General features: G+C 71.1%; 44 protein-coding genes, 7 pseudogenes and 1 riboswitch (2 of these 52 running past the window's edge). Of the genes and pseudogenes, 32 read left to right on the top strand and 19 right to left on the bottom strand.

Annotation, left to right across the window (positions count from 1 at the left end; translation table 11 throughout):
• Nucleotides 1-5,975: pseudogene (locus ACU6WZ_RS03815) on the bottom strand (amino acid adenylation domain-containing protein); it reaches 4,575 nt to the left of the window's first position.
• 320 nt (nt 5,976-6,295) lie between these two features.
• On the opposite strand from ACU6WZ_RS03815, the gene ACU6WZ_RS03810 reads away from it, so the two are divergent.
• Nucleotides 6,296-6,613 (top strand): hypothetical protein, encoded by a 318-nt coding sequence (locus tag ACU6WZ_RS03810; protein WP_447031711.1) that lies wholly within the window; start codon nt 6,296-6,298, stop codon nt 6,611-6,613.
• Nucleotides 6,614-6,706: 93 nt separating this feature from the next.
• Here the strand turns inward: ACU6WZ_RS03810 and ACU6WZ_RS03805 are convergent, their stop codons facing one another.
• Both ACU6WZ_RS03805 and ACU6WZ_RS03800 read right to left on the bottom strand, forming a co-directional pair.
• The gene (locus ACU6WZ_RS03805) at nt 6,707-7,423 is read right to left on the bottom strand and encodes a class F sortase (protein ID WP_447031710.1); all 717 of its coding nucleotides are present in this window, start codon (nt 7,421-7,423) and stop codon (nt 6,707-6,709) included.
• Entirely contained in the window at nt 7,420-9,093 is a 1,674-nt protein-coding gene (locus ACU6WZ_RS03800) for a DUF4331 domain-containing protein (RefSeq protein WP_447031709.1), read from the bottom strand. Before ACU6WZ_RS03800 ends, ACU6WZ_RS03805 begins: the two co-directional genes overlap by 4 nt.
• 470 nt (nt 9,094-9,563) lie before the next feature.
• Between ACU6WZ_RS03800 and ACU6WZ_RS03795 the strand changes: the two genes are divergently transcribed.
• Complete coding sequence (locus ACU6WZ_RS03795) at nt 9,564-9,893, top strand: hypothetical protein (RefSeq protein ID WP_447031708.1); 330 nt, start codon at nt 9,564-9,566, stop codon at nt 9,891-9,893.
• A gap of 11 nt (nt 9,894-9,904) precedes the next feature.
• Here the strand turns inward: ACU6WZ_RS03795 and ACU6WZ_RS03790 are convergent, their stop codons facing one another.
• Together ACU6WZ_RS03790 and ACU6WZ_RS03785 are read right to left on the bottom strand one after the other, a co-directional pair.
• Nucleotides 9,905-10,450, bottom strand: a complete 546-nt coding sequence (locus ACU6WZ_RS03790) for a hypothetical protein (RefSeq protein WP_447031707.1) — start codon at nt 10,448-10,450, stop codon at nt 9,905-9,907.
• Nucleotides 10,451-10,557: 107 nt separating this feature from the next.
• Nucleotides 10,558-11,919 carry a type 1 glutamine amidotransferase family protein gene (locus tag ACU6WZ_RS03785; protein ID WP_447031706.1) on the bottom strand — a complete coding sequence of 454 codons (1,362 nt, stop codon included), beginning with the start codon at nt 11,917-11,919 and terminating at the stop codon, nt 10,558-10,560.
• A 370-nt stretch (nt 11,920-12,289) separates the two neighbouring features.
• On the opposite strand from ACU6WZ_RS03785, the gene ACU6WZ_RS03780 reads away from it, so the two are divergent.
• A complete protein-coding gene (locus ACU6WZ_RS03780; RefSeq protein ID WP_447031705.1) occupies nt 12,290-13,972 on the top strand; it encodes an ISAzo13 family transposase in 1,683 nt (560 codons plus the stop codon).
• A gap of 59 nt (nt 13,973-14,031) precedes the next feature.
• A complete protein-coding gene (locus tag ACU6WZ_RS03775; RefSeq protein ID WP_447033841.1) occupies nt 14,032-14,517 on the top strand; it encodes a LacI family DNA-binding transcriptional regulator in 486 nt (161 codons plus the stop codon).
• 144 nt (nt 14,518-14,661) lie between these two features.
• Here ACU6WZ_RS03775 and ACU6WZ_RS03770 read toward each other — a convergent pair.
• A pseudogene (locus ACU6WZ_RS03770) lies at nt 14,662-14,847 on the bottom strand (sugar ABC transporter permease); the annotation flags it as partial.
• A 78-nt stretch (nt 14,848-14,925) separates the two neighbouring features.
• Here ACU6WZ_RS03770 and ACU6WZ_RS03765 point away from each other — a divergent pair.
• Nucleotides 14,926-15,252 carry a glycosyl hydrolase 53 family protein gene (locus tag ACU6WZ_RS03765; RefSeq protein ID WP_447033840.1) on the top strand — a complete coding sequence of 109 codons (327 nt, stop codon included), beginning with the start codon at nt 14,926-14,928 and terminating at the stop codon, nt 15,250-15,252.
• Nucleotides 15,253-15,589: 337 nt separating this feature from the next.
• A riboswitch (cyclic di-AMP (ydaO/yuaA leader) is annotated at nt 15,590-15,752 on the top strand.
• Between the two features lie 2 nt (nt 15,753-15,754).
• A complete protein-coding gene (locus ACU6WZ_RS03760; protein ID WP_447031704.1) occupies nt 15,755-16,525 on the top strand; it encodes a LysM peptidoglycan-binding domain-containing protein in 771 nt (256 codons plus the stop codon).
• On the opposite strand, the gene ACU6WZ_RS03755 is transcribed toward ACU6WZ_RS03760, so the two are convergent.
• Nucleotides 16,519-16,962, bottom strand: coding sequence for a DUF6807 family protein (locus ACU6WZ_RS03755; RefSeq protein WP_447031703.1), 444 nt, complete (start codon nt 16,960-16,962; stop codon nt 16,519-16,521). The genes ACU6WZ_RS03760 and ACU6WZ_RS03755 overlap by 7 nt on opposite strands.
• A gap of 191 nt (nt 16,963-17,153) precedes the next feature.
• Between ACU6WZ_RS03755 and ACU6WZ_RS03750 the strand changes: the two genes are divergently transcribed.
• The 13 genes and pseudogenes from ACU6WZ_RS03750 (at nt 17,154) to argF (ending at nt 32,197) form a co-directional block, all read left to right on the top strand.
• On the top strand, nt 17,154-19,010 hold the full coding sequence (locus tag ACU6WZ_RS03750; protein ID WP_447031702.1) for a methylmalonyl-CoA mutase family protein: 1,857 nt from the start codon (nt 17,154-17,156) through the stop codon (nt 19,008-19,010).
• Nucleotides 19,010-21,214: a methylmalonyl-CoA mutase gene (gene scpA / locus ACU6WZ_RS03745; RefSeq protein ID WP_447031701.1), complete on the top strand. Its 2,205-nt coding sequence runs from the start codon at nt 19,010-19,012 to the stop codon at nt 21,212-21,214. Before ACU6WZ_RS03750 ends, scpA begins: the two co-directional genes overlap by 1 nt.
• 6 nt (nt 21,215-21,220) lie before the next feature.
• The gene (gene meaB / locus ACU6WZ_RS03740) at nt 21,221-22,201 is read left to right on the top strand and encodes a methylmalonyl Co-A mutase-associated GTPase MeaB (RefSeq protein ID WP_447031700.1); all 981 of its coding nucleotides are present in this window, start codon (nt 21,221-21,223) and stop codon (nt 22,199-22,201) included.
• Nucleotides 22,202-22,287: 86 nt separating this feature from the next.
• Nucleotides 22,288-22,722, top strand: coding sequence for a cell division protein SepF (locus tag ACU6WZ_RS03735; protein ID WP_447031699.1), 435 nt, complete (start codon nt 22,288-22,290; stop codon nt 22,720-22,722).
• A 55-nt stretch (nt 22,723-22,777) separates the two neighbouring features.
• The gene (locus ACU6WZ_RS03730; protein ID WP_447031698.1) at nt 22,778-23,986 is read left to right on the top strand and encodes an AAA family ATPase; all 1,209 of its coding nucleotides are present in this window, start codon (nt 22,778-22,780) and stop codon (nt 23,984-23,986) included.
• Between the two features lie 31 nt (nt 23,987-24,017).
• The gene (locus ACU6WZ_RS03725) at nt 24,018-24,398 is read left to right on the top strand and encodes a nucleotide pyrophosphohydrolase (protein ID WP_447033839.1); all 381 of its coding nucleotides are present in this window, start codon (nt 24,018-24,020) and stop codon (nt 24,396-24,398) included.
• 137 nt (nt 24,399-24,535) lie between these two features.
• On the top strand, nt 24,536-25,075 hold the full coding sequence (locus tag ACU6WZ_RS03720) for a DUF6099 family protein (protein WP_447031697.1): 540 nt from the start codon (nt 24,536-24,538) through the stop codon (nt 25,073-25,075).
• A pseudogene (locus ACU6WZ_RS03715) lies at nt 25,074-25,259 on the top strand (homocysteine S-methyltransferase); the annotation flags it as partial. The gene ACU6WZ_RS03720 and the pseudogene ACU6WZ_RS03715, both read left to right, overlap by 2 nt.
• A 165-nt stretch (nt 25,260-25,424) precedes the next feature.
• A pseudogene (locus ACU6WZ_RS03710) lies at nt 25,425-25,622 on the top strand (homocysteine S-methyltransferase family protein); the annotation flags it as partial.
• 116 nt (nt 25,623-25,738) lie between these two features.
• A complete protein-coding gene (locus ACU6WZ_RS03705) occupies nt 25,739-27,226 on the top strand; it encodes a 3' terminal RNA ribose 2'-O-methyltransferase Hen1 (protein WP_447031696.1) in 1,488 nt (495 codons plus the stop codon).
• A complete protein-coding gene (locus tag ACU6WZ_RS03700) occupies nt 27,223-29,760 on the top strand; it encodes a polynucleotide kinase-phosphatase (protein WP_447031695.1) in 2,538 nt (845 codons plus the stop codon). Before ACU6WZ_RS03705 ends, ACU6WZ_RS03700 begins: the two co-directional genes overlap by 4 nt.
• A 126-nt stretch (nt 29,761-29,886) precedes the next feature.
• Nucleotides 29,887-31,119 carry an arginine deiminase gene (locus tag ACU6WZ_RS03695; protein ID WP_447031694.1) on the top strand — a complete coding sequence of 411 codons (1,233 nt, stop codon included), beginning with the start codon at nt 29,887-29,889 and terminating at the stop codon, nt 31,117-31,119.
• A gap of 70 nt (nt 31,120-31,189) precedes the next feature.
• Nucleotides 31,190-32,197 carry an ornithine carbamoyltransferase gene (gene argF / locus ACU6WZ_RS03690; RefSeq protein ID WP_447031693.1) on the top strand — a complete coding sequence of 336 codons (1,008 nt, stop codon included), beginning with the start codon at nt 31,190-31,192 and terminating at the stop codon, nt 32,195-32,197.
• An 11-nt stretch (nt 32,198-32,208) separates the two neighbouring features.
• Here argF and ACU6WZ_RS03685 read toward each other — a convergent pair whose 3' ends face one another.
• Nucleotides 32,209-32,649 carry an ATP-binding protein gene (locus ACU6WZ_RS03685; RefSeq protein ID WP_447031692.1) on the bottom strand — a complete coding sequence of 147 codons (441 nt, stop codon included), beginning with the start codon at nt 32,647-32,649 and terminating at the stop codon, nt 32,209-32,211.
• A gap of 122 nt (nt 32,650-32,771) precedes the next feature.
• Between ACU6WZ_RS03685 and ACU6WZ_RS03680 the strand changes: the two genes are divergently transcribed.
• On the top strand, nt 32,772-33,599 hold the full coding sequence (locus ACU6WZ_RS03680) for an enoyl-CoA hydratase family protein (protein WP_447031691.1): 828 nt from the start codon (nt 32,772-32,774) through the stop codon (nt 33,597-33,599).
• A 2-nt stretch (nt 33,600-33,601) separates the two neighbouring features.
• Nucleotides 33,602-35,872, top strand: coding sequence for a bifunctional salicylyl-CoA 5-hydroxylase/oxidoreductase (locus tag ACU6WZ_RS03675; RefSeq protein WP_447031690.1), 2,271 nt, complete (start codon nt 33,602-33,604; stop codon nt 35,870-35,872).
• A 220-nt stretch (nt 35,873-36,092) separates the two neighbouring features.
• Here the strand turns inward: ACU6WZ_RS03675 and ACU6WZ_RS03670 are convergent, their stop codons facing one another.
• The gene (locus ACU6WZ_RS03670) at nt 36,093-36,944 is read right to left on the bottom strand and encodes a PaaX family transcriptional regulator (RefSeq protein WP_447031689.1); all 852 of its coding nucleotides are present in this window, start codon (nt 36,942-36,944) and stop codon (nt 36,093-36,095) included.
• A 4-nt stretch (nt 36,945-36,948) separates the two neighbouring features.
• Entirely contained in the window at nt 36,949-38,562 is a 1,614-nt protein-coding gene (locus tag ACU6WZ_RS03665) for an AMP-binding protein (RefSeq protein ID WP_447031688.1), read from the bottom strand.
• A gap of 92 nt (nt 38,563-38,654) precedes the next feature.
• Between ACU6WZ_RS03665 and ACU6WZ_RS03660 the strand changes: the two genes are divergently transcribed.
• The 4 genes and pseudogenes from ACU6WZ_RS03660 (at nt 38,655) to ACU6WZ_RS03645 (ending at nt 42,539) form a co-directional block, all read left to right on the top strand.
• Complete coding sequence (locus ACU6WZ_RS03660) at nt 38,655-39,773, top strand: acyl-CoA dehydrogenase family protein (protein ID WP_447031687.1); 1,119 nt, start codon at nt 38,655-38,657, stop codon at nt 39,771-39,773.
• Nucleotides 39,770-40,168 (top strand): RidA family protein, encoded by a 399-nt coding sequence (locus ACU6WZ_RS03655; RefSeq protein WP_447031686.1) that lies wholly within the window; start codon nt 39,770-39,772, stop codon nt 40,166-40,168. The genes ACU6WZ_RS03660 and ACU6WZ_RS03655 overlap by 4 nt, the downstream gene beginning before the upstream one ends.
• Nucleotides 40,169-40,295: 127 nt before the next feature.
• Nucleotides 40,296-41,441, top strand: a pseudogene (locus tag ACU6WZ_RS03650) (PP2C family protein-serine/threonine phosphatase); the annotation flags it as partial.
• Between the two features lie 342 nt (nt 41,442-41,783).
• Entirely contained in the window at nt 41,784-42,539 is a 756-nt protein-coding gene (locus tag ACU6WZ_RS03645; protein ID WP_447031685.1) for a cobalt-precorrin-6A reductase, read from the top strand.
• Nucleotides 42,540-42,557: 18 nt separating this feature from the next.
• On the opposite strand, the pseudogene ACU6WZ_RS03640 reads toward ACU6WZ_RS03645, so the two are convergent.
• The 3 genes and pseudogenes from ACU6WZ_RS03640 to ACU6WZ_RS03630 all read right to left on the bottom strand — a co-directional run.
• Nucleotides 42,558-43,519: pseudogene (locus ACU6WZ_RS03640) on the bottom strand (precorrin-3B C(17)-methyltransferase).
• 167 nt (nt 43,520-43,686) lie between these two features.
• On the bottom strand, nt 43,687-44,313 hold the full coding sequence (locus tag ACU6WZ_RS03635) for a precorrin-8X methylmutase (RefSeq protein ID WP_447033837.1): 627 nt from the start codon (nt 44,311-44,313) through the stop codon (nt 43,687-43,689).
• Between the two features lie 138 nt (nt 44,314-44,451).
• A pseudogene (locus ACU6WZ_RS03630) lies at nt 44,452-45,031 on the bottom strand (ferredoxin-like domain-containing protein); the annotation flags it as partial.
• Nucleotides 45,032-45,210: 179 nt separating this feature from the next.
• On the opposite strand from ACU6WZ_RS03630, the gene ACU6WZ_RS03625 reads away from it, so the two are divergent.
• Nucleotides 45,211-45,369, top strand: a complete 159-nt coding sequence (locus ACU6WZ_RS03625) for a GMC oxidoreductase (RefSeq protein ID WP_447031684.1) — start codon at nt 45,211-45,213, stop codon at nt 45,367-45,369.
• Nucleotides 45,370-45,584: 215 nt separating this feature from the next.
• On the opposite strand, the gene ACU6WZ_RS03620 is transcribed toward ACU6WZ_RS03625, so the two are convergent.
• The 4 genes from ACU6WZ_RS03620 to ACU6WZ_RS03605 form a co-directional block, all read right to left on the bottom strand.
• Nucleotides 45,585-45,971 carry an MFS transporter gene (locus ACU6WZ_RS03620; RefSeq protein ID WP_447031683.1) on the bottom strand — a complete coding sequence of 129 codons (387 nt, stop codon included), beginning with the start codon at nt 45,969-45,971 and terminating at the stop codon, nt 45,585-45,587.
• Nucleotides 45,968-46,108, bottom strand: a complete 141-nt coding sequence (locus ACU6WZ_RS03615; protein ID WP_447031682.1) for a hypothetical protein — start codon at nt 46,106-46,108, stop codon at nt 45,968-45,970. The genes ACU6WZ_RS03620 and ACU6WZ_RS03615 overlap by 4 nt, the downstream gene beginning before the upstream one ends.
• Nucleotides 46,109-46,479: 371 nt before the next feature.
• Nucleotides 46,480-48,009, bottom strand: coding sequence for a type II toxin-antitoxin system RelB family anti-toxin (gene relB / locus ACU6WZ_RS03610; RefSeq protein WP_447031681.1), 1,530 nt, complete (start codon nt 48,007-48,009; stop codon nt 46,480-46,482).
• 69 nt (nt 48,010-48,078) lie between these two features.
• Entirely contained in the window at nt 48,079-48,426 is a 348-nt protein-coding gene (locus ACU6WZ_RS03605) for a VOC family protein (protein ID WP_447031680.1), read from the bottom strand.
• A 409-nt stretch (nt 48,427-48,835) separates the two neighbouring features.
• On the opposite strand from ACU6WZ_RS03605, the gene ACU6WZ_RS03600 reads away from it, so the two are divergent.
• The 6 genes from ACU6WZ_RS03600 (at nt 48,836) to ACU6WZ_RS03575 (ending at nt 55,279) form a co-directional block, all read left to right on the top strand.
• On the top strand, nt 48,836-49,303 hold the full coding sequence (locus ACU6WZ_RS03600) for a DNA glycosylase AlkZ-like family protein (RefSeq protein ID WP_447031679.1): 468 nt from the start codon (nt 48,836-48,838) through the stop codon (nt 49,301-49,303).
• 62 nt (nt 49,304-49,365) lie between these two features.
• Nucleotides 49,366-49,989 (top strand): TetR/AcrR family transcriptional regulator, encoded by a 624-nt coding sequence (locus ACU6WZ_RS03595; RefSeq protein WP_447031677.1) that lies wholly within the window; start codon nt 49,366-49,368, stop codon nt 49,987-49,989.
• 32 nt (nt 49,990-50,021) lie between these two features.
• On the top strand, nt 50,022-50,843 hold the full coding sequence (locus ACU6WZ_RS03590) for an alpha/beta fold hydrolase (RefSeq protein ID WP_447031676.1): 822 nt from the start codon (nt 50,022-50,024) through the stop codon (nt 50,841-50,843).
• A gap of 494 nt (nt 50,844-51,337) precedes the next feature.
• On the top strand, nt 51,338-51,760 hold the full coding sequence (locus ACU6WZ_RS03585) for a VOC family protein (protein WP_447033835.1): 423 nt from the start codon (nt 51,338-51,340) through the stop codon (nt 51,758-51,760).
• A 415-nt stretch (nt 51,761-52,175) separates the two neighbouring features.
• Entirely contained in the window at nt 52,176-54,902 is a 2,727-nt protein-coding gene (gene acnA / locus ACU6WZ_RS03580) for an aconitate hydratase AcnA (protein ID WP_447031675.1), read from the top strand.
• A gap of 92 nt (nt 54,903-54,994) precedes the next feature.
• Complete coding sequence (locus ACU6WZ_RS03575; RefSeq protein ID WP_447031673.1) at nt 54,995-55,279, top strand: hypothetical protein; 285 nt, start codon at nt 54,995-54,997, stop codon at nt 55,277-55,279.
• On the opposite strand, the gene ACU6WZ_RS03570 is transcribed toward ACU6WZ_RS03575, so the two are convergent.
• Together ACU6WZ_RS03570 and ACU6WZ_RS03565 are read right to left on the bottom strand one after the other, a co-directional pair.
• Nucleotides 55,276-56,019, bottom strand: coding sequence for a glycosyltransferase (locus ACU6WZ_RS03570; RefSeq protein ID WP_447033834.1), 744 nt, complete (start codon nt 56,017-56,019; stop codon nt 55,276-55,278). The two genes, ACU6WZ_RS03575 and ACU6WZ_RS03570, sit on opposite strands and share 4 nt — an antisense overlap.
• Before the next feature lie 137 nt (nt 56,020-56,156).
• A protein-coding gene (locus ACU6WZ_RS03565) for a UDP-glucose dehydrogenase family protein (protein WP_447031672.1) crosses the window boundary here: on the bottom strand, nt 56,157-57,421 show its 3' portion. Its footprint extends 49 nt past the window's final position; 1,265 of the gene's 1,314 nt are visible here — the last part of the coding sequence; the start codon falls outside the window, past its right edge — the gene reads right to left on this strand; it ends in the stop codon at nt 56,157-56,159.

The following is a 57,421-nucleotide window of genomic DNA, read 5'->3' as shown; positions in this document are numbered from 1 at the left end:
CGCCACGTCGGGGTGCCCGGTGAGCACCGTCCCGATCTCGCCGGTCTCGACGCGAAAGCCGCGTACCTTGACCTGTCCGTCGGCCCGCCCCACGTATTCGAGGCGGCCCTCCCTGCGCCGCACGAGGTCGCCCGTGCGGTACATCCGGGTCCCCGGAACGCCGTACGGGTCGGGCAGGAAGCGGGTTGCTGTGGCCGCGGGGCGGTTCTCGTACCCGCGGGCCAGCCCGGCGCCCGAGAGGTAGAGCTCACCCGTGGCGCCCGGCGCGACCGGGCTGAGCCGCTCGTCGAGTACGCGGGCACGGGTGCCTGTGACCGGGTGGCCCAGGTGGGGGCGGGTGCCGGCGGTGACGCGTCCCATCACGCTGTCCACGGTGGTCTCGGTGGGCCCGTACAGGTTCCACACCGCGATGCCCTGGAGCGTCGACAGCTCCTGCCACAGCGACTCGTTCACCGCTTCGCCGCCGAGCGCGAGGACGCGCGGACGGGGTTGTCCCGGGGCGAACAGGCCACAGGTGCGGAGCTGTTCGAGGAAGGACGGCGTGGTCTCGACGACATCGATCGCGCTGCGGTGCACGAGAGCGGTGAGCGCCTCGGGGTCGCGGCGCGTCGCGTCGTCCACCAGGTGCAGTTCGTGCCCGGCGATCATCCACAGCAGCGGGTCCCAGGAGGCGTCGAAGGTCATGGCCGCCGTGAGCGCCACCCGCAGCGGGAGGCCGTTGTTCTCGGCCTCGGCCGGCTCCATCAGCTTCTCGCGGTGACTGGAGAAGAGGTTCGCCAGGGACCGGTGCTCGACGACGACGCCCTTGGGAAGCCCCGTTGACCCGGAGGTGTAGAGCACGTACGCGGCGTCCTCGGCACCCGGCGTCCTGGGGGGTGTCCGGGGCGGCTGTTCGCCGGCCGGGCGCCACACCGCCGGGTCGTCGAGGAGCAGACTCGCCGCCGCCGGAGGCAGCGCGTCCTGCGTTTCGGCCGTGGTCAGCAGCACCCGGGGCGCGGCGGTGTCGAGGATCAGCTGATTGCGGGTACGGGGATGCGAGGGGTCGATCGGTACGTACACCGCTCCGGCGCGCAGCACACCGAACAGCGCCACGATGTGCAGCGACGTCCGAGGCAGGGCCACCGCCACCCGGTCGCCGCTGCCGACTCCCGAGTCCCGCAGCACGCAAGCCAGTTGCTCGCTGCGGGCCAGCAGTTCCCCGAAGCTGAGGCGGCCGTCGGAGGCGACCACGGCGGTACGGCCCGGCTGGACGGCGGCGCGCGTGGTGAGCACGTCCACCACCGTCCAGCCCTCACCGGCCGTCCCCTGGTGGGCGAGGGAAGACCCGGCCACCGGCTTCTGCGAGGCCCGCGGCAGCAAGTCCAGGGCGGCGTCGTGCTGGTCGGCCGTCAGGAAGCCGCCGTCGGCCGTGGGGCGGTCGGGGTCGGCGAGCGCCGCGCGCAGCAGCCGCGTGAAGTGCTCGGCGAAGCGCTCGGCCGTACTGCGGTCGAAGAGGTCCTCGCTGAACTCCAGCTCGCCGCCGACGCCCGCCGGCGCCCCCTCACTGTCGTGTTGCTCGGTCAGGTCCCAGGTGAGGTCGAACTTCGCCCCGGAGCGGCCGACGGAGGCCTCGTGGCTGACCTGGAGGCCCGCGAGTGCGGGGCGCGGCGCCGGAGTGTTGTTGAGGCTGAGCATGACCTGGAAAAGCGGATGGCGGGAGAGGGAGCGCGCCGGCGCCATCTCCTCGACGATGCGCTCGAACGGGATGTCCTGGTGGGCATACGCCGTGAGGTCGGCGCGCCGGAGGTGTCGGCCCTGAGGACCAGCGTGTTGACGAAGAATCCCACCATGTCGGCGAGGGACTCGTCGGTGCGCCCCGCCACCGGCGTGCCGATCGCGATGTCGTCACCCGCGCCCAGACGCGTCATCAGGGCGGCCAGCGCCGCGTGCAGCACCATGAACGTGCTGGCGCCGCAGTCTGCTGCGAGCCGGACCAGCGCACGGTGCGTGGCGGCGTCGAGCCGGACGGGCACCGCCCCGCCGCGGCCCGACGCCCGGGCGGGGCGTGAACGGTCCGTGGGGAAGGTCTGCTCCTCCGGGAGCCCTTCGAGGAGCTGCGCCCAGCGGGCGAGCTGGCGTCCCGCGAGGCTGTCGCCGCTCCGGGGGTCGCCGAGCAGGTCGCGCTGCCACAGGGCGTAGTCGGCGTACTGCACGGGAAGGGCGTCCCAACGCGGAGCCTCGCCGGCGGTGCGCGCCGCGTAGGCGGCGGCCAGGTCGTGCATGAGCGGACCCATCGACCAGCCGTCCGCCGCGATGTGATGGAGCGTCAGTACGAGGACATGCTCGTCCGGCCCGGCGGGGAACAGCTGTGCGCGCAGCGGCAGTTCACGTCCGAGGGCGAAGGGCGTGCGGTCGGGCTCGACGGGTACGCAGCCCTCCGGCATCACCACGAGCGCCGGGCGGGCCGACGCCGGGGCGAGGATGCGCTGGTGGGGGCCTTCCTCGTCGACGGCGAAGAGGGTGCGCAGACTTTCGTGCCGCCCCACCAGGTCGGCGAGTGCGTCGGCGAGCGCGCCCGGCTCCAGCTGGCCCGACAGCCTGAGAGCAACCGGCAGATGGTAGGCGGCGCCGGCTTCGCCCAGCTCCTCCAGCAGCCACAGCCGCTGCTGCCCGAAGGACAGGGGCAGCCGGTCGGGGCGCGGCAGGACGGCCTCGACCGGCCCTCGCGCTGTCGCGGCGGTGTCCAGTACGGCGACGAGACCGGCCGGGGTCGGCGACTCGAAGAGGGCGCTGATCGGAATTTCGACGCCGAAGGCGCCGCGTACCCGGCTTACCAGGCGGGTCGCCAGCAGCGAGTGCCCGCCCAGCAGGAAGAAGTTGTCGTCCCGGCCGGCCCGGGGCAGGCCCAGGCATTCGGCGAAGGCCGCGCACATCAGTTCCTCGTCGGGGGTGCGCGGTGCGCCGCCGCGGGCCGGGACCGGCCTGGCTCGCGGCAGGCGGTCGGTGTCGAGCTTGCCGTTCGGGGTGAGCGGCAGCCGCGGCACCGTCGCCCACGCGGTCGGCACCATGTGCTCGGGAAGCAGGCCGGCGAGAGCGTCCCGTACGTCGGCGAGATCGGCATCGGTACGGTCGGCACCGTCGGCGTCGGTACGGCTGGCGTGGGCACGGCCGGCGTCGCCACGGCCGGCGTGGGCACGGTCGGCGTGGGCACGGTCGGCGTCCGCGAGGTCGGCGTCGGGTGTGGCCGCTTCGGTCACCAGGTACGCGGCGAGCCGTTCCACCTCGTCCGGGGAGCCGGTCAGGGCGACCGCCGCCTCGGTGACGCCCGGCAGGCTCCGCAGCGCGGACTCGATCTCGCCGGTCTCCACGCGGTAGCCGCGCACCTTGATCTGGCGGTCGCTGCGACCCAGGAACTCCAGGGTGCCGCTCTCGCTCCAGCGGGCGAGGTCTCCCGTGCGGTACATCCGGCCGCCCGGCAGCCCGAACGGGTCCGGCAGGAACCGCTCCGACGTCAGCCCCGGACGCCCGGAGTAGCCGCGCGCCACGCCCTCGCCGGACAGGTACAGCTCACCGGCCGCGCCTCGCGGCAGCGGATGCAGCGAGGGATCGAGTACGTACGCTCCGGCGCCGGCGACCGGGCGGCCGATGACCGGGGTGTCGCCCGTGATCCGGGTGGTCACCGCGTCGACGGTGGTCTCGGTGGGGCCGTAGAAGTTGAAGACCAGAAGGCCTGCCTGGGCGGCGAGTTCGTTCCACAGCGCGTCGTCGACGGCTTCCCCGCCGAGGGCTATGACCAGGGGCCGGTGCCCCGGTGCGGTGAGCAGCCCGGCGGTGAGCATCTGGCGCAGGTACGTGGGAGTGGTCTCGATGGCGTCGATGCGCTGCTCGACGAGGAAGTCCACCAGAGCCTCGGGGTCGCGGCGGATGTCGTCATCGACGATGTGCAGCTCGTGGCCCGCGACCATCCACAGCACCGGGTCCCACGAGGCGTCGAAAGAGGTGGCCGCGGTCAGGGCGACCCTCAGTCTGCGGCCCAGGGTCCGCTCGGCCAGCGCGTGGGTCTCCTGCCGGTGGTGTTCCAGGAGGTTGCTGAGCGAGCGGTGCTCCACGACGACGCCCTTGGGCCTGCCGGTGGAACCGGACGTGTAGATGACGTAGGCCGCGTCCCGGATGCCGGGCCGGTCCGGTTCGGCCACGACCGGTTCCAGGCCCGCCAGCGCCGGGTCCACGAGGGGGAGCGTGGCCTGCGGGTCCATGGTTCGGGCGGTCTCCGCCGTCGCGACGAGCGCGATCGGCTGCGAGTCCTCGATCATGAAGGCGAGCCGGTCGGCGGGGTACGAGGGGTCGAGCGGCAGATACGCGGCGCCCGTCCGCATCACCGCGAGCATCGCCACCACCAGGTCCGTGGACCGGGGCAGACCGACTGCCACCCGGGTGCCGGACCCGGCGCCCCTGGCGGCCAGTACCCGGGCGAGGGTGTCGACCTGGGCGTCGAGCTCCCCGAAGGTGAGCCGGGTGTCGCCGCAGACCACGGCGGTGTCCGCAGGCGTGGCCCGCGCCTGTTCGGCGAGCTGCTCGGGGAGGGTGGCCGGGTTCTGCCCTTCGGCGTCGGCGGGGGTGGGGGCCGGGGCGCCCAGCCCGAGGACGTGGAGCCGTTCGTCGTCGCCGACGACGTGCAGGCTGCCGATCGTCCGTTCGGGGTCGTCGGCGAAGGCCTCGATCAGACGGCACAGACGCTCGTGATGGGCGGCCAGGTCCTGCGGGGTGTAGAGGCCGGGGTTGCCGAGCAGGTCGACATGGATCCCGCCGTCGGCGTACGAGGCATGCACGGCGACGGCCATGTCCTCCACCGGACCGATGGACAGGTTGTGCAGGGTCGCCTGGTGCGGGCCGAAACTGAGCCGGTCGTCGAACGCCAGGACGTTGACCGAAGGCCCGGTCAGCGGGACGTCCGTGCCGGTGAGGCCGAGGTCGTGGCGCAGGCTCTCCGACGGGTAGCGCTGGTGCGCCAGGACCTTGCGGGCCTGGGCGGACGCCTGCTTGGCGACGTCCGCGATCCGGTCGGACGGTGATATGCGCAGCCGCATCGGCAGGACGTTGCTGAGCATGCTCGGCGTCGTACGGGCCAGCGCGGTGCGCCGCCCTGTCACCGGCAGTCCGAGTACGACCTCCCCGAGCCCCCGGCTGCGGTGCAGATAGACCGCCATGGCCGCCATGAACAGCGTCGGCCATCCGGCCCCGGCCCGCTTGGCCGCCGCGCGCAGCCGTTCGGCGTCGGGGGCCGCGAACTCCCGGCGTACGCGCAACGACCCGTGTCCGGGGGAGCGCCGCTCCTTGGCCAGGCCGGTGGGGGTAGGGGCGCCGGCCAGGTAGTCCGCCCAGAACTCGCCGTCCTTGCGATGCTTTCCGGAGGTTCGGTACGTCTCCTCCTCCTCGACCAGCGCCGCCAGGGCGGGATCCGGCCGGGGCCCCTCGCCGGCGGCGGCCGGGGTCGCGGAATCGGTGTAGACCTCGGCTATCCGGGCGAGGGCGAGAACGGCGCCGTATCCGTCGAGCGCCAGATGGTGCACCTGCTGGTGGAACAGGTGGCGTTCCCCGGCCAGGCGGTAGAGCGTCATGCGCACGAGCGGCCCGGTGGCGATGTCCGCCGGCCTGCCCAGCGACTCCTCCATGCGCCGCAGCGCCTCGGCGTGCGGGTCGTCGTACTGCGACAGGTCGACCAGCGGAACCTCGATGTCCGCGCTCTCGTGAACGCGCTGAAAGGGAACTCCGTCGCGCTCGCCGAAGGTCAGCCGCAGCGCTTCCCTCTCGTCCGCGACCCTGCGCACGGCGGCCCGGAGGAGCTCGGGGGCTATGCGGCCTTGGATATCGGCGTACTCGGCCACGTTGTACGACGGGTTCTCCGCGTCGATCCGCTGGGCGAACCAGAGACCGCGCTGAGCCGCTGTCAGCGCGAGCGTGTGGAGCGGAGTCCCGTCGTACGGTGCGTCGGTCACGCGTTCTCACCTCGGTAGAGGACCACCGGAAGCCGGTCGGCATCGCGGTTGCGAACCTGTGCGATGGCATACGTATGCGCGGTCGCCATTTCCAGATAGTCGCCGTTGCCCCGAATGGGCTGTCACATCAGTCGTTCGGAGTCACACAGCCACCGGATTGGCGGTGTGATGCACGGCACATCCATGTGGGGCGACTTTCGGACTTCACAAGCGCATACAAGTCAAGGGGCGTTGATTTCGCGCCATCCACCAAACCGTGCGGCCGGTGGCTTCGAAGATCCCGCGTCGGAGTTCAGCCGTACGAGACCACTGGAGCGTCCATGAAATTCCACGCCACCGTGCTGCGTTGGGGCGCCGCGACCGCGGCCGCCGGTGCACTGCTGATGTCGACCGCGACCGTCGCCGGAGCCGCCGAGGCCCATGAACCGGCCGCACCGAAGGCGCAGTCCATACGCGCGGACCAGCCGCGCGAGGCGCCTTCCGCCGTCACCTCCGCCTACCGGGGTGTGCAGGGCGGCAACCTGTGCCTGCTCTCGCGCTGTTCGGTCGGCGGGCCCGCGTCCGGGGGCAACGCCGGACCGAGCAACACTCAGGGCTTCAACCTCTGCCTGCTCGCGGTCTGCAGCGTCCGTCCCTGACGCGACGCCCTGCCCCGACGCCCTGACACGACGCGGGCACAGCACTGTTCCGGAGGCCGTCAGTGGCCTCCGGAACAGTGCTGCGTGCGTTGGCTAGGTCTGAGGTTCGCTGGTGCCGTCGAGCGTCGCGTACACGACGACGTTGTCGCTGTACTCGTTGCGCGTCCGGTCGTACGCGCCGGCGCAGGTGATCAGCCGGAGTTCGGGGGGGCCGGTCGTCGGGTAGACCGTGCCGTTGGGGAAGTTGTCCTTCTGGTACTGGCGCAGCGCCTGGACGACGAAGGTGACCTCCGAGTCGTCACCGCGCCGGACGGATACCGTGTCTCCGGGCTTGAGCGAACTGAGGCCGTAGAAGGCGCCGGGCCCGGTGTCCGAGTCGACGTGGCCGACGAAGACCGCCGCACCCGGATCGCCCGGCCGGGGGCCGTCGGTCCACCAGCCGACCTGGCCGGGGTCCTCGGGGACCCCGAGCCGGCCGTCCTGCTGGACCCGCAGGGGGGTGAGGTCGCCTTGATCGAGCCCGATGGCGGGCACCAGGAGGCGCGTCGGCCGCGCCGTGGCGGAGCCCGCGTTGGATGCGCCGCCGCCCGGGCCCCCGTCGACGTCGAGGGTGCCCACCTCCAACCTCGACGCCGTCCGCTTGGGGGCGTCGACCAGCGCGGAGCTGCCGAAACCTGCCAGGGCCAGGCCGGCGGCCGCGGTCAGGATGACGGCTATTCGTCGCCCGCGCGACCGCCGGTGCCGGCCGTGCCGCGGTCGCCCGCCCTCGAGAGAGGAGAGCGGGCGACCGGAGAGGGTGTCGTCGTTCATGCCTGGTCGGGACGCCGCCGACGCAGGGCCAGAACGCCGGCGCCTGCCAGCAGGACGCCACCGCCCACGGCCGTCACGGCCGCCACGGGGAAGTCCCCGCCGAATGCGGTGCCGCCGAAGCCCGCGCCGACGCCGCCGTCGGGCTGGAGCAGGTTGGCCTGGTTGACGGAGGCGTTGTTGGGCAGCGCCACGTACGGGAAGGAGTCGCCCGGCTGACGGTAGGGAACGTCGACGCCGTCACCCGCGGCCAGTGCGGGCACGAGCTGGCCGGTCAGAGCCGCGCCTTCGAGGGCCTGCAGTTCGATGTCGAGGACATCGTCGTTGAGCCGGCGGCCGTTGGGGAATCCGGCCAGGTCCTTGGCGAGAACGCCGAGCCGGTTGGGGTTCTTGGACGGCGGGATCGCCATGTTCAGCCGCAGTTCCTCAGCCGGGACGATCTTGTTCTTGTCGGCGTCGGCGTTCAGCCGCTGCGAGTTGAGGTCCGCCTTGATCGGGCCGCACGCCTTGCAGATGCCGGTGAGGAAGATCTCCACCAGGTCGTTGCGGGGGGTCGCCGGGGCCGGGATCCCGTAGATGCTCTCCACGAGCTTGGGCACGATCGGGTCCTTGACCTTGTCCACGACAGGGGTGACCGTGCGGTCCTGGTCCGGAGTCAGGGCGTTGAACGCGTCCTTGAACTTCAGTGGTACGACCACCTCGTTGACCAGCGGGTTGCCGAGACGCGAGACCTGTCGCCAGCCGCCCTCGCCGCCCTTGCCGGGGACGGTCTGCGCGTCCGTACCCTTGCCGTCCCCGGTCGTGGAACTCTCGCTGCCCTTACCGCCGTTGGGGGTGACGACCGCGCCCTGGCGGTCCGTGGTCGACCACACGCCGATCACCGGGTTGCGGGTGGCGTCGCCCTTGAGCGCCAGGTCCTTCTTGGGGACCTGGATCGCGAGGGTGTTGACGTTGTAGCCGGCGAGCGTGTTCTGGCCCGTCTCCGAGAGGTCCCCGCCGTAGAGCAGGTCGAAGAGCCGCAGGTCCAGGAAGAACGAGTCGGATGCCTGCCCCGCGAACGTATGCCCGCCGCCCGGCAGCCCCAGCACGGCCTCCTTGCGCAGCGAGGCGTAGTCGGGCATCGACGCCTTGCCCACGTTCGAAGGCGCCGCGGGGGCGTCCTGGAGCAGGGTCTTGGTGTTGCCATGGGCGTCGGTGACCGTCAGGTCGTACGTCTGACGGAAGTTGAGGGTCTTGTCGTTCAGCGTCCTGACGACACCGGTGTTGTAGAGGAACTGGTTGGCGTCGTCGCGGATGCGGTCCCTGAACTTCCAGGTGTACGTGGTGTCGGGCTTGCCGTCGCCGTCCGCGTCGACCTTGATGGTGTAGCGGGCGTCATTGGCGAACGGGTAGAAGTTCGGGCCGCCGTTGGGCTCTTCGAACGGGATCCAGTTCGCCACCAGGGTGACGGTGTCGGGCTTGTCGGGACTGGTGAAGGCGTAGACGTCGGTGTTGTCCGCCTTCGGGTCGCCGGCCGTCAGCGGTGCCTCACGGTGGCTGGAGGCGGAGCTGGTGGCGGGTGCCAGAGCGGTGAGGGTGCCGGCGGCCGCGAGGGCGAGAACGCCGAGCGTGGCGAGAGCGCGTTCGGCCGGGCGGGCCGTCAGCTTTCGTCGTGACAGGAGGGAGGACTGCATGGGCCATCCGTTTCCGGTGAGGGCCTGCCCGAGGATCTGAAGGCGGACCGGCTGAGAGATGCGGACGCTCGAAGCCCCACTCGGGCCCGTCGGGCGTCGCCCAGAGCGGCGACAGCCATGCTGCAATAGGCCCAAAATGTGACGTTAAGCTAGAAATAAGGCACCACGTCAGCGGCACGGCGGCAACGGGGCCTGAGCCGAATGAGGCGAGAGCGTCCGGGACTTGCGTGAGCCGGCCTGGCGGCCGCGCTGAGCCGTGCGGGTGAGCGATGGCTCCCCGGCCGCCCGCGCGGCGGTGCATCGGGTACGAGTGCGCTCGCGTGCCGGAAACCTGCCCGCGCCCCGTCGCCGGGACCTGTGGCGTCCACCTGTCTCAGCGGGGTCCACCGATCTCAGCGGAGTCCACCCATCTCAGCGGCGGTCCACCGTTCTCAGCGGCGGTCCACCCCATCTCACCGAAGGCGAAGAGAATGCACACCCCTCCCCGACGTGTCACGGCGGTCGTCACACTGGCCGCCGCAGCCCTTGGCCTGGCCCTCGGCCTGAGCGGCTGCGCGTCGCGCACCGGCCGGCTCGACGTGCAGCCCGCCACCCCGTCGCCCAGCTGCCGGGTGCATCAGACGAAGGAACCGGGCGGCCAGTACACCGCGGGGCCCGGCGCCGACACCGGCGCCGTCCTGGAGATGATGCGCTACTACGCCGCCAACGCGGCGAAGCCCTTCTGTGACGGCGCACCGGCCACCGACGCCGACCGCCGCTGGACCGAGCTCTACGCCGAGCTCGGCGGCCGGAGGGTGTAGGGAGCCCGCGGTCACAGCTGCCCCGCCGTCAGGCCGGGGATGCTCTCCAGGGCGCGCCGGGTGTGCGGCCGGGACGCCAGGCGGGCGGCGATCGCCGGGTCGGTGCGCCCGAGGAACGCGAGGTGCCGGATCGCGTGCGCGGCCACCTGGTCCACGGTCAGGTCCCGCGGCTCGGGGTATCCGGGGCGCTCGGCCCGTGCGACGTCGAGCGGGTCCGGCACGGCCCGGCTCGCCCGGCCCGGATCGGGGTCCGGGTGGACGACGTACGTCAGGATGATCTGCCCCTCCGCCGTGGCGCGCCAGCTCGTGGAGTGCACGATGTGCCCGTCGTCCCCGTCGTCCCCGTCGTCCCGCTCCTCCAGCAGGGCCAGCCGGCGGGCGGCGGCGTCGGGGCGGGCGCGGTGGCCCAGCGGGGCGAGCAGCCGGCGGTAGGCGAAGCCCTCTACCGGGTCGTGGCGCAGCAGCAGGGTTTCGACAAGGACCTGGGGGGTTTCGGCGGAAGGGGCGGGGGCCGGGGCCGGCGTCGTCGGGCTCACCCGGCAGGTCGTGTCGTGCATCGAGGTGGCTCGCCTTCCAGCGCGGGTCGAGGAGTCTTGGCCGACGTCCGCACGCTATTGCAGAACGTGTGCAAGTGCACCACGAGGGCACCTGAGGGTGGCGTCCGTTACCCGTGCGGCGGCGCCTCGGGGCCGGTGCCGGTGCCGGGGCCGGTACCTTCCGAGCTCGTGCCCCCGGACTCGGTCAGCTGCCACACCGTCCGCTCGGCAGTGTCCCGGATGCGTACTCCGCCCGCGGCCAGGGCGTCACGCAGATGGTCCGCGAGGTCGTACGCGCCCTGGGTGCGCAGCTGCCTGCGCAGGTCGAGCAAGGGGTCGACGATGCGGCCGAGTGTGTGCTGAGGTTCCGTCAAGCCCTGCTGGGTAGGACCCGCGAGCTGGCGGATCATGCCGCGCAGAACCGTGCGGGCCCATTCCCCGCCCTGGTCCTCCTCCATGTCGGCGCCCCACGCGGCGATCACCGCTTCCAGGCCGAGGATCGCTTCGACCATGGCCTGCGCGTCCTGAGCCGCGCGGGCGGCTTCGAAACGGGCTTCGGCGGCCGGGACCGCCTCCTGCAGGGTGGCCGCGCCCTGGTCGTCGGCGGCCTCCTGGCAGGACCGGGTGGCGTCGCCGTCGGCCGGGGCCGGTCGGGTCGTGGGCGTGGGCGCCTGCGCACGGGCCGTGCCGCTCACCAGGGCGCGCAGTTCCTCCAAGGTCAGGGTGGAGCCCGTGGGAACGAGCGTGCTGACGCCGCGACGCCGGACGGTCAGCACGCCGCGCCCCCACACCCGCGCCACGGACGCGGGCAGGTCGATGATCACGGCGGTGTGCTCGTCGATCCCCAAAACTGCGCTGTCCTCGGGCAGTTGCTGCTCCAGAGCCGCCAGGCGGGTCTCGCCGAGGTAGCAGAAGCGGGTGTCGTGCGTGCCGCCTTCGGCGTTGTCGTAGTGCGGGATCACCACGACCTGCAGGCCGAGCGCGCCCAGCAGGTCGAGGCCCTTCAGCCAGACGGGGGGGTGCCCGGCCTTGTAGACCTCGTACACCGGCAGCGCGGCCAACCCGACGGTGCACGCCGCCGCGGACGCCATCACCGTCACGCCGAACCCGCGGCGCACCCGCTCCGACAGGATCGCGCCCAGGCCCTGGGCGTGCCAGCGGTCCAGCGCGTACGACGGGCTGCCGGGCCCCGAGAAGACCCAGGCGGCCCTGCGCACCTGGTCGCGTACGCCGTCCGGGTCGCCTCCCGGCTGCGGGCCGGGGTCAGCGTCGGGCACCACCGCTGTGGTGAGCCCGACGCTGCGCCGGAAGTAGTCGCGGGCGCGCGCGGAGATGTCGTCGCGGTTGACCTGGAACCCGTACGGCGTCTCCAGGATCAGCGCACCGGGCTCACGGCCGAGGTGCGCGGCCAGCTCCCGGTGCAACGTCACCATCGTGGGGCTGGTCTCGCCCGAGCCCATCAGCGCCAGAACTCCCCGCTCAGAGTGCATTCAGACCCCAGCCCCTCCGCCCCGCGCCCACGGATCCGCTCTCAGCAGCCTCCGTATCCGTACCCGCCGCACTCCGGGCCCATGCCGGTACGGGTCGGCTCAGCCGAGCACCGCCACGGGCTCCGCGTACCGTTTGCGGCGTTGTCGTCAGTCAGCGACGCTCCTTCCCCAAGCTCTCGGCTTCGCTCGAGCAGGGGAGACCCCATCCGCCTCCCTCCTCCGCCTTGCAATCGAAGCCGCATGACGCCGCTCGCTGATCCACTCCCCATCGTGGGGGAGGTCGTTATCCTCGGAGAAGCCGATGAAGGGGCAGTGAGGGCCTGCGGAGAAACAAGTCGTTGCTTCCGCTGTTGCTCGTCGTTGTTGTGCTATGGGGATGTCGGAGGGGGCCGAGGCGGGCCTGGCGGCGAAGTTCCAGGCATTGTTGCCGCATCTGGACGAGCGCCAGCGCCGGTTAGCCATGGGAGCGGAGGCTCGGTCGCTGGGGCATGGCGGGATCAGAAAGGTGGCCCGGGCGGCCGGGGTGCGTGAGGGCACCGTCTCCCGCGGGGTCGCTGAACTGGAGGCCGGTGCGGCCCCGTTGGGCCGGACCCGCCGGGAGGGCGGAGGCCGCAAGCGCGCGGTGGATCTCAACCCTGGGCTGCGGCCCGCACTGCTGGCCCTCGTCGAGCCGGACATGCGGGGTGATCCGATGTCGCCGCTGCGCTGGACGACGAAGTCGACCCGTCATCTGGCCGGCGAGCTGACGGGGCAGGGGCACCGCATCTCGGCGGAGACCGTGGCCGACCTGCTGCGTGAGGAAGGATTCAGCCTGCAGGGCAACGCCAAGACGGTTGAGGGCAGGCAACACCCGGACCGCGACGGCCAGTTCCGCTATATCAGCGAGCGGGCCAAGGACTACCAGGCCGCGGGGGACCCGGTGGTCAGCGTCGATACCAAAAAGAAGGAGGTGGTCGGCAACTACAAGAATGCGGGCGTCGAGTGGCACCGCGAGGGCGACCCGGTCCGGGTGCGGACGCACGACTTCCCGGACCCGGAGCTGGGCAAGGCCGTCCCGTACGGGATCTATGACCTGACTGCGAACACCGGATGGGTCAGCGTGGGCACCGACCATGACACCGCCGCGTTCGCCGTGGAGTCGGTCCGCCGCTGGTGGAACGGCCAGGGACGCGACGACTATCCCCACTCCCGGCGGCTGTTGATCACTGCGGACGCGGGCGGCTCGAACGGCTACCGCACCCGCGCCTGGAAGGCCGAACTGGCCGCCCTGTCCCTGGAGACCGGCCTGGAGATCACCGTCTGTCACTTTCCGCCAGGTACTTCAAAATGGAACAAAATTGAGCACCGGCTGTTCTCCCACATCACCATGAACTGGCGCGGCAGGCCGCTGACCAGCCATGAAGTCATCGTGAACAGCATCGCCGCGACCACCACTCGCACCGGACTCAAGGTCCACGCCGAACTCGACACCTCCGCCTACGAGACCGGAGTCCGGATCGGCGACCGGCAGATGGACGCCTTGCCGCTGCACCGCCACGAGTGGCACGGCGACTGGAACTACACCCTCCGTCCCGAGGCGTTCGCCCAGGTCAATGACGCACCGGACCCCTTCGACCAGCCCAGCCCCGACCTCGCCTGGCTCTGCCACCCCGCCCTGACCGGAATGCCGGCCCAGGAATGGGACACGCTCATCACCACGATGACCACGCTCCACGAGGACCAGCGCGAGAAGAACCTGGATAAACGGCGCGGTCACCGCCCACGGCTCCAGGCCCCCGGCACCGGCCGGCGCCCCATGCTCACCCTCGCCGACCGGCTCCTGGCCACCGTCCTCCACCAGCGGCTCGGCCTGCCCCAAGTCGCCGTCGCCACCCTCTTCGGCGTCTGCCCCGAGACGATCAACAGGCGCATCCGCGACATCCGCCAGCTCCTGAAGACGATGGAGCACACCATCACGGCGGCCAGCTGCCAACTCGCCACACTGGCACACCTCTACGACCACGCGAGCGCGGTCGGCATCGCCCTCCCGCCGGAGATCAAGACGGCGAGTTAATGATCCGCAGGCCCTGAGTGGGAGCGGGACGCGCAGAACCGGAATCGCGTCAGCCAGTGATGGCGGACGTGGCCCGGGTCGCCGGAGTGTCCCACCAGACGGTGTCGCGCGTGCTCAACGGCGCCCCGCACGTCCGTCCGGGCACCCGTGACCGGGTGCTCGCCGCGATCCGGGAACTCGACTACCGCCCCAACGTCGCTGCCCGCGCCCTGGTCACCCGCCGTTCCCAGACCCTCGGTGTGGTCAGTTTCGGCAGTGCCCTGTACGGCCCCGCCTCCATGCTGGACGGCATAGAGCAGGCGGCGCGCAGCGCGGGCTACTTCGTGAGCGTGGCGAGCCTGCGCTCCCTGGACAGCCGCTCCATCCAGGAGGCCGTGGACCGGCTCAGGGACCAGGGCGTCGAAGGCGTTGTCGTGATCGCGCCGCACACCCCGGCGGTGCGGGCCGTCGCCAAGCTGTCGACGGCCGTTCCCGTGGTCGCCGTAGGCGCAGGCAGCGAATCCCGGGTGCCCACCGTGGCGGTCTGGCTGTCTGCGCTCACATGATCCTCGCTTCGGGAGGGGCTCCGACGCGGACTCCGTCCTCCCATTCAACGCCGACACCGCCGTCCGCGCATCAGCGGGCCGCTGGGTGAAGGAATTAGCCACCCGTACGTCGCGCGGCCCGCCGTACTCAGCGCAGTGCCGGGGTCAGGAGCCGACCTTGCGCTTGTTGTAGACGTCGAAGCCGACCGGCGCGAGCAGCACCAGGCCCTTGATGACCTGCTGGAAGTCGGTGCCGATGCCGACCAGCGACATGCCGTTGTTCAGCACACCGAGCACCAGCCCGCCGATGATCGCGCCCAGTACGGTCCCGACGCCGCCGGAGGCCCGCGCTGGCCGGGCTGGTCTTCGCCGCCCGGCTCAACGCGGGCACACCGCAGGGCGGTTCGACAACGCGGTGCAGCAGGGCGTCTGGCACGGGCCGCTGTCCGGCCTCAGGCCAACCTCGACGACGCGTCCGCCCGGTACGGCAAGCCGGTCCTGGTCGCTGAGACGGCGTGCGCGCACACCCTCGTGAACGACGGCGACCTGGAGAACAACGTCGCCAGGGCCGATCAGCTGATGTCCCGCTATCCGGCCACGCCGGCGGGTCAGGCCGCCAACCCGCGTGACGTTACGCCGAGCAGTCCGCCGCCGCACCACACGACCCGGCCCACGGGGGCCGGTGAAGGGGCTGCGCAACGGTGCCCGGCGTGCCCCGCACGCCCCGGCGCGCCCGCGAGCCTGGACTGCGCCTGACCGGACCATGACTTCATCCTGCTATTTCCGATATGGGCGATTTTCCGTACGCGTGACGCACCGCCACGCCCTGCCCCCTTCGGGGAGCAAAAAGGACAAATCAATTGGCCGGTTCCGGTGACATGGGTCACGCGGGCCGAGCTGTGTGCGGCGTCACGGACCGGTACGGAACCCTTGTGCCGGAAGCGAGTTGAGTGGCCTGTAGATCAATTGCGAGGCCATTCTTCGGGGGCTTTCCTGTTGCGCGGATTACATTTCCGAATTCGAGGCTTGTTCGCCGCGGCCTTTCTCGCTTAACGTCACCGTCAATCCGGTCGGACCGCCTAATCCTGCCACCGTCCGGAATCCCCCGACACTCACGCACGGCAGGAACGGGAGACCCAGTTAAGTCGCCGGTCCGGTATCCGGAACGGCTTGGGGTGAAGTCGCACGCTGCGTGCGACCGGACATCTCCAGTCCGAACCCGACAGCTCATCTCGTAGGCGACGGAGAGGAATTCGTCATGCCCTCAAAGGGTAAGCACCATCGTTCCAGGTTCAGCCCGCTGGCCCGCGGCCTCGTCGCCGTGAGCGCCGGCAGCGCCGTGCTCGCGCTGCCGATCCTCGGCTCGGCCACCGCCCAGGCGGCCGAGCCCGCCGCCGCGCAGAAGGCCGCCGCCACCTACTCGGTGGTCGCGGGCGACTCGCTGTCGAAGATCGCTGAGAAGCGTTCGCTGACCGGCGGCTGGAAGCAGCTGTACAAGGACAACCGCAAGGTCGTCGGCGACGACCCGGCGCTGATCCACCCCGGTCTCAAGCTGACCATCGGCGCCAAGGCCCCGGCGAAGGCTCCGGCCAAGCCGAAGGCCAAGGCTCCCGCCAAGGCGGCGACCCCGGCGAAGGCCGACGCGGACCGCGCGTCGACGTCCGCCCGCGCCGACCGCTCCGAGCGCCCCCAGCAGGCCGCGACGTACACCAACGACCTCGACGGCTGGATCAAGGAATCACTGGCCATCATGGCCGAGCGTGGTATCCCCGGTACATACGAGGGAATTCACCGCAACATCATCCGTGAATCCGGCGGCAATCCCCTTGCCATCAACAACTGGGACGTCAACGCCGCAGCCGGAACGCCTTCCAAGGGCCTCCTTCAGGTGATCAAGCCGACGTTTGACGCCTACTGGGTTCCCGGCACTTCCAAGGACAGTTACGACCCGGTCGCCAACATCACGGCCGCGTGCAATTACGCCGCTGACCGGTACGGCTCGATCGACAATGTGAACGGCCCCTACTGATATTCCGTCAGGTGCCTTGACCGGCTGAGGAACGACTCGATCCGGTCGTATTCGGGCTCGCCGTCGGCGACCACCACCCGGTAGTGACAGGAGAAGCTGTCGCCGGGCGGCAGGGCGAACTCCTCGTGGAACGCCCAGGAGACGGCGACGGTGGGAGTGGGCTCGGAGCGTACGAACCAGTGGGACGACGGGTGCATGGTGCCGTCGTCCCACTGGGCGTTCCGCTGGGCATTCGGCTGGGAGTTCCGCCACGGGGCGTGCTGGGCTTCGGCGAAGACGAGGGTGCTCGGCGCCTCGACGAGAACACGCCGACGGGATCGCTCCTGATCGTCGGCGGCTTCGCGGTGACGGCCGCCTCCGCCTGGTTCGCGACACCACTGGCGGTCCCCGTCCTCGGCGCCGTCATGGCATTCGCCGTCGCCGTCGAGACCCGGCACGCGGATGCCCGCAGGACGCGCCCTGATCCAGACCGGCCGTCTCAGCTCTGCGCCTGCTCCAGCCAGCGCGTCACCATGCGGACGTCGCGGGCGACCGCCACACCCGAGGCGCCGTGCGCCCCCGGCAGAGAGGGCAAGGTCACAGCCGTAGACCCTGCTGCTCATCCGTTCCGCTGTCCTAACATCCGAGCATGACGGTTCTCCCCGATGACGGGCTTTCGCTCGCCGCTGAGTTTCCGGACGCCTCCCACGACCAGTGGCAGCGCCTCGTCGAGGGCGTACTGCGCAAGTCGGGCAAGGACGTTACGGGCCCGGCGGCCGAGGAGGCGCTGGCGACGGCGCTCGACGACGGGCTCGTCGCCCGTCCCCTCTACACGGCACCCACCGACGTCCCCGACACCGGATACCCGGGTTTCGCCCCCTACGTCCGCGGGGGCAGGCCCGTGGGCGGCTGGGACGTGCGGCAGCGGCACACGTCGGCCCAGGCAGGACCCGCCAACGAGGCCGTGCTCGCGGACCTCGAAAACGGTGTGACGTCGCTGTGGCTGTCCATGGACGGGGCCGGCGACGGCCTGCCCGTGACCGGCCTCGCGCAGGTCCTCGACGGGGTCTATCTCGACCTGGCGCCCGTCATCCTCGACGCGGGCGGCGAAACCGCCGCCGCCGCGGCCGTGTTGCTGCGGCAGTACGAGCAGCGGGGCGTCGCCCGTGACGCGGCGCGTGGCAACCTCGGCGCGGACCCCCTGGGGCTCGCCGCCCGCACCGGCGAGGCCATGAACCCCGGCTACGCGGCCGACGCCGCGGAGCTGGCGCGGCGCTGCCACGAGCAGTACCCGGGGCTGCGGGCGCTGACCGTCGACGCGCTGGCGTACCACGAGGCCGGGGCGTCCGCCGCCCAGGAGCTGGGCATCTCGCTCGCGACCGGTGCGGCGTACCTGCGACTGCTCACCGGCGCCGGACTGCCGGCCGAAGCGGCCCTGCGGCAGCTGGAGTTCCGGTACGCCGCCACCGCCGACCAGTTCCTGACCGTCGCCACCCTCCGGGCGGCCCGCCGCCTGTGGGCCAGGGTCGCCGAAGTATGCGGGGCCGCTGATGCTGGCGCGCAGCGCCAGCACGCCGTGACCTCGCCGGTGATGATGACCCGCCGCGACCCGTACGTGAACATGCTCCGCGCCACCGTCGCCTGCCTTGGCGCGGGTGTCGGCGGCGCCGACGCCGTCACCGTGCTGCCCTTCGACCACGAGCTGGGCCTGCCCGACGCCTTCGCCCGCCGCATCGCGCGCAACACCTCCACGATCCTGCTGGACGAGTCGCACCTGGGCCGCGTCGCCGACCCGGCCGGCGGCTCCTGGTACGTCGAGCGGCTCACCGACGAACTCGCCCACGCGGCCTGGGCGTTCTTCCAGGAGCTGGAACGGGCGGGCGGCCAGGAGACGGCGCTGTCCACCGGCCTCGTCGGCGAGCGCATCGCCGCCACCTGGGCGCAGCGCAAGAAGAAGCTCGCCAAACGCCGCGAACCGATCACCGGCGTCAGCGAGTTCCCGAACCTGGCCGAGAAGCCCGTCGTACGTCAGCCCGCGCCCGCCGGCCCGTCCGGCGGCCTGCCCCGGGTGCGCCGCGACGAGGCGTACGAGGAGCTGCGCGCACGCTCCGACGCGCACCTGGCCGCCACCGGCGCCCGGCCGCGCGTCTTCATCGCCGCGCTCGGCCCGGCGTCCGCGCACACCGCCCGGGTGGCCTTCGCCGGCAACCTCTTCCAGGCCGGCGGCGTCGAGCCGGTCCACGACCCGGTGTCGGTGGACGCCGCCACGGCCGCCGAGGCGTTCCGGCGCAGCGGCGCCGAGGTGGCCTGCCTCTGCTCCAGCGACGCGCAGTACGCACAGGAGGCCGAGCAGGTCGCCGCCGCCCTCAGGTCGGCAGGCGCGAGGCAGGTGCTCATCGCGGGCCGGCCCGGCGGCCACACCGGAATCGACGACCACATCTTCGCGGGCTGCGACGCGGTGAGCGTCCTGACCTCCGTACTCGATCGCATGGGAGCACCGGCGTAATGCAGATTCCCGACTTCTCCCAGGTGCCTCTGGGCTCCGTCGCGCCCGCCACGGCCACCGAGGAACAGTGGCGCGCCGCCGTGAAGGAGTCCACCGGCAGCAGCGCCGAAGACCTGCTGTGGGAGACGCCCGAGGGCATCGCCGTCAAGCCGCTCTACACCGACGACGACGTGGCGGGGCTCGACTTCCTCTCGACGTACCCGGGCGTCGCGCCGTATCTGCGCGGCCCCTACCCGACGATGTACGTCAACCAGCCGTGGACCATCCGTCAGTACGCCGGTTTCTCCACCGCCGAGGAGTCCAACGCCTTCTACCGCCGCAACCTCACCGCGGGTCAGAAGGGCCTCTCGGTCGCCTTCGACCTGCCCACGCACCGCGGCTACGACAGCGACCACCCGCGGGTGACCGGTGATGTCGGCATGGCGGGCGTCGCCATCGACTCCATCTACGACATGCGTCAGCTCTTCGACGGCATCCCGCTGGACAAGATGTCCGTGTCGATGACGATGAACGGCGCCGTGCTGCCCGTCCTCGCCCTCTACATCGTGGCGGCGGAGGAGCAGGGCGTACCGCCGGAGCAGCTCGCGGGGACCATCCAGAACGACATCCTCAAAGAGTTCATGGTCCGCAACACCTACATCTATCCGCCCGGCCCCTCGATGCGGATCATCTCCGACATCTTCGCGTACGCCTCGCAGAAGATGCCGCGCTACAACTCCATCTCCATCTCCGGCTACCACATCCAGGAAGCCGGCGCGACGGCCGACCTGGAGCTCGCCTACACGCTCGCTGACGGCGTCGAGTACCTGCGGGCCGGCCGGGAAGCCGGCCTGGACGTGGACGCCTTCGCACCGCGGCTGTCCTTCTTCTGGGCGATCGGCATGAACTTCTTCATGGAGATCGCCAAGCTGCGTGCCGCCCGGCTGCTGTGGGCCAAGCTCGTCAAGGACTTCGAGCCGAAGAACGCCAAGTCACTGTCCCTGCGCACCCATTCGCAGACCTCCGGCTGGTCGCTCACCGCCCAGGACGTTTTCAACAACGTCACACGTACGTGCGTGGAGGCGATGGCCGCGACCCAGGGCCACACCCAGTCGCTGCACACCAACGCCCTCGACGAGGCCCTCGCCCTGCCCACCGACTTCTCCGCCCGCATCGCCCGTAACACCCAGCTCCTGCTCCAGCAGGAGTCGGGCACCTGCCGGGTCATCGACCCGTGGGGCGGCAGCGCGTACGTCGAGAAACTCACCCATGACCTGGCGCGACGCGCCTGGCAGCACATCCAGGAGGTCGAGGCCGCCGGCGGCATGGCGAAGGCCATCGACGCGGGCATCCCGAAGCTCCGCGTCGAGGAGGCCGCGGCCCGCACCCAGGCCCGTATCGACTCGGGACGCCAGCCGGTCATCGGCGTCAACAAGTACCGCGTGGAGACCGACGAACAGATCGACGTCCTCAAGGTCGACAACTCCTCGGTACGCACCCAGCAGATCGCCAAGCTGAAGCGGCTGCGGGCCGAGCGCGACGACAGCGCCTGCCAGGACGCGCTGCGCGCACTGACCGACGCGGCGGGCCGTGCCCCGGGGCCGGGACTGGACGGCAACCTGCTCGCCCTCGCCGTCGACGCCGCCCGGGCCATGGCCACCGTCGGGGAGATCTCCGACGCCCTGGAGAAGGTGTACGGACGGCACGCCGGGCAGATCCGTACGATCTCCGGGGTGTACCGGAGCGAAGCAGGGGAGAACCCTTCCGTGGAGCGCACCCGCAGCCTGGTCGACGCCTTCGAGGAGGCGGAGGGCCGCCGTCCGCGCATCCTGGTGGCCAAGATGGGCCAGGACGGGCACGACCGCGGCCAGAAGGTGATCGCCACCGCGTTCGCCGACCTCGGCTTCGACGTCGACGTGGGCCCGCTGTTCCAGACGCCCGCCGAGGTGGCGAGCCAGGCGGTCGAGGCGGACGTGCACATCGTGGGCGTCTCGTCGCTGGCCGCCGGCCACCTCACCCTCGTACCGGCGCTGCGCGAACAACTCGCCGAGGAGGGCCGCGACGACATCATGATCGTCGTGGGCGGCGTCATCCCGCCGCAGGACGTCCCCACGCTGCTGGAGATGGGCGCCGCCGCGGTCTTCCCGCCCGGCACGGTCATCCCGGACGCGGCACACGACCTGGTGCGGCGGCTCGGCGCGGCGCTCGGCCACGACGGGCTGTAGGCGCGGATGGCCATCGACCTCGACAGCTACGTGAAGGGCGTACTCGACGGGAGACGGGCGTACGTCGCCCGGGCGATCACCCTCGTCGAGTCCACCCGCCCCGACCACCGCACCCTTGCCCAGCAGCTGCTCACCGAGCTGTTGCCGCACGCCGGCCGGGCGCGGCGGATCGGCATCAGCGGGGTGCCCGGGGTGGGCAAGTCCACCTTCATCGATGCCTTCGGCACCCGGCTGACCGGGCTCGGCCACCGGGTCGCGGTGCTGGCCGTCGACCCCTCGTCCACCCGCACCGGCGGGTCCATCCTCGGCGACAAGACGCGCATGGAGCGGCTGGCCGTGGACCCGGCGGCGTTCGTACGGCCGTCACCGAGCGCGGGCACCCTCGGCGGGGTGGCCAAGGCGACCCGCGAGTCGATCGTCGTGATGGAGGCGGCGGGTTACGACGTGGTGCTGGTGGAGACCGTCGGCGTCGGCCAGTCGGAGACCACCGTCGCGGGCATGGTCGACACCTTCCTGCTGCTCACCCTCGCCCGCACCGGCGATCAGCTCCAGGGCATCAAGAAAGGCGTCCTGGAACTGGCCGACGTCATCGCGGTCAACAAGGCCGAAGGACCGCACGAGCGCGACGCCCGCGCCGCCGCCCGCGAACTCGCGGGCGCACTGCGGCTCATGCATCCCGCTGACGCCGCCTGGACCCCTCCGGTCCTGTGGTGCAGCGCCCGCGAGGCCAGCGGCCTCGACACGGTCTGGGACCGCATCGAAGCGCACCGCGCCGTACTGGACGCGGGCGGCAGGCTCGCCGCCAAGCGCCGCGACCAGCAGGTCGACTGGACCTGGGCGATGGTCCACGACGAGATCCTGCGCCGGCTCCGCTCCCACGACGACGTACGCACCCTCGCCCCCACGCTCGAACAGCAGGTCCGCGACGGCGAACTGACGGCAACACTCGCCGCCGAACAGATCCTGCGGGCATTTGGCGGAAAATAGCGCCGGTCCGTGTCGCTGATGGGCCGAACGGGTGAGGCGCGCGAGGATGGCCGGATGCAGATCCAGCACGTGAGCGAGGTGGTCCGGTGAACAGGTACGACGACGTCACCGACGAGCAGTGGGCCGGGCTCGCCCAAGTCGTGCCGCTGCGCAGCAGGAACGAGTGGCCGCCCGGCACGGGGCACCGCGGTGCGGAGGCAGCGGCGGAAGACGCCGAGCAGCGGCGGATGATCGTACTGCGCGTGCAGGTCTTCTCCGACGCGCGCGAGGTCGCCGGTCACCTGATGGCGCGGGTCCCGGTACTCCTCGATCTGACGGCCGCCGACCCCGGTGTGGCCAAGCGGATCCTGGACTTCAGCAGTGGTGTGGTCTTCGGCCTCGGCAGCGGCATGCACCGCGTCGACCGGAACGTCTTCCTGCTGGCGCCGGCCGGCATGGAGGTCGAGGGAGACGAAGGAGCCGAAGGAGTTGAAGAAGAAGGCCTGGAAGGGGTTGAAGCGGCCGGGGTCCCCCGATCGTAGGAAGGTCTGGCAGGCGTAACGGTTCGCCTGTCCGGTCCCTGCGTACCGTCCGGCCATGACCGTCGCCTCCCGGGGAGCGCTTCCCGGACCTCAGCCCGACGCCCGCGGCCTTCCCGGCCTTCCCGCCGTCACCGAACTGCGGCTCTCGGCCTTCCGGTCGCACCGCGGCCGGGTCGTGCCACTCACCCCGGTCACGCTGCTCGCCGGGAGCAGTGGCAGCGGCAAGACGGGCGTCCTTCAGGCGTACGACGCCCTGGCCCGCCTCGGAGGCGGAGCCGAACTGGCGTCCGTGTTCCGGGACCCGGGGGGCTGCGTGCCGGAGCGGGCGGGACCCGATGCCCAGGGACGGCGGGGCTTCAGGATCGGGTGCACCGCCGGCGGGCCGCTGGGTCCCGTACGCCTCGATCTCGCCGTACAGGCCGAGCCCCGGCTGCGGATCGTCGGCGAACGGCTGACCTGCGACGGACACACCCTCATGGCCACCGCGCTGCGTGACCCGGGGCGCGGCTCGGTGGAGGCGGGCTGGTACACGGGCGGCTCGGAGCCGATGACGCGGGCGGCGCTGCCCGACGACCTGCTGGGCACGGCGCTGCTGCCGCTGCATGTGGCGGGCAGGACACCCGGCCAGCTGCGGGTGCTCGCCGCAGCCGAACAGGTGGTGGTGGCGCTGCGGTCGGTGTTCGTCTGCGACCCGCAGCCCGCCGGGATGCGGGAACCGGTGGTGCCGGGGGAGGGGCGCCTGCGGCGCGGCTGCGACAACCTCGCCGAGGTGCTGCGGCGTACGCATCACCAGTGCGCGAGGCGTCACGCGCGGCTGGCGGCGATGCTGGGGGCCGGGTGCGCGGGCCGGGCCGACGCGCTGACCGTGGAGGAGCTCGCGGACGGGAGGGTACGGGCCCTGGTGGGCCGTGGCGGTGCGCGCGGCACGCCACTGGGGCGGCTCGGGGACGGCGAGTTGCGGTACCTGGCGCTCGCACTGGTGCTGCTGACCGGGCCGGGGGTACTGGCCGTGGACTCCGTCGGTGAGGTGCCGGCGGCCATGCAGGCACTCACCGTCGTGGCCGACGGCTTCGACCGGTCGCTGGACGGGCGGCAGTTGCGGGAGCTTGTGGGGCTGGCCGCGGCGGTCGGCGGCGAGGGGCACATCAGACTGGTGGGGACGGTCTCGGACGCGGCGTACGCAGGCGGGGCCGGTGGGGTCGGTGGGGTGGGCGAGGTCGGCGGGGTGTCGGTGGTGGATCTGAGCGACGGAGAAAGGGAGTGAGGCGCAGGTGAGCGAGGACGAAGTGAATGACATGCACGGCGCACGGGACGTACGCGGCGGGCACGGCGCACGCGACGTACAGGCACTGCAGCGCAGGCTGACGGAGTTCGCGGCGGCGCGGGGCTGGGAGCCGTACCACACACCGAAGAACCTGGCGGTGGCGCTGAGCGTGGAGGCCGCCGAACTGGTCGAGATCTTCCAGTGGTTGACGCCCGAGGAATCGGCGCGGGTGATGCAGGATCCGCAGTCCGCGCACCGGGTGGCGGACGAGGTCGCCGATGTCCTCGCGTACCTCCTGCAGTTCAGTGCGGTGCTCGGGATCGATGTGCTGGAGGCGCTGGCGGCCAAGATCGAACGCAACGAACTGCGCTTTCCGGTGGCGAAATCCCGAGATCGTCACTCTACGGAGTGATGGAAATATCCAAAACCGCTTTTCTGTCCACAGATTTCGCCATACCCCTGGCTTTCCGGGCCCCATGCCCTCACTCTGGGTAGTGAACGGTGGACGGTGCGCGCACAGCGCGGACCACGGCGGAACGGGGGCGGCGCATGGACGCGGTGAGGCTCATCGGGCAGAGCCGGCGCGCACTGGCGCAGAGCCAGGAGGCGCTGGGCATCCTGGCGGAGGCATGGCAGGCGCAGGCACTGGCCCAGGCGATCGGCGGTCAACTGGCGCTGACAGGACCGGCGGAGCTGAGAGGTGAGGCGCGCCGGCTGAGCGAAATGAGCAGCAGGTTCTGCGGGGTGCTCGACATCGGGGCGCTGCGCGGAGCGGCCGTGGCCGCGGCCGAAGTGGACGGCTCTGCGCAGAGCGGAGGGCCGAAGCTCCCGGACATCCGGCCGCGGGCCGCGCTGCTCTCCGCGGTGGCGGACGCGCGAGTCGCGCTGACGGCGCTGGCCGGGCTGCTCGGGGAGGTGGGGATCGCGCTGGTCGGGGTCGCCTGCGCCACCGACGAGGAGGCGCTGTACTGGCAGTGCATCGAGGGCATCGACGCCGCCGACGAGGCCGGCGACCGGGTGCGCGGGATATTACGCAGACTCGCGGTGCGTGAGCAGGACAGACGGCGCAGCGCGGCCCGGGACGGATGAGGCGGCAGTCGGGCTCTCGTACAGCGTCGCGGGCGCCGAGACGCGGGCCGGTCAGCCACTCGACGAGGCCTCCGCCCTCGCGGCGGGAAACGATCAGGTGATCGCCGTGGGCGTCAACTGCTGCGACCCGCGCGACCCGCGCGACACGGACGCGGCGGTGCGGCTCGCCGCGTCGGCGACCGGTAACGGCCTGGTGCGCGATAGGGGGCGGATCAGCCCGCGGCGTCGGATGCGGTGCGTCGGAAGGCGGCGGAGCGTCCTCATAGCGGAGCTATGAGGGCGTTTCGCCAACGCGGCGAGGTGCTGTAGCCGGCGTCGCGGGCTCGTCCCCTATCGCGCACCAGGCCGTAAACCGGCGGTGGCCTACCCGAACAGCGGCGAGGAGTGGGACGCGGCGTCCGGGCGGTGGTGCGGCGAGGGCACGTACGACCCGGTGCGGGTGCGTCAGTGGCGGGCGTCGGGAGCCCGGCTCGTCGGCGGTTGCTGCCGGGTCGGGCCCGCCCGGATCGCGGAGCTCGCCTCGCTGGTGGCGTGCGAGGGCCTGTGACAGAGCGCGTAGCGGAGCCTGTAGTCGCGCGGCCGCCCGCGATCAGTCCCTGGCCTCGCCCTTTCGGCGCGCTAAATCCCTGGTCCGGGCGGGCCGGGCGGACGATACTCGGACGCGTGTTCCTGACGATCAGTACCACCGGCAATCAAGAGCGTCCCGCGACCGACCTCGGGTTCCTGCTGCACAAGCACCCCGATCACGCGCAGAGGTTCTCCACTTCCCACGGCACGGCGCACGTCCTGTACCCCGAGGCCTGTGCCGAGCGGTGCACAGCGGCGCTCCTGCTGGAGGTGGACCCGGTGGCGCTGGTGCGGCCGGGCAAGGGCAAGGGGCGCGGCGGCTCACCCGACCTGGCGCTCGCGCAGTACGTCAACGACCGCCCGTACGCGGCCTCGTCACTGCTGGCCGTCGCGCTGAGCACCGTCTTCAAGACCGCCCTCCAGGGCATCTGCGCCGCACGCCCCGAACGCGCGGCGACCGCCATGCCGCTGCGCATCGAGGTTCCCGCACTGCCCGCGCGGGGCGGCGCCGAACTGGTGACGAGGCTCTTCACACCGCTGGGCTGGACCACGGTGCGGGCCGAGCCGGTCGCACTGGACGAGCAGTTCCCGCAGTGGGGCGACTCGCGCTACGTACGGCTCGTACTCGAAGGCGAACTGCGGCTGGCCGACGCCCTGCGCCAGCTGTACGTCCTGCTGCCCGTGCTGGACGACTCCAAGCACTATTGGGTGGCGCCCGACGAGGTCGACAAGCTGCTGCGTGCCGGTGAGGGCTGGCTGGCCGACCACCCCGAACAACAGCTGATCACCAGCCGCTATCTCTCCCGGCGCCGGAGCCTGACCCGACAGGCGATGGAACGGCTCGAACTGGTACGGCTCGCCGAGGCCGACGACCTCGCCGTCGAGGACATCGACAACGCCGTGGACGAGACGACCGACACCGAGGAACGACCGATGCCGCTGGCCGTGCAGCGACGCGACGCGATCCTGGAGCAGTTGCGGGTCAGTGGCGCGAGCCGGGTGCTCGATCTGGGCTGCGGGCAGGGCCAGTTGGTGCAGGCGCTGCTGGGGGACACGAAGTTCAGCGAGATCGTCGGCGTGGACGTCTCCGCGCGAGCGCTGACCGTCGCCGCCCGGCGGCTGAAGCTGGACCGCATGGGCGAGCGGCAGGCCGACCGCGTGAAGCTGATGCAGGGCTCTCTGACGTACACCGACAAGCGGCTCGCGGGATACGACGCCGCCGTGCTCAGCGAGGTGATCGAACACCTCGACCTGCCGCGGCTGCCCGCCCTGGAGTACGCCGTCTTCGGTTCCGCGCGCCCCAGGACCGTGCTCGTGACCACGCCGAACGTCGAGTACAACGTGCGCTGGGAGAGCCTTCCCGCCGGGCACGTGCGCCACGGCGACCACCGTTTCGAGTGGACGCGTGAGGAGTTCCGCGGCTGGGCGGAGCGGGTGGCGCAGCGCCACGGTTACGGCGTGGAGTTCGTCCCGGTGGGGCCCGATGACCCCGAGGTGGGCCCGCCCACCCAGATGGCCGTTTTCACCATGACCGCACAGGACAAGCAGGCCGCACAGGACAAGCAGGAGGCGAAGGTCGCATGAGCAGCACCGAAACCCGCACGCTCCCCGTCACCGACCTGTCCCTCGTCGTCCTGATCGGCGCCACCGGGTCCGGCAAGTCCACCTTCGCCCACCGCCACTTCAAGCCCACCGAAGTCCTCTCCTCCGACTTCTGCCGCGGCCTCGTCGCCGACGACGAGAACGACCAGAGCGCCAGCCGGGACGCCTTCGACGTGCTCCACTACATCGCCGGCAAGCGGCTCGAAGCCGGGCGGCTCACCGTCGTCGACGCGACCAACGTCCAGTCCGAGAGCAGGAAGCAGCTCGTCCAGCTCGCCAGGAAGTACGACGTACTGCCCATCGCGATCGTCCTCGACATCCCCGAAGAGGTCTGCGCCGCCCGTAACGCGTTGCGCCCCGACCGTGCCCAGATGCCCGGCCACGTCATCCAGCGCCACCGGCGCGAGCTGCGCCGTTCGCTGCGCGGACTGGAGCGTGAAGGGTTCCGCAAGGTGCACATCCTGCGTGGCGTCGAGGAGGTCGACGCCGCCGAGATCGTGCGCGAGCGGCGCTACAACGACCTCACCCACCTCACCGGCCCCTTCGACATCATCGGCGACATCCACGGCTGCCGCTCCGAACTGGAGACCCTGCTCGGCAGGCTCGGTTACGTCGACGGCGCGCACCCCGAGGGGCGTACCGCCGTCTTCGTCGGAGACCTCGTCGACCGCGGCCCCGACAGCCCCGGCGTCCTGCGCCGGGTGATGGGCATGGTCGCCTCCGGCGACGCGCTGTGCGTGCCCGGGAACCACGAGAACAAGCTCGGCCGTCACCTCAAGGGAAAGAACGTCCGGCACACCCACGGGCTCGCCGAGACCATCGAGCAGCTGGAGAAGGAGGACGGCGCCTTCAGGGAGCAGGTGCGGGAGTTCATCGACGGCCTCGTCAGCCACTACGTCCTCGACGGCGGCGACCTGGTGGTCTGCCACGCCGGTCTGCCCGAGAAGTACCACGGCCGCACCTCGGGCCGTGTCCGCTCGCACGCGCTGTACGGCGACACGACGGGCGAGACCGACGAGTTCGGCCTGCCCGTGCGCTACGCGTGGGCCGAGGACTACCGGGGCCGCGCCGCGGTCGTCTACGGCCACACGCCCGTGCCCAGCACCTCCTGGATCAACAACACCATCTGCCTCGACACCGGTGCCGTATTCGGCGGCCGGATGACCGCGCTGCGCTGGCCCGAGCGCGAGCTGGTCGACGTACCGGCCGAGCGGGTCTGGTACGAGCCGGTGAAGCCGCTCACCACCGAGGCGCCCGGCGGCCAGGACGGCCGTCCGCTGGACCTCGCCGACGTGCGGGGCCGACGGGTCGTCGAGACCCGGCACCTGGGCCGGGTCACCGTACGCGAGGAGAACGCGGCGGCGGCGCTCGAAGTCATGAGCCGCTTCGCCGTCGACCCGCGCCTGCTCGCCTACCTGCCCCCCACGATGGCGCCGACCGCTACGTCCCAGGCGGAGGGCTACCTGGAGCACCCCGTCGAGGCCTTCGAGGCGTACCGCGCGGACGGCGTCGCCAGGGTCGTGTGCGAGGAGAAGCACATGGGCTCGCGGGCCGTGGTGCTCCTGTGCCGGGACGCCGACGTGGCCCGCGCACGGTTCGGCGTCGACGGGCCCACCGGCGTCGTCCACACCCGCACCGGCCGCCCGTTCTTCGACGAGCAGAGCGTGAGCGAGCTGATCCTCGCCCGGCTGCGCACCGCCGTGACCGAGGCCGGGCTCTGGGACGAGCTGCGAACCGACTGGCTGCTGCTCGACGCCGAGCTGATGCCCTGGTCGCTCAAGGCGACGGGCCTCCTGCGTCACCAGTACGCCGCCGTGGGCGCCGCGTCCCACGCCGTGTTCCCCGGCGCCCTGGCGGCCCTCGAAGCGGCGGCCGCCCGGGGGGTCGACGTGACGGAGCTGACGGCGCGCCAGCACGAACGCGCCGCCGACGCCGCCGCGTTCACCGATGCGTACCGGCGCTACTGCTGGCCGACGGAGGGACTGGAGGGCGTACGGCTCGCACCCTTCCAGCTGCTGGCCGTCCAGGGGCGTTCACTGGCGGGCGCACCGCACGACGAGCAGCTGGCCTGGCTGGACCGACTGGTCGAGCACGACCCGACCGCGCTGTTGCACACCACGCGCAGGCTCTACGTCGACACCGGCGACCCGGATTCCGTCCGGGCCGGCACCGACTGGTGGCTGGAGATGACCGGCCGGGGCGGCGAGGGCATGGTCGTCAAGCCCGTCGAGGCGCTCGCGCGCGACGGGAGGAACCGTCTCGTGCAGCCGGGCATCAAGGTGCGCGGCCGCGAGTACCTGCGGATCATCTACGGCCCGGAGTACACCCGCCCCGAGCAGCTCGCCAAGCTGCGAGGCCGCTTGCTGGGCCACAAGCGCTCGCTCGCCCTGCGGGAGTACGCGCTGGGTCTGGAGGCGCTGGACCGGCTGGCCGGCGGGGAACCGCTGTGGCGCGTCCACGAGGCTGTGTTCGCGGTCCTCGCGCTGGAGTCGGAGCCGGTCGACCCGCGGCTGTAGCGGGCGCCGACGCAGCCCCAGCGGCCAAGCGGCGGCCAAGTGGCCCGCACAACCGGCAGACAACCGCCTCAGCCACACTTCGCGGTAGGCACGCGCGGCCGCCCGCGCTCGGACAGGATGGGACCCATGGGATTCCATGTCGACTCCGAGACCGGGCGGCTTCGCCGCGTCATCCTCCACCGACCGGATCTTGAACTCAAGCGTCTCACCCCCGGAAACAAGGACGCACTGCTCTTCGACGACGTGCTGTGGGTGCGCCGCGCCCGTCAGGAGCACGACGGCTTCGCCGACGTCCTGCGCGACCGAGGCGTCGAGGTGCACCTCTTCGGCGACCTGCTGCGCGAGTCCCTGGAGATCCCGGAGGCCAGGAACCTGGTCCTGGACCGGGTCTTCGACGAGAAGGAGTACGGCCCGCTCGCCACCGGCCACCTCCGCGAGGCGTTCGACGAACTCCCGGTGGCCGACCTCGTCGAGGCTCTCGTCGGCGGCATGACGAAGCGGGAGTTCCTGGAGCGCCACCACGAGCCGACCTCCGTCCGCTTCCACGTCATGGACCTGGACGACTTCCTTATCGGCCCGTTGCCGAACCATCTGTTCACCCGGGACACCTCGGCCTGGATCTACGACGGTGTGTCCATCAACGCGATGCGCTGGCCGGCCAGGCAGCGCGAGACCGTCCACTTCGAGGCGATCTACAAGCACCACCCGCTTTTCCGGGGCCCGGAGGCCGGCGCCTTCCACCACTGGTCCGAGGGGCAGCACGACTACCCCTCCACCATCGAGGGCGGCGACGTCCTGGTCATCGGCAACGGCGCCGTACTGATCGGGATGAGCGAGCGCACCACCCCGCAGGCCGTGGAGATACTGGCCCGAGGGCTCTTCGCGGCGGGCTCGGCCACCACCATCGTGGCGCTCGACATGCCCAAGCACCGGGCGTTCATGCACCTCGACACGGTGATGACGATGGTCCACGGCGACACCTTCACCAAGTACGCCGGGCTCGGCATGCTCCGCTCGTACGCCATCGAACCCGGCTTGGGCGAGGGTGAGTTGAAGGTCACCGACCATCCGCCCGAGCACATGCACCACGCCATCGCGGCCGCTCTCGGGCTGGACTCCATCCGGGTGCTCACCGCCACCCAGGACGTGCACGCGGCGCAGCGCGAGCAGTGGGACGACGGCTGCAATGTGCTGGCCGTGGAGCCGGGGGTCGTCGTGGCGTACGAACGCAACGTCACCACCAACACGCATCTGCGCAAGGAGGGCATCGAGGTCATCGAAATCCGAGGCAGCGAACTGGGCCGGGGGCGGGGAGGCCCCCGCTGCATGAGCTGCCCGGTGGAACGCGACACTGTATGATGATGCGCTCCATTGTATATAGTTGCATCGCATCCGTCGTTACCGTCGTTACCACCCAGGAGCAGCCACCATGGCGACAGACCTCGCAGGCCGCCACCTCGTCAAGGAGCTGGACTTCACGGCCGAGGAGTTCCGCGGCCTGATCGCCCTCGCCGCCGAGCTCAAGGCCGCCAAGAAGGCCGGCACCGAGGTGCCGCGGCTGCGCGGCCGCAACATCGCCCTGATCTTCGAGAAGACCTCCACCCGCACCCGCTGCTCGTTCGAGGTCGCCGCCGCCGACCAGGGGGCGTCGACGACGTATCTCGATCCCTCCGGCTCCCAGATGGGCCACAAGGAGTCGGTAAAGGACACGGCGCGGGTGCTGGGCCGGATGTTCGACGGCATCGAGTACCGCGGGGACAGCCAGGCCGCGGTCGAGGAACTGGCCGCGCACGCCGGAGTGCCCGTCTTCAACGGGCTCACCGACGACTGGCACCCCACCCAGATGCTCGCCGACGTCCTCACCATGACCGAGCACTGCGCAAAGCCTCTGGAGCGCATCGCCTTCGCCTACCTGGGCGACGCCCGTTTCAACATGGGCAACTCCTACCTGGTCACCGGCGCACTGCTCGGCATGGACGTACGCATCGTCGCGCCCCGCGCCTATTGGCCGGCCGAGGAGGTCGTCGCGCAGGCCCGCAAGGCCGCCGAGGCGAGCGGCGCCCGGATCACGCTCACCGAGGAGGTCGCCGAGGGTGTCCTCGGCGCGGACTTCGTCGCCACCGACGTGTGGGTGTCGATGGGGGAGTCGAAGGAGGTCTGGGCCGAGCGCATCGAGGCGCTCGCTCCGTACGCAGTCACCATGGATGTCCTGCGTGCCACCGGCAACGCGGACGTGAAGTTCCTGCACTGCCTGCCGGCCTTCCACGACCTGGGCACCCAGGTCGGCCGGGACATCCACGAGCAGTACGGCCTCACCGAACTCGAAGTCACCGACGAGGTCTTCGAATCGGCTCACTCGGTCGTCTTCGACGAGGCCGAGAACCGGATGCACACCATCAAGGCGGTGCTCGTCGCCACCATGGCCGACGCCGTGTAGGCCGCGCGCCCTTACAGCGGAGCCGGCGGGAGCGCCCGCAGCATGAACCAGACCGCCTTGCCGTGTGCGGTGGGGCGGTGGCCGCAGTCCGAGCTGAGCGTGCGGATCAACAGCAGCCCCCGGCCGTGCTCCTGCCAGGGGTCCGGCGCGGAATCGTCCCCCGACCGGTCCAGGTTGCCCGGCGGGGCCGGGTCCCCGTCGTGCACCTCGATCCGGCAGCCGGCCGGCAGCAGCCGCACCGCCAGCTCGATGGGCCGCTCACCGCTCGTATGCTCCACCGCGTTGGCGACCAGCTCGGCGGTGAGCAGCTCCGCCGTGTCGCTGTCCGCCGTCGCCTCGCCCCCGTCGACGGCGGCCAGAGCCGTACGGATCAGGGCGCGCGCCATCGGGACCGCGGCGGCGGTGTGCGGCAGTGCGATACGCCAGGAGGCGGAGCCTGGAAATTCGAGCACGGCGAGGCGCCCCTTTCGGGAGCGAGCGGTGAGGCGTATTGCGTACTCGTGACGATGGTCACAGATAAGTGATACCGTCGATGGGTAGGCATCAACCGCCCGCAGAGGGAGGCCGTTGCTCCATGAGCCCCTTTCCCAGCTCGGCTCCACGCACCGAGCACTGGCGCCACCTGCGGCTGACCGTCGAGGACGGCGTCGCCACCGTCACCCTCGCCCGGCCGGAAAAACTCAACGCGCTCACCTTCGGCGCGTACGCCGACCTGCGTGACCTGCTCGCGGAGCTGGCCCGCGAGCGCACGGTGCGCGCCCTGGTTCTCGGCGGCGAGGGCCGCGGCTTCTGCTCCGGTGGTGACGTCGACGAGATCATCGGCGCCACCCTCGCCATGGACACCGCGCAGCTCCTCGACTTCAACCGGATGACCGGCCAGGTCGTCCGGGCGCTGCGCGAATGCCCCTTCCCCGTGATCGCCGCCGTCCACGGGGTCGCCGCGGGCGCGGGCGCCGTCCTCGCCCTCGCCGCGGACTTCCGGATCGCCGACCCCTCCGCCCGGTTCGCCTTCCTGTTCACCAAGGTCGGCCTGTCCGGCGGCGACATGGGCGCGGCGTACCTCCTGCCCCGCGTCGTCGGGCTCGGCCACGCCACCAGGCTGCTGATGCTCGGCGAGCCGGTGCGCGCCCCCGAGGCCGAGCGGATCGGCCTGATCAGCGAGACGACCGACGAGGGCCACGCCGACGCCCGCGCCGCCGAGCTGGCCAGACACCTCGCCGACGGCCCCGCCCTCGCGTACGCCCAGACCAAGGCCCTGCTCACCGCTGAACTCGACATGCCGCTCGCCGCCGCCGTCGAACTGGACGCCGCGACCCAGGCGCTGCTGATGAACGGCGAGGACTACGCCGAATTCCACGCCGCGTTCACCGAGAAGCGGCAGCCGAAGTGGCGGGGGCGCTGACGATGCGTGTCGCCGTGATCGGCGGCGGGCCGGGCGGGCTGTACGCGGCCGCCCTCCTCAAGCGGCTCGACCCCGGCCGCTCCGTCACCGTCTGGGAACGCGGCGCCCCCGACGACACCTTCGGCTTCGGCGTCGTCCTGTCCGACGAGACGCTCGGCGGCATCCAGCACGCCGACCCCGTCGTCTACCAGGCGCTGCAGGGCGAGTTCGTACGGTGGGACGACATCGACATCGTCCACCGCGGCCGCACCCTGACCTCCGGCGGACACGGCTTCGCCGCCCTCGGCCGCCGTCGGCTTCTGGAGATCCTGCACGAGCGCTGCCGCTCGCTCGGCGTGTGCCTGCGCGTCCGCGAGGAGGCACCGACCGCCGCCGAACTGTCCGCGGCGTACGACCTGGTGATCGCCGCCGACGGCGTGCACAGCCTGACCCGCGAGGCGTACGCCGAGGTCTTCGCGCCCCGCGTCACCACCCACCGGTGCCGTTACATCTGGCTCGCCGCCGATTTCGCCTTCGACGCCTTCCGCTTCGAGGTCGCCGAGACCGAGCACGGAGTCATGCAGCTGCACGGCTACCCGTACGCCAAGGACGCCTCGACCGTCATCGTCGAGATGCGCGAGGAGGTCTGGCGGGCCGCCGGCCTGGACCTGTGCGACGAGGCCGAGTCGACCGAGCGCTGCGGCAAGATCTTCGCCGACGCCCTGGGCGGCCGGGCCCTACGCGGCAACAACTCCTCCTGGGTCGCCTTCCGCACGGTCGTCAACGAGCGTTGGAGCCACGGCAACACGGTCCTGCTCGGCGACGCCGCCCACACCGCCCACTTCTCCATCGGCTCCGGAACCAAGCTCGCCGTCGAGGACGCGCTCGCGCTCGCCGCGTGCGTCGAGGAGCACCCGGGCTCGCTGCCCGACGCGCTCGCCGCGTACGAGGCCGAGCGCCGCCCCGTCGTCGCCTCCACCCAGCGCGCGGCGGCCGCCAGCCTGCGCTGGTTCGAGGAGCTGGAGCGCTACCTCGACCAGCCGCCACGCCAGTTCGCCTTCAACCTCCTCACCCGCAGCCGCCGCGTCACGCACCACAACCTGCGGCTGCGCGACCCGGCTTTCACCGGCGCCGTGGAGGACGACTTCGGCTGCCCGCCCGGGACGCCGCCGATGTTCACCCCGCTGCGGCTGCGCGGGGTGACCCTGCGCAACCGGGTCGTCGTATCACCGATGGACATGTACAAGGCGGTGGACGGCGTCCCCGGCGACTTCCACCTGGTCCACCTCGGCGCACGGGCCCTCGGGGGAGCGGGCCTGGTCATGACGGAGATGGTGTGCGTGAGCCCGGAGGGCCGCATCACCCCCGGCTGCACCGGCCTCTACAGCCCCGGCCAGGCCGACGCCTGGCGCCGTATCACCGACTTCGTCCACCAGCAGTCACCGGCCACGGCGATCGGCGTGCAGCTCGGCCACTCGGGCCGCAAGGGCTCCACCCGCCTGATGTGGGACGGTATCGACCTGCCTCTCGCCGCAGACAACTGGCCGCTCTCGGCGGCCTCGCCGCTGCCCTACCGCGACGGCGTCAACCAGGTACCGCGCGCCCTCGACCGGGCGGGGCTGGCCGAGATCCGCGACCAGTTCGCGGCGGCGGCCCGGCGCGCGGTCGACAGCGGTTTCGACCTGCTCGAACTCCACTGCGCACACGGCTACTTGCTGTCGGGCTTCCTGTCTCCCCTCACCAACCTGCGCACCGACGCCTACGGCGGCTCCCCGGCCGGCCGGCTCCGCTTCCCGCTGGAAGTGTTCGACGCCGTACGCGACATCTGGCCGGACGACCGGCCGATGACGGTCCGCGTCTCCGCCACGGACTGGGCGCGGGGCGGGACCACGGCCGACGACGCCGTCGAGATCGCCAGGGCGTTCGTGGCGCACGGCGCGGACGCGATCGACGTGTCGACGGGGCTGGTCGTCCCCGACGAGGCACCCGAGTACGGCCGCTCGTACCAGACCCCGTACGCAGACCGGATCCGCAACGCGCTCGGTGTGCCAGTGATCGCCGTCGGCGCGATCTCCTCCTGGGACGACGTGAACTCGCTGCTGCTCGCGGGCCGGGCCGACCTGTGCGCGCTGGCCCGCCCACACCTGTACGACCCCCACTGGACGCTGCACGCGGCGGCTGAGCAGGGCTACGCGGGGCCGGGCGCGGCCTGGCCCCTCCCTTACCGCGCGGGCAGCCGCCCCCCACCGACGGGCCGCACGGACGCCCCGAAGCCCCGGCTGACGCTGGACTGAGCCATGTGCTGAGGCTCCGCGTCAGACCCCGCCCGGGACCCGGCCCCCTAACGGCCTGGTGCGCGATAGGGGACGGGCCCGCGACGCCGGCTACGGCACCTCGCCGCGTTGGCGAAAACCTCGACGAGTACCTGGCCGCCGCAGGCCCCTGCGTGACCGCCCGGCCCGCCGACGGCCCCGCACCCCCTATTTGGGCACTCGCGATTTCTGCGCCCGCGATTTACGCACCCGCGCGCACGAACTCCTCGCCCGCGTCCCGCAACCGCGCATGCAGCCCGGCGAACACCTTCGCCGACCGCACCCCCGGCCAGTCCGACGGCAGGAGTTCCGCCGGCAGACCGGGGTCCGCGTACGGCAGCCGGCGCCAGGAATCGAGGGCAAGCAGATAGTCCCGGTAAGCCTCCTGCGGGGCACCTGCCCTCGCCCCGGACGCGCTCGACTCCCCAGACGTCCCCGACGCCCACGACCGCAGCACCGGCTCATGCACGTCCAGGAACTCCTCGTGCTGCTTGGCGATCGCCGCCAGGTCCCACCACCGCGCCACCGCCTCCTCCGTCGCCGCGAAGCCGAGGTGCTCACCCCGGAATAGGTCTACGTAGAAAGCGAGTTGCAGCCGCTCCAGCGTGTGCCGGGTCTCCTCGTACAGCCGCGCCGGTGCGATCCACACCCCCGGCGCCGCCGCCCCGAAGCCGAGGCGGGCGAGGCGCGAGCGCAGCAGGTGACGATTGGCGCGCTCGGCCTCGGGGACGGTGAAGACGGCCAGTACCCAGCCCTCGGACAGCTGCGGCGCGGGGCTTTCGTAGATGCGGCGGTCACCGTCGTCCAGGAGCTGACGGCCGTCGCCGGACAGCGTGTATCCGGCGGCCCCCTCGGTCGTACGGGCGGCCACGAGCAGGCCCCGCCGCTTGAGCCGGGACACCGACGACCGCACCGACGGCGGGTCCACGCCGACGGCGCCCAGCAGCCGGATCAGCTCGGCCACCGGCATCGACTCGCCGCCCCCGCCGGGCGTGCGCCCGTACGCGCCGAAGAGAGAGACGATCAGGGAACGGGGAGTGTGCTGCTCGGCCACGTGATCACTCTACGGCCCGCAGCCGGAAGCGCTGGAGCTTGCCCGTCGGCGTCCGGGGCAGGGCGTCCAGGAAGACGATGTCGCGCGGGCACTTGTACGGCGCCAGCTCGGCCTTGACGAAGTCGCGCAGCAGCGCCGCGGTCGCCTCCCCGCGCTCCACCCCGTCGCGCAGCACGGCGTACGCCACCACGACCTGCCCGCGCCGCTCGTCGGTCCGGCCCACCACGGCCGCCTCCACCACGTCGGGGTGGCGCAGCAGCGCGTCCTCGACCTCGGGGCCCGCGATGTTGTACCCGGCAGAAATGATCATGTCGTCCGCGCGGGCGACGTACCGGAAATAGCCGTCCGGGTCCCGGATGTAGGTGTCGCCGGTGAAGTTCCAGCCGTCCCGCGCGTACTGCGTCTGCCGCTCGTCCGCGAGATACCGGCAGCCCACAGGACCGCGCACCGCCAGCAGCCCGGCCTCGCCGTCCGGCACCGGGCGGCCCTCCCCGTCCACCACCCGCGCCTGCCACCCCGGCACGGGCACCCCGGTCGTCCCCGGCCTGGCCGCGCCGTCCGCCGCGGAGATGAAGATGTGCAGCAGCTCCGTCGCGCCGATGCCGTTGACGATGCGCAGGCCGGTGCGCTCGTACCAGGCCTCCCAGGTCGCCGCCGGCAGGTTCTCCCCGGCCGACACGCAGCGCCGCAGCGCGCTCAGGTCGTACGCGCCGAGGTCGTCCAGCATCGCCCGGTAGGCCGTCGGCGCCGTGAACAGGACCGACACCCGGTGTTCGGCCAGGGCCGGCAGCAGCTGCTTGGGGCCCGCCTGCTCCAGCAGCAGCGACGAGGCGCCCGCCCGCATCGGGAAGATGACCAGGCCGCCGAGCCCGAACGTGAAGCCGAGCGGCGGACTGCCCGTGAACAGGTCGTCCGGCTCGGGCTTGAGGACATGGCGCGAGAAGGTGTCGGCGACGGCCAGCACATCGCGGTGGAAGTGCATACAGCCCTTGGGGCGCCCGGTGGTCCCCGAGGTGAAGGCGATCAGGGCGACGTCGTCGGCGGAGGTCGGCACGGCGGCGTACCGAGGCGGCTTGGCGGACGCGGCCCGCAGCAGGTCGTCGGGTGCCTCGCCGCCGTACGCCGTGATGCGCAGGCCCGGCACCTCGGCCTTCACCAGGTCGTCCACGGCCCGGACGTCGCACAGCGCGTGCCCGACCCGCGCGATCTCGCACATCGTCGCCAGCTCCGCCGCCCGCTGCTGGGCGAGCACCGTCACCGCCACCGCGCCCGCCTTCATCACCGCCAGCCAGCAGGCCGCCAGCCAGGGGGTGGTCGGGCCGCGCAGCAGGACGCGGTTGCCGGGGAGGACGCCCAGGTCGGTGGTGAGGACGTGCGCGATCCGGTCGGCGTGGCCGCGCAGTTCGCCGTAGGTCCAGACCTCGCCGGTGGCGGTGCGGAAGACGGGCCTGGCCGGGCCGAAACGGTCCACCGTGCGGTCCAGGAGTTCCTCGCCGCAGTTGAGCCGGTCGGGGTAGCACAGCTCGGGACGTTCGAAGAGGAGCTGCGGCCACTGGTGGGCGGGTGGCAGCTGCTCGCGGGGAAAGGTGTCGATGTGCGCTGAGGTCTTCAGCTCCATACGGGATCGCCCCCTTGTCGCATCCTGAGCGTATCGTTTGAGTGACGACAGTCAACGGTTCGCGATAAGACGCGGAAAGTGGGGTGCGGAGCATGGCGGGATTCGCGCTGGAGCCTCAGCAACGGGAGTGGTGCGAGCAGCTGCGCACCGTGGCGGCCCACCATCTGCGCCCTCTCGCCGACAAGGGGGAACCGGGCAGAGTCAACCGCCCGTTGATCGCCGCCCTCGGTGAACTCGGCCTGCTGGAGCGCCTGTTCGCCTCCGGAGCACTCGACCTGTGCCTCATGCGCGAATCCCTGGCCGCCGTCTGCACGGAGGCCGAGACCGCGCTCGCCCTGCAAGGACTCGGGGCGAGCCCGGTGGCCAGGTCGGGCACGGACGAACAACGGGCGCGCTGGCTGCCCGAAGTGACCGCGGGGCGCGCGGTGGCCGCCTTCGCGCTGAGTGAGCCGGGCGCGGGGTCGGACGCCGCGGCGCTCTCGCTCCTGACCGTACCGGAGGGTGACGGGTGGCGCCTGTCCGGTGAGAAGTGCTGGATCTCCAACGCGCCGGAGGCCGACTTCTACACCGTCTTCGCCCTGACCACCCAGGGCGCCGGGGCGCGAGGCGTCACCGCGTTCCTCGTCCCCGCCGACCGCCCCGGCCTGTCCGGCACCCCGCTCGACATGCTCTCGCCCCACCCGATCGGCGCCCTCGCCTTCGACGGCGTACCCGTCACCCGCGCCGATGTCATCGGCGAGGTGGACCGGGGCTTCCGGGTCGCGATGGACACCCTCAACCTCTTCCGGCCCAGCGTCGGAGCCTTCTCCGTCGGAATGGCCCAGGCCGCCATCGACGCGACGCTCGCCCACACCGCGAGCCGCACCGCGTTCGGCGGCCCGCTCAAGGACCTCCAGTCCGTCGCCCACCAGGTCGCCGAGATGGCCACCCGCACCGAGGCCGCCCGCCTGCTCGTCTACGCCGCCGCCTCGGCGTACGACACGGGCGGCGCGGGGGCACCCGGCGTGCCGCAGCGCGCCGCGATGGCCAAGCTGTTCGCCACCGAGACCGCGCAGTACGTCGTCGACGCGGCGGTCCAGCTGCACGGCGCCCGCGCGCTCCAGCGCGGACACCTGCTCGAACACCTCTACCGGGAGGTCCGCGCCCCCCGGATCTACGAGGGCGCCACCGAGGTCCAGCGCACGATCATCGCGAAGGAGCTGTACCGATGACCCTGCACCGCGTCAACCCGCCCGAGCTGTCCCCGCCCAGGGGTTTCTCGCACGCCGTCACCGCGACCGGATCGCGGCTGGTGTTCCTCGCCGGGCAGACCGCGCTCGACCCCGACGGCAAGATCGTCGGCGACACGCTTCCGGCGCAGTTCGAGCTGGCCCTCTCCAACCTCCTCACCGCCCTGCGCCATGCCGGCGGCGCCCCGGCCGACCTTGCCCGCGTCACCGTCTACGCCACAGATGTGGCCGCCTACCGCACCCATGGACCCGAACTGGGCCGCGTCTGGCGCCGCCTGGCGGGCCGCGACTACCCCGCGATGGCGGTGATCGGCGCGGCCCGCCTCTGGGACGAACAGGCCATGGTGGAACTGGACGGGGTCGCGGTGCTGCCCTGAGGAAGCTCGGTGCCCCCGCAGCCGCACCCGGTTGATCGACCAGTGATCGACTGGTGGCTGATCCGGCGCAGGTCTGGTGTCGACGAATGGACGGAACCGTCCGTTGACCGTCCCGTTCCTGTGACCCATGGCGGTGCGATGCGGTCCTGGGCGAGGTGATCGTGTGAGAGCCGGCCCCGGCCGCGGCGCGGCGGATCCCGCCCGGCACTACCGCCTCTCCCTCGCCGACGCCGCCCGGCGCATCGGGACGACGCTCGACGAGCGCGTGACCTGCGAAGAGATCGTGCGGTTCACCAGCAACGGCTTCGCCGACGCCACAGCGCTCCACCTTCTGTCCGCCGCGCAGCCGACGGGCGGCGCCCCGGGCGGGCAGACGCTGCCCGATCCGACCCGCGCCGCCGCCGCCGGCCCGCCCGCGCTGCTCGGGCCCGGCACTCCGCCGTACGCCGTGTGGGGCGGCCGGCCCGTGCTCGACGGCCGCAGGCTGGCGGTGCCGCTCGTCGCGCACGAGCACGTCATCGGTGCCCTGCTGGCCGCCCGCACCCACGCTCCTTTCACGACGGACGACGTGGTGCGCTTCCAGCCCGTGGCCGCGCGGGCCGCCTTGGCGATCGAACACGCCCGTCAGTACGGACAGGCCCGGCGCACGGCGGTCGACCTGCAGCGCGCCCTGCTGAGCGACCCGGGGCGCCCGCACCCCAACCTCGAACTGGCCACCCGGTATCTCCCCTCCGGTTCGGGCGCCCTGGTCGGCGGCGACTGGTTCGCGACCGTACGCCTGCACTTCGGGCGCACGCTGCTCGTCATGGGGGACGTGATGGGGCACGGCGTGGCGGCCGCCGTGGACATGAACAGTTACCGCTCGATGCTGCGCGAGGTCGCCGCCGCCGACCTGCCGCCCCACCGGGTCCTGCGTCAGCTCGACTCCATCATTGCCGCGGCGGAGTCCCGGCGCCCCGCCACCTCCCTGCTGGTACGGATGGACCCCGCGCGCGGCATCGGCGTCTTCGCCAGCGCCGGGCATCTGCCGCCCGTGGTCTTCAGCCGGGACGGCGTCGCCGACGTGATGCCCGTACCGGTCGGGCCGCCGCTCGGCACCGGCCTGGGCGGCTACGAGACCGTCTCGCGCGACCTCGGCCCAGGCGACACCCTGCTGCTGTTCACCGACGGCCTGATCGAACGGCGCGGCGAGGACATCGACACCTCCCTGGCCCGCCTCGCCCGCGTACGCCCCGCCCCCGGCGGCACCCTGGACGAACTGCTCGACGAGGTCCTGCACGAACTCGACGCCGCCCACGCCGACGACGACGTAGCCCTCATGGCCGCCCGCATCCGCCCCGCCCACCGGTCGCACCGGACCTCGGTTGACGGCGGCGCCCCCGACCCCGACGGCGATGTTGTTGGTGCAGGTCACCCGGGGGACGATCGCGCGGAGAGCGGGGTGCCGGCTGGAGACCGCCGACTCATGCGCGCCCGGCCGGCCCACGGTGCGTGGCGCACGCACGCTCGCCGTACGCGGCGGTCGCGCAGGCACCGGTCGTCCAGCCGGGACGCAGACCGGTGTGTTTGAGTTGGGGGCTGCGCCCGCCCCTCGCCTCACTCATGGATGGATCCCATGCACGTACTCGTACTGGGCGGGACCACGGAGGCCCGCCGCCTCGCCGAGCTGCTGGTGGCGGAGCTTCCCGACGGGACCAAGGTGACCAGCTCGCTCGCCGGGTGCGTGGCCCGTCCGAAACTCCCACCGGGCGAGGTCCGCTTCGGCGGCTTCGGCGGAGCCGGCGGGCTTGCCGAGTGGCTGCGTACGCACCAGGTGGACGCGCTCATCGACGCCACCCATCCTTTCGCCCAGACGATGAGTTTCAACGCGGCGACAGCTGCCGCCGTTGCCCATGTTCCCCTGCTGGCACTGCGCCGACCCGGCTGGGTGCCTGGCGACGGCGACGACTGGCGCCCGGTCGGCTCCCTGGCTGAGGCGGCGTGGGCTCTGCCCGCGCTGGGGCGGCGCGTGTTCCTCACGACGGGACGCATGGGGCTGGCCGCCTTCGCCGGGCTGGACGGCCTGTGGTTCCTGATGCGGTCTGTGGACGCCCCCGAACCCCCGCACCCCGCGCGAATGGAGGTGCTGCTCGACCGGGGCCCGTTCACCCTCGACGGGGAACGCGAGGTGATCCGCCGCCATCGCATCGACGTCGTCGTCACGAAGGACAGCGGCAGCGCCGCCACCGCCCCCAAACTCGCCGCCGCCCGCGAGGCGCGGATCCCGGTGGTCGTGGTACGCCGGCCACCGGTTCCCGAGGGAGTCGCGGTGGCCGGCACGCCCGACCTGGCCGTGGCCTGGCTGCGCGAACATATCTGCTTTCAGGCGTAGTTGAAGGCCGCTGTGGGCTCAGCCCCCCGGGTAGCGACGGGGTGGCCAGACGATCTGCTGCCCGTCACCACGCCGCACCCACCGCGTCTGCGAGGACCCGACGATCAGGATCGTGCGCATGTCGACCTCGGCCGGGTCGAGATCGGCCAGACGTAGGGTGCGTACACTCTCGGTCGGTCCGCCGACGTCCCGGCCGAGAACCACGGGTGTGTCCGGTGAGCGGTGCTCAAGGAGCAGGTCGCGGGTCTTGCCGACCTGCCAGGTCCGGCTGCGTGAACCGGGGTTGTACAGCGCGAGCACCAGGTCCGCCGAGGCCGCCGCCCGCAACCGTTCCGCGATGACTTCCCACGGCTTGAGCCGGTCCGAGAGCGATATCGCGGCGTAGTCGTGGCCCAGCGGTGTTCCCGCGCGGGCGGCGGCCGCGTTGGCCGCCGTCCCGCCCGGCAGCACCCGCACCGGCACGCCCGCGTACTCCTCCATGGGAGGCCACCTCCAGGACGGCCGTCGCCATGGCGAAGACCCCGGGGTCGCCGCCGGACACCACGGCCACGCGCCGTCCGCGGCGGTCCAGGTCCAGGGCGAACTCGGCGCGCTCCGACTCGACCTTGTTGTCGGAGCCGTGCCGCGTCTGCCTCGGGTCGCCCTCGGCGAGCACAGCGACCGTGCGCCCTGCGTCGAGGTGCACCGCCAAGCGGGCTGCCGCCTCGGTGTAGAAGTCCTCCATCGCACCCCGGTAGCCGCCCGGGTGGTCCGTGGTTTCCGTCGTGACGGGGTAGACCAGTGCCTCTTCGATGTGGTCGGCGCGAATGTGCTTGGCCGCGATGGACCGGGCGATGGACCCTCCGTGCCGGGGCGCTGTGATAGGCGAGGACATCGGCTTCGGCGATGATTTCCACGGCTCGTACGGTCATCAGGGCCGGATCGCCGGGCCCGAGCCCGACTCCGTACAGCCGCCCCTTCTTCTGCTCTCTGACGCTCACGCTTACGGCCTGGTGCGCGATAGGGGACGGGCCCGCGACGTCGGATGCGGCACCTCGCCGCGTTGGCGAAACTCCCTAATAGCTCCGCTATGAGGACGCTCCGCCGCCTTGCGATGCACCGCATCCGACGCCGCGGGCTGATCCGCCCCCTATCGCGCACCAGGCCGTTACTCTTCCTCACTGGCGATCGCGTTGAGGGCGGCGGCCGCGATGGCGCTTCCGCCGCGACGGCCCCGCACGATGAGGTGCTCAAGCCCGGACGGGTGCGCGGCCAGGGCGTCCTTGGACTCGGCGGCGCCGACGAAGCCGACCGGCACACCGATGACGGCGGCGGGGCGCGGGGCGCCCTCCTCGATCATTTCGAGCAGCCGGAACAGGGCGGTGGGCGCGTTGCCGACGGCAACGACCGCGCCTTCCAACCGATCACGCCAGAGCTCCAGGGCGGCTGCGCTGCGGGTGGTACCGAGCTGTGCCGCGAGACCGGGCACCGCCGGGTCGGACAGCGTGCACACGACCTCGTTGGCCGCGGGCAGCCGCTTGCGGGTGACACCGCTGGCAACCATGGCCACGTCACACAGGATGGGGGCGCCTGCCCGCAGCGCTTCGCGGGCGCGGGCCACCACGTCCGGGGTGAAGGCGAGATCGCGTACGAGGTCGACCATGCCGCAGGCGTGGATCATGCGGACCGCGACCTGGCTCACATCAACGGGCAGGCCAACCAGGTCCGCCTCCGCGCGGATCGTGGCGAAGGACTGGCGATAGATGGCCGGTCCGTCCTTCTCGTACTGGTGCACAGTGCTTTCGCTCTCTTCATCGGGCATGGAACGGTAATTGGGCGTGGAACGGTCAGGTGTCGCGGTGTCGCGGTGTCGCGGTGTCGCGGTGTCGCGGTGTCGCGGTGTCGCGGTGTCGCGGTGTCGGGCAGGGCGTTGTCAGTCGAGGGTGCCGCGGGCCGCCGTCACGGCGGCCGCGAGCGCGGAGGGGCTGTCGGGGATACTCAACGGGGTGTCCCGTTCTTCGCCCCGTACCAGGGAGAATTGGTGGCCGTCCGGGGTAGCGACGACATCGACCCACTCGCCCTGCGGATGACCGCACCGGCGTTCGCACCCCTGACCAGTACACCGGCAGTCCCCCTACGGGGCCCACGCTTGCCGCCGCCTCGGCCCGCACATCGGCCAGGGACTTGGCGCAGCCGGGCCGACCGATACAGGCCCCCACCCCGGTCCAGGGGGAGTGGGGCCCGATGATCAGGCCGGCGGCCCCCAGGCAGTCCAGCACTTCTGTGGCCCGCTCCCGCTCCATCCCCGGTACGACGACGCCGCGCCAAGGGGTCAGCCGCAGTTCGCCGCTGCCGCAGTGCCGGGCGGTGTCTGTCAGCACCTGCCATTGCCCTGCGCTGATGCGTCCCAGGGGCACCCCGACGGACAGCGTGACCGCGTCCTGCGGACCGGTCACGATGCCGAGGGCTGGAGTCGCCGAGTCCTGCGGGCGTACGGGGCCGGCGGTGCGCGCAGCCGCAGCGTTCCGGGGCAGGCGTCACCACGGGCACGGGGAGACGCGTCTCCTGGGGGCGCAGGAAAGGTGGCTGGCGGGGCATGGCGGCGAGCATACCGACCATCTCATCAGGTCCGTATGCCCCCCAGTAGATGAGCGACCCTTACTATGCCTAGCGACGGGCAATCCGGCACGTCGTGGTGCACGGTGTCGAGGGGCTGAGGGTGGTGGACGCCTCCGTCGTACCGCGCATTCCCCGTGGTCACACTCACGCGCACGCTGTGATGATCGGGGAACGCGACGCCGCGGACCTCATCTGCGAGGACGCCGCCCGGCCGTACCCCCAGGGGATCTGACCAGAACGCGAAGAGCCGTGCCGCCCCGGGATCGACCCGGGGCGGCGCGGCTCTTGTCCGTCACACCTGCTGGGCGCCTGGAGAGCGGAGTCACCGGCCGTCTCGGCCGATGCCTGCTCCTCCTCGTCGCCCCCCGGCCGGCAGGTGGCGCAGCAGCACCACGGCGGCGACCGCCAGGGCGGCGACGACCACGCCGCCGATGTCCGCGGCGACATTCAGACCATGCGTGAACGCCTCACGTGCGGGCTCAGCAACTCGCCGCCGAGCGTGCCGGGCAGCCCCTGTGCCACCGCGTCGGCGTTGGCTAGGGGTTCGCGGGCGGAGTCGGCGCCGGCCGAAGGAACGCGGTCCGGGACGCTGTTCGCCATGTCCCCGCGGTAGATCGCGGTCACGACACTGCCCAGGACCGCGACGCCCAGCGCGATGCCGAACTCCATCCCGGTCTCCGACATCGCCGCCGCGGAACCGGCCTTCTCCGGCGGGGCGGAGCCGGCGACGAGATCGGTGCCGAGCACCATCAGCGGGCTGATGCCGACGTAGATGAGGATGTAACCAGTGATGAGCATGGGCAGCCCCGAGGTGCTGTCGACCTGGGTGATCATCGCGTAGCCGACACGGAGAGCACCAGGGCGGCGCCGAGGAGGTATCCGGGGCGAACCCGCCGGGCGATCACCGGAGTCAGCGAGCAGGCCACGATCAGCGCGACGGCGGCGGGCAGCAGCCACAGTCCCGGCTTCATCGGCGACAGACCCTCGGCGCCCAGTTCACACGCGGCCGCGAACTGACTCCGGACCAGGCCGGTTCCGTCGTACTGGACGGGCGCGACTGACGCCGGCCACCGCACGGGGCTCGGCAACGGCTATCAGGTCCCCTGACCGTTCGTGGTCGATGCCTCTGGGTTCACCTTGCGGAAGTACTCCCACTTCCTGCCGCGGGCGGGCGCACGGGGCACTGCCGCCATTGACGCGATCTTCGCGTAGCTTCGGTTCCGGGCAGCGTCCGCAGGAGCCCGGCTCAGGCGCAGAGTCCAGAGCAGTCCCACGGGTGCCGCCGCACCCCCTCCTGACTCGTGTTCTTGCTGTTCAGACAGGGCGTGGCGGCATCTGTCAATCAAATGTCGCGGAAGATCTCGATCTGCGCGCCAACCGAATTCAGCCGCTCGGCCAGGTCCTCGTAACCGCGGTTGATGACGTACACGTTGCGCAGTACGGACGTGCCCTCCGCCGCCATCATCGCGAGCAGCACCACGACCGCCGGCCGCAGCGCGGGCGGGCACATCATTTCGGCCGCGCGCCACCGGGTCGGACCCTCGACGAGCACGCGGTGCGGGTCGAGGAGTTGGAGGCGGCCCCCGAGCCGGTTGAGGTCCGTCAGATAGATCGCGCGGTTGTCGTACACCCAGTCGTGAATCAGGGTCTGGCCCTGGGCGACCGCCGCGATCGCCGCGAAGAACGGCACGTTGTCGATGTTGAGTCCAGGGAACGGCATTGGGTGGATCTTGTCGATCGGCGCCTCCAGCTTCGAGGGCCGGACCATGAGGTCCACCAGCCGCGTACGCCCGTTGTCGGCGGCGTACTCGCCGGAGCGGTCGTGGTCGAGGCCCATCTCCTCCAGCACCGCAAGCTCGATCTCCAGGAACTCGATCGGCACCCGTCGGATCGTCAGCGCCGAACCGGTGACCACGGCGGCCGCGAGCAGACTCATCGCCTCGACCGGGTCCTCGGACGGCGAGTAGTCGACGTCGACGTCGATGTTCGGCACGCCGTGCACCGTCAGCGTCGTCGAGCCGACACCGTCGACGCGTACGCCCAGCGCCTCCAGGAAGAAACACAGGTCCTGGACCATGTAGTTGGACGACGCGTTGCGGATGACGCTCACGCCGTCGTAACGGGCCGCCGCCAGCAGCGCGTTCTCCGTCACCGTGTCACCGCGCTCGGTCAGCACGATCGGGCGCCCCGGCCCGGCCGACCGCTCCACCACCGCGTGATAGATGCCCTCGGTGGCGGTGACGTCCAGACCGAAGCGGCGCAGCGCGATCATGTGCGGCTCGATGGTGCGGGTCCCGAGGTCGCAACCGCCCGCATACGGAAGCCTGAAGTGGTCCATGCGGTGCAGCAGCGGGCCGAGGAACATGATGATGCTGCGCGTACGGCGCGCCGCCTCGGCATCCATCGCGTCCATGTTGAGTTCGGCCGGCGGGACGATCTCCAGGTCCTTGCCGTCGTTGATCCAGCGCACCCGTACGCCGATCGAACTCAGCACCTCCAGAAGACGGTAGACCTCCTCGATACGGGCGACCTTCCGCAGTACGGTTCGCCCCTTGTTGAGCAGCGAGGCGCAAAGCAGCGCCACGCAGGCGTTCTTGCTGGTCTTCACGTCGATCGAGCCGGACAGCCGCCGTCCGCCGACCACACGCAGATGCATGGGGCCGGCGTACCCGAGGGACACGATTTCGCTGTCGAGGGCCTCTCCGATGCGCGCGATCATCTCAAGGCTGATGTTCTGGTTGCCGCGCTCGATGCGGTTGACGGCGCTCTGGCTGGTGCCCAGCGCGTCGGCGAGCTGGTTCTGTGTCCAGCCCCGATGCTGACGGGCGACACGGATGAGCTTGCCGATGCGTACGAGGTAGTCGTCTGCCATAGGGGCAAGATATCTCAGATATGAGATGAAGGCCTGTCGAGGCGGCCGAACGGGTGAAGGGGAGGCGTTCTAGCTCGCCGGGTTCTCGATCAACGTGATCCGGTTGCCGTCGGGATCGTGCAGTGCGGCGAACCGCACCCGCTGCCCGCCCGGCTGGATCTCCCCGGCCGTGAGCCCGCGGCCGGCCAGCTCCACCAGTGCCGCGTCCAGGTCGTCGACCGCCAGGTTGAGCAGGGTCGACCCGGCGTGCTCGGGCGACTCGAAGACCTGGACCCAGCCGGTCCCGGAGACGTGCCAGTCCACCAGCCCCGGCATCGGCCGGGCGTCGGCCGGCCTGCCCATGAGGCGCTCGTACCAGAGCGCCGCCGATTCGATGTCGGTCACCGGGGCGACCGCGAGAACCCGTGTGTAGGCCATGAGGTGTGCTTCCTCTTGTCGTCCTGCTTGGAGGATTCCGTACTGGCACCAGCTGCCCTGTCCTACTGAAGGCTGAGTGCGTCTCCTCGAAGTCTGAGTGACGGTCCCGCGTCGTGCGACCTTGCTTCCGTCTCACCCACAGCGATTCTGCGCGGGCGCAGGATCAGCGATAACCCAGGCCCCCGGCCCGGTGGCGGGTCGGCAGGAGTGGGAGCCCGGCGCTCTCAACGCGCCGGCTCGCAGGATGAAGGGGGTGCGAAGGGGGCGTGCGACGAAAGCGCCGAGAGCTGGGGCCTTGCCACACCCCGAGGGCTTGTGGGCCGCGGAACTCTGAATTGCTGGCGTGCTGGCGTGCTGGCGTGCTGGCGGATGACGGATGGCTGGCGCCCGGGGGCGGCATAATCCGGGCGTGATCCTTACCGCGCGACAGCTCGCCCTGGCCACCCTGGACCGTCAGCTCCTGCTCGAACGCCAGCGCCTCGATGTAGCGGAGGCGGTCCGCCGGGTCTGCGCTTTGCAGGCCCAGGCACCGGCGTCGCCGTACCTGGCGCTGTGGAACCGCGTGCAGGACTTCGTGCCCGAGGATCTCGACGCGGCGTTCGCGGACCGCCGGATCGTGGCGATCCTCATGCGCATCACGCTGCACGCCGTCCACGCCGAGGAGGTGGAGGACGCGGTCACGGGGCGGTTCGGCGAGCACGCGCACCGAGTCTGGTGGGCGCTGCGGACGTACGCGCCGGTGCCGCCGCTTCATCTCGACAGGGCTGACCCCCACCGACGCCGACGCGCTGCTTCCGAAGCTCGCCGGCTTCCTGGCGCGGCCCCGCACCGGTGCCGCGTTCGACCTCGCGGCGGTCCGCGCCACCTCAACGCTTGACTATATCTAGAGACACCTCTAAATTTTTCGCACTCTAACTTTCAGCGGAGGAGTGTGCGCGTATGCAGCCAGCCGAAGGGGGACTGCGTGAGCAGCACAAAGCCCAGCGACGGATCCGCATCCTCGAGGCAACACGCGAACTCCTGCGGGACAGCCCTGAATCGGTGATCAGTACCGAGCGGATCGCCGAGCGAGCGGAGGTCGCCCCGGCCACCGTTTACAACCTGATCGGACCGCGCGACAAGATCTGGGAGGCACTCGCCGCCGGGTTCATGGACGAACTCGAGCGCCGCCTGGAGTCGCTGGGAGCCGGCGACCCGCGGGAAGTCGTCAGGTCGACCGTCCAGCTGTTCGTGGCCGACCCGGTCGTATCGCGTCGCATGGTGCGTGAGTGGGAGGAAAGCGGCCTCGTGCTCGACCGCAGTCCGCTCACCCAGCTCCGCCAGGCGATGGCGGACGCACGGACACAGGGCCTCCTGCGCGCCGACATCGACACTGACGCGTTGGCCGCCGTTGTCGGCACCTCGTGCGTGGGTGCGCTGCACCAGTGGGTCGCCGCCCTGCTCGACGACGACCGGTTCCTCGCACGTGCTCTGTTCGCGCTGGATGTCGCACTCGCCGCAGCGGCCACGGATCCCTACCGCGACCAGCTGCTGACGCCGCTGCGAACCCGAGCTGCGGTATGACGGCCGGCGCACTGCCACGACCCCAAAGGTTCGTGGGCCGCGGCGGGATCCGGCTCGCGGCGGATGTATGGGACGAGGCATCCTCACCACCTCTTGTCCTGCTGCACGCCGGCGGCCAGACACGACACGCTTGGCGCCGGACCGGCACTCGACTGGCCGCGCTGGGGTGGAAGGTCATCGCCCCGGACCTGCGCGGGCATGGCAGCAGTGAATGGTCAGCCGATGGTGACTACGACCTCGGCCTGTTCGCCGACGACGTCCGGGCGCTCGTCGCCGAACTCGGCGACCAGCCGGTGCTCGTCGGTGCCTCGCTCGGCGGCCTGAGCTCGCTGCTCGCCGCCGGAGAGGCGCCCAGGGCGGCGATCCGCGCTCTGGTGCTTGTCGACGTCGCCCATCGACCGGACCCCTGCGGGGTTCGCCGCGTCGTCGAGTTCATGCGCCGCCAGCCCGACGGATTCGCCAGCGTTGGGGAAGCTGCCGCGGCGGTCTCCACCCACCTGCCGCATCGCCCACATCCGGACGGCCCCGAGGGGATACGGAACAACCTGCGACGCCATGGCGATCGCTGGTTCTGGCACTGGGACCCCCGGCTGCTGGACAGCTTCGAGGGCCGGATGGACCCGCCTGGCATGGCGGAGCGTCTTCTCGACGCCGCACGCCACGCCGACGTGCCGATCCTGCTCGTCCGCGGTGGGATCAGCGACCTGGTGCGCGAAGACATCGCCCAGGAGTTCTGCGACCGGGTTCCCAACGCGCGACGCGTCGATGTGGCCGACGCGGGGCACATGGTGGTCGGCGATCGGAACGAGCACTTCATCGACGCGATCGTCCCGTTCCTGGAAGGGCTCGAGTGAGCGTGGCTGCGCGTGTGGAAGCGCACGCCGTGGCTGGTGACGGTGCGGAGGCATCCGACGTCTTCGAGGGTGACGACCACACATCTGCGGCGGGGGCCGCCACTGAGCCACCGCCACCGCCACCGAGGGGCGACACCGTCATACCGCGACTGTCCGTGGACAGCCTCCCGCCGACATCCAACCCAGTCGGCCCAGATCAACGCGCTGCACACGACCAACTTCGCTGTCGAAGGACACCGGCTGTCCTTTCTCAGCGAAGATAGTCGCCGAGGGTGGGCCTGACCTGGGCGGACTATTTTCGCTGAGACAGCGTGGGGCAGTCTGGCGGCGAGAGGTCAGGCCGGCTGTCCCGTCTCATGCGAATTGGCCCCTGTCTCAGGTGATCTGGTCCGTTGGCGCTACTCATGTCACGCGAGACCTCGACCCGCGCAGCGATGACATTCGGGGTTTCGGCGAACAGCACGCGCCTCTATGGTGGGCCGATCTCAACGATCATGAAGTTCCAAGTCACCTTCGACTGCGCAGAACCTGAGCGCGTCGCTCGTTTCTGGTGCGAGGTGTTGGGGTACGTCGTACCGCCACCGCCCGAGGGGTTTGCTACTTGGGACGATTTCCATCGCTCTCTACCGTCTGAGCGTCAGGGTGCAGCGTTCGTCTGCAGGGATCCCTCAGGTGTAGGCCCGCGACTGTTCTTCCAGCGGGTTCCCGAAGGCAAGGTCGTCAAGAATCGGCTTCATCTTGACGTGCGGGTCGGCACCGGGCTCGTGGGTGAAGAGCGCCTGGCCGTACTCGAGGCCGAGTGCGCACGACTGGTCGCGCTCGGCGCGGTACGCGTGCGACTACTGCTTGCCGATGACGACAACGAGTCGTGCCTCGTGATGCAGGACATCGAGGGCAACGAGTTCTGTCTCGACTGAGGGGCCGCGAACGTGTCCTCGTTCTGTCCCCATGGGCCATGGCGAAGAACCACCCCCGGCCTGTCAGGGGCGCTGTGGCGCAGATCGCCGGATCAGGCGCTCGGGACGGGCTGGGAGAGTCGGTCTGCTGGTGCCGCAGCATCCATGACCGAGTGTGTCGTAGGTGGTAGGAGAGTGCGCCGACTGGGTTCGCTGAGTAAACGCCTCGATTGGATGAGACCGGACACCGGCGTCCAGGCATGACCGGATCGCGGCCATGTACTAGAGTTATCTCGACATCGAGATATCTGCCGAAGGCGTACCGCAGCCGCCGACTGGTAAGGGTGACCTAACTAAGTCTTACCTTAGCGGATCGGCCCGGGGTCGTGGCGGCAGGATGCGGTAGGAAACGCGCACATTGAAGAAGGAGACTGTCGTGTCGGCGAACAGCTTCGACGCCCGCAGCACGCTGCGCGTGGGCGACGAGTCGTACGAGATCTTCAAGCTGGACAAGGTCGAGGGCTCCGCGCGCCTCCCTTACAGCCTGAAGGTGCTGCTGGAGAACCTGCTCCGCACGGAGGACGGCGCGAACATCACTGCCGACCACATCCGGGCGATCGGCGGCTGGGACTCCCAGGCCCAGCCCAGCCAGGAGATCCAGTTCACGCCCGCCCGCGTGATCATGCAGGACTTCACCGGCGTGCCCTGCGTCGTCGACCTCGCCACCATGCGTGAGGCCGTCAAGGAGCTCGGTGGCGACCCGGCGAAGATCAACCCGCTGGCCCCGGCCGAGCTGGTCATCGACCACTCCGTCATCGCCGACAAGTTCGGCACCGCCAACGCGTTCCAGCAGAACGTCGAGCTGGAGTACGGCCGCAACAAGGAGCGCTACCAGTTCCTGCGCTGGGGCCAGACCGCGTTCGACGAGTTCAAGGTCGTCCCCCCGGGCACCGGCATCGTCCACCAGGTCAACATCGAGCACCTGGCCCGCACGGTCATGGTCCGTAACGGCCAGGCGTACCCCGACACCCTCGTCGGCACCGACTCGCACACCACCATGGTCAACGGCCTCGGCGTGCTCGGCTGGGGCGTCGGCGGCATCGAGGCCGAGGCCGCGATGCTCGGCCAGCCCGTCTCCATGCTCATCCCGCGCGTCGTCGGCTTCAAGCTGACCGGCGAGCTGCCGGCCGGCACCACCGCCACCGACCTGGTGCTCACGATCACCGAGATGCTCCGCAAGCACGGGGTCGTCGGCAAGTTCGTCGAGTTCTACGGTGGGGGCGTCACCGCCACCTCGCTGGCGAACCGCGCCACGATCGGCAACATGTCGCCGGAGTTCGGCTCCACCGCCGCGATCTTCCCGATCGACGACGAGACGCTGAAGTACCTGCGCCTGACCGGCCGCGACGAGCAGCAGGTCGCCCTCGTCGAGGCGTACGCCAAGGAGCAGGGCCTGTGGCTCGACCCGGCCGCCGAGCCGGACTTCTCCGAGAAGCTGGAGCTCGACCTCTCCACGGTCGTCCCCTCCATCGCCGGCCCGAAGCGCCCCCAGGACCGCATCGTCCTCGCCAACGCCGCGCAGCAGTTCGCGCAGGACGTACGCAACTACGTCGTCGACGACGAGGAGGCGGGCAAGGAGTCCTTCCCGGCCTCCGACGCCCCCGCCTCCCGCAACGGCGTACCGACGAAGCCGACCACCGTCACCGCCCCCGACGGTTCGACGTACGAGATCGACCACGGCGCCGTCACCGTCGCCGCGATCACCTCCTGCACCAACACCTCGAACCCCTACGTCATGGTCGCCGCCGCGCTCGTGGCCAAGAAGGCGGTCGAGAAGGGCCTTACCCGCAAGCCGTGGGTCAAGACCACCCTCGCGCCGGGCTCGAAGGTCGTCACCGACTACTTCGACAAGGCGGGCCTGACCCCGTACCTCGACAAGGTCGGCTTCAACCTCGTCGGCTACGGCTGCACCACCTGCATCGGCAACTCGGGCCCGCTGCCCGAAGAGGTCTCGAAGGCGGTCAACGAGCACGACCTGGCCGTGACCTCGGTTCTCTCGGGCAACCGCAACTTCGAGGGCCGCATCAACCCCGACGTCAAGATGAACTACCTGGCCTCCCCGCCGCTGGTCGTCGCGTACGCCATCGCGGGCTCCATGAAGGTGGACATCACCAAGGACGCGCTCGGCATCGACACCGAGGGCAAGCCGGTCCACCTCGCCGACATCTGGCCCACCGAGGCCGAGGTCAACGACGTCGTGGCGAACTCCATCGGCGAGGACATGTTCAACAAGTCCTACGCCGACGTCTTCGCGGGCGACGCCCAGTGGCAGGCGCTGGAGATCCCCACCGGCAACACCTTCGAGTGGGACAGCGAGTCGACGTACGTCCGCAAGCCCCCGTACTTCGAGGGCATGACGATGGAGACGACCCCGGTCGAGGACATCGCCGGTGCGCGCGTCCTCGCCAAGCTGGGCGACTCAGTCACCACCGACCACATCTCCCCGGCCGGTGCCATCAAGGCCGACACCCCGGCCGGCCAGTACCTCACCGAGCACGGCGTCGAGCGCCGTGACTTCAACAGCTACGGCTCGCGCCGAGGCAACCACGAAGTCATGATCCGCGGCACCTTCGCCAACATCCGCCTGCGCAACCAGATCGCGCCGGGCACCGAGGGCGGCTTCACCCGCGACTTCACCGTCGAGGACGGCCCGGTGTCGTACATCTACGACGCCTCGCAGAACTACCAGGCCGCCGGCACCCCGCTGGTCATCCTGGCGGGCAAGGAGTACGGTTCGGGCTCGTCCCGCGACTGGGCCGCCAAGGGCACCGCGCTCCTCGGCGTCAAGGCCGTCATCGCCGAGTCGTACGAGCGCATCCACCGCTCGAACCTCATCGGCATGGGCGTCCTGCCGCTCCAGTACCCGGAGGGCGCCTCGGCCGAGGCCCTGGGGCTGACCGGCGAGGAGACCTTCTCCATCACGGGCGTCACCGGCCTCAACGACGGCGGCATCCCGGCCACGCTGGCGGTCAAGGCCGTCAGCCCGGCCGGCGAGAGCGTCGAGTTCGACGCGAAGCTGCGCATCGACACCCCCGGCGAGGCGGACTACTACCGCAACGGCGGCATCCTGCAGTACGTCCTGCGCTCGCTGATCCGCAGCTGACCCCGCGTCACAGCACAGCGCGCCGGCCGGCCGTCACCCCGTCACGGGGTGGCGGCCGGCCATGTTGTTCCCGGCTCCTTAAGCTGCGCGCCATGGACCTCGACAGTGATCTGTACGAGCTGGACCGCGACGCACTCGTCACCGAGGCGAAGCGGCTGCGCGCCGGCATCCGCGCCCACCGGGACAGTTCGGGGCACGACCTGTGCTGGCACCACCCCCAGCTCTGGGACCTGTTGCCCGAGCCCACCGAACCCGAGGTGGCCGTGCCGCCCTGGCCCCGGTTCCTGCGCGGATGCGTCCGCTACCGGGAGTCCCTGGACCGCCAACTCCCGGACGCGCCCGTGCACGACCGGGAGTACGGCGACACACCTGGCTAGGACGGGTGCTGCGTGTGACGGGGGCGGCGGAGAGGACGGGGCGCAACGGATTGAACGGCGCACCGGCACACTCCCTTGTTCAGCGCAGCCAGCTGTTCGCCATGGCGGTATGCGAACTGCCTGGCACGGGACTCCATCAGCGGATAGCTGGGGTCGGCCGTCATCTGCGTGGGATGCTTTCTGTAGTGGTAGACGACGGCCGGTAGGAGAGCGCCGTGGGCGGCGCCGGTAACACCGACCAGGTAGGTGTAGTCCTCACCTTGCGGTAGCGCCGAATAGCCACCGCTTCCGCGAATGATGTCCGTACGCGCGAGCAGCGTAGTGGGGCCGAGCGGGATAGTGGCTTCCGGCGACGGCCAGTACCGCCACACATCGCCGGGGGCGTGGAAACCCGGCGGAGTCGAGCATCGCCACGTCGATGTCGAACCGTCCGGAAACAAGTCCGCCGACCAGCCCGCGCACCATCCGAGGTCATGAGCACGGACGTTCGCCAGGCGGACCGACAACGACCCCTGGGGCAGGAGGTCATCGTCGTCTGCTGTGGTGCACCACTGCGCGGAGACCTCGTTCAGTGCGAAGTTCCGCACAGCGCCGGCACCAACGGCCCGGGGTAAGTCGATCAATCGGATTCGGGGATCACTCCGAAGCCCGACGGGTAGCTCGGAGATCGGAACGCCATCGAGGGCCAAGATCCACTCCCACGAGACGTCCTGCCCGCACAGGCTCTCGTAAAGCTCCATCAAGTAGGGCCGCCGCTCAGGCCTCAGGCGGGTCGGCGTGATGACAGCAACGTCGGCATGCGCAATGGGCACAGTGGACAGCTTCTTCCTCAGAGCAATTGAGCAACGAACCGAGCCAGACCGGGTACCGCGCCGGGTCAGAGGCGGCCCAGAGCCCGGTAATGCCACCCGGCTGCCCGCCAGGCAGCCGGGTCAAGCGCGTTGCGACCATCGACAACATGGCGAGCTGCAACCACCGCGCCGAGCTCTTCGGGGTCGAGATCCACGAACTCCCGCCACTCGGTCAGGAGCAACACGACGTGTGCCCCGCGAGCCGCCTCTGTCGCCGAGGTGGCGTAGCTCAGCTCGGGGTACTTCTTACGGGCATTGTCCAGCGCGGCCGGGTCGTACACGGACACCAACCCGCCCTGCCGTTCGATCGCCGTTGCCACGTCGAGGGCGGGCGAATCACGGATATCGTCGGAGTTCGGCTTGAAGGCCGCACCGAGGACCGCCACGCTGCAGCCGCGCAACGATCCGCCCGCAAGCTCGCGAGCGAGGTCCACTGTCCGGGCACGGCGGCGCACGTTGATCGCGTCCACCTCGCGCAGGAACGTCAACGCCTGGCCGGCTCCCAGCTCATCGGCGCGAGCCATGAAGGCACGGATGTCCTTGGGCAGGCAGCCACCGCCGAACCCAAGTCCCGCGTTCAGGAAACGCCCGCCGATACGGTCGTCGTAGGAGAGGGCTTTGGCCAGCAGCACTACGTCCGCATGGGCAGCTTCACACACCTCGGCCATGGCGTTGATGTAAGAAATCTTCGTGGCCAGGAAGGCATTCGCGGCGACCTTGACGAGCTCAGCGGTCGCGAAATCGGTTACCACGAAGGGGATTTCGCCGAGCGGATCGTAAATCTCGCGAAGCACCATCTCGGCGTGTTCAGTGCGGACGCCGAGGACGATGCGGTCAGGGCCCAGAGTGTCCTTGACGGCGAATCCCTCACGCAGGAACTCGGGGTTCCATGCCAAGTCGACATTCTCACCGGCAGGCGCAAGATGCCGCAGCTTGTCGGCCAGCCGTTCCGCCGAACCGACGGGAACGGTGGACTTGCCAACGACAAGGCACTCCCTCTTCAGGTACGGCGCCAAGGCCTCAACGGCTGCGTCGAGTTGCGAAACGTCGGCCGCGTACTCGCCCTTCTTCTGCGGCGTGCCGAGGCACAGAAAATGTACGTCGCCGAACTCGGCAGCCTCCTGATAGGAGGTGGTGAAGCGCAGGCTGCCGGAGTCCAGGCCCCGGCGCAGCAGCTCATCCAGCCCTTCCTCATGGATGGGGAGATCGCCGTTGTTGAGCTGATGAACCTTGTCCGCGTCGATGTCCAGACCCAGGACCTCGTAGCCGAGATCAGCCATGCACGCAGCGT

Source organism: Streptomyces hypolithicus (assembly GCF_052934925.1).
Note: the sequence above shows the minus strand (reverse complement) of the source record. Positions and strands in the feature narration are given on the sequence as shown.

Coding starts and splice junctions, on each gene's coding strand:
- ACU6WZ_RS03810 (WP_447031711.1), top strand. CDS start 6,296: ATGAAATTCCACGCCACCGTGCTGCGTTGGGGCGCCGCGACCGCGGCC.
- ACU6WZ_RS03805 (WP_447031710.1), bottom strand. CDS start 7,423: ATGAACGACGACACCCTCTCCGGTCGCCCGCTCTCCTCTCTCGAGGGC.
- ACU6WZ_RS03800 (WP_447031709.1), bottom strand. CDS start 9,093: ATGCAGTCCTCCCTCCTGTCACGACGAAAGCTGACGGCCCGCCCGGCC.
- ACU6WZ_RS03795 (WP_447031708.1), top strand. CDS start 9,564: ATGCACACCCCTCCCCGACGTGTCACGGCGGTCGTCACACTGGCCGCC.
- ACU6WZ_RS03790 (WP_447031707.1), bottom strand. CDS start 10,450: ATGCACGACACGACCTGCCGGGTGAGCCCGACGACGCCGGCCCCGGCC.
- ACU6WZ_RS03785 (WP_447031706.1), bottom strand. CDS start 11,919: ATGCACTCTGAGCGGGGAGTTCTGGCGCTGATGGGCTCGGGCGAGACC.
- ACU6WZ_RS03780 (WP_447031705.1), top strand. CDS start 12,290: ATGGGGATGTCGGAGGGGGCCGAGGCGGGCCTGGCGGCGAAGTTCCAG.
- ACU6WZ_RS03775 (WP_447033841.1), top strand. CDS start 14,032: ATGGCGGACGTGGCCCGGGTCGCCGGAGTGTCCCACCAGACGGTGTCG.
- ACU6WZ_RS03760 (WP_447031704.1), top strand. CDS start 15,755: ATGCCCTCAAAGGGTAAGCACCATCGTTCCAGGTTCAGCCCGCTGGCC.
- ACU6WZ_RS03750 (WP_447031702.1), top strand. CDS start 17,154: ATGACGGTTCTCCCCGATGACGGGCTTTCGCTCGCCGCTGAGTTTCCG.
- scpA (WP_447031701.1), top strand. CDS start 19,010: ATGCAGATTCCCGACTTCTCCCAGGTGCCTCTGGGCTCCGTCGCGCCC.
- meaB (WP_447031700.1), top strand. CDS start 21,221: ATGGCCATCGACCTCGACAGCTACGTGAAGGGCGTACTCGACGGGAGA.
- ACU6WZ_RS03730 (WP_447031698.1), top strand. CDS start 22,778: ATGACCGTCGCCTCCCGGGGAGCGCTTCCCGGACCTCAGCCCGACGCC.
- ACU6WZ_RS03725 (WP_447033839.1), top strand. CDS start 24,018: ATGCACGGCGCACGGGACGTACGCGGCGGGCACGGCGCACGCGACGTA.
- ACU6WZ_RS03720 (WP_447031697.1), top strand. CDS start 24,536: ATGGACGCGGTGAGGCTCATCGGGCAGAGCCGGCGCGCACTGGCGCAG.
- ACU6WZ_RS03700 (WP_447031695.1), top strand. CDS start 27,223: ATGAGCAGCACCGAAACCCGCACGCTCCCCGTCACCGACCTGTCCCTC.
- ACU6WZ_RS03695 (WP_447031694.1), top strand. CDS start 29,887: ATGGGATTCCATGTCGACTCCGAGACCGGGCGGCTTCGCCGCGTCATC.
- argF (WP_447031693.1), top strand. CDS start 31,190: ATGGCGACAGACCTCGCAGGCCGCCACCTCGTCAAGGAGCTGGACTTC.
- ACU6WZ_RS03680 (WP_447031691.1), top strand. CDS start 32,772: ATGAGCCCCTTTCCCAGCTCGGCTCCACGCACCGAGCACTGGCGCCAC.
- ACU6WZ_RS03675 (WP_447031690.1), top strand. CDS start 33,602: ATGCGTGTCGCCGTGATCGGCGGCGGGCCGGGCGGGCTGTACGCGGCC.
- ACU6WZ_RS03665 (WP_447031688.1), bottom strand. CDS start 38,562: ATGGAGCTGAAGACCTCAGCGCACATCGACACCTTTCCCCGCGAGCAG.
- ACU6WZ_RS03660 (WP_447031687.1), top strand. CDS start 38,655: ATGGCGGGATTCGCGCTGGAGCCTCAGCAACGGGAGTGGTGCGAGCAG.
- ACU6WZ_RS03655 (WP_447031686.1), top strand. CDS start 39,770: ATGACCCTGCACCGCGTCAACCCGCCCGAGCTGTCCCCGCCCAGGGGT.
- ACU6WZ_RS03645 (WP_447031685.1), top strand. CDS start 41,784: ATGCACGTACTCGTACTGGGCGGGACCACGGAGGCCCGCCGCCTCGCC.
- ACU6WZ_RS03620 (WP_447031683.1), bottom strand. CDS start 45,971: ATGATCACCCAGGTCGACAGCACCTCGGGGCTGCCCATGCTCATCACT.
- ACU6WZ_RS03615 (WP_447031682.1), bottom strand. CDS start 46,108: ATGAAGCCGGGACTGTGGCTGCTGCCCGCCGCCGTCGCGCTGATCGTG.
- relB (WP_447031681.1), bottom strand. CDS start 48,009: ATGGCAGACGACTACCTCGTACGCATCGGCAAGCTCATCCGTGTCGCC.
- ACU6WZ_RS03605 (WP_447031680.1), bottom strand. CDS start 48,426: ATGGCCTACACACGGGTTCTCGCGGTCGCCCCGGTGACCGACATCGAA.
- ACU6WZ_RS03595 (WP_447031677.1), top strand. CDS start 49,366: ATGCAGCCAGCCGAAGGGGGACTGCGTGAGCAGCACAAAGCCCAGCGA.
- ACU6WZ_RS03585 (WP_447033835.1), top strand. CDS start 51,338: ATGAAGTTCCAAGTCACCTTCGACTGCGCAGAACCTGAGCGCGTCGCT.
- ACU6WZ_RS03575 (WP_447031673.1), top strand. CDS start 54,995: ATGGACCTCGACAGTGATCTGTACGAGCTGGACCGCGACGCACTCGTC.
- ACU6WZ_RS03570 (WP_447033834.1), bottom strand. CDS start 56,019: ATGGAGCTTTACGAGAGCCTGTGCGGGCAGGACGTCTCGTGGGAGTGG.